Source organism: Bacillus sp. C1, from assembly GCF_054570475.1.
In genome coordinates, this window is the sequence record NZ_JBTMZT010000011.1 from 1 (window position 1) to 40,695 (window position 40,695).

50 protein-coding genes and 1 pseudogene are annotated in these 40,695 nt (G+C 35.4%); 42 read left to right on the forward strand and 9 right to left on the reverse strand.

Annotated features, from left to right (window positions below):
- Positions 1–189 precede the first annotated feature (189 nt).
- The 8 genes from ACX5JI_RS21240 (at position 190) to hcp (ending at position 10,693) form a co-directional block, all read left to right on the forward strand.
- Positions 190–1,143, forward strand: a complete 954-nt coding sequence (locus ACX5JI_RS21240) for an ABC transporter ATP-binding protein (protein WP_459503011.1) — start codon at positions 190–192, stop codon at positions 1,141–1,143.
- Positions 1,144–1,146: 3 nt separating this feature from the next.
- On the forward strand, positions 1,147–2,658 hold the full coding sequence (locus tag ACX5JI_RS21245) for an ABC transporter permease/substrate-binding protein (protein ID WP_459503012.1): 1,512 nt from the start codon (positions 1,147–1,149) through the stop codon (positions 2,656–2,658).
- 218 nt (positions 2,659–2,876) lie between these two features.
- A complete protein-coding gene (gene arcD / locus ACX5JI_RS21250) occupies positions 2,877–4,304 on the forward strand; it encodes an arginine-ornithine antiporter (RefSeq protein WP_459503134.1) in 1,428 nt (475 codons plus the stop codon).
- A 95-nt stretch (positions 4,305–4,399) separates the two neighbouring features.
- Positions 4,400–4,660, forward strand: coding sequence for a LemA domain protein (locus tag ACX5JI_RS21255; RefSeq protein WP_459503013.1), 261 nt, complete (start codon positions 4,400–4,402; stop codon positions 4,658–4,660).
- Positions 4,661–4,770: 110 nt separating this feature from the next.
- The gene (locus tag ACX5JI_RS21260; RefSeq protein ID WP_459503014.1) at positions 4,771–6,582 is read left to right on the forward strand and encodes an McrB family protein; all 1,812 of its coding nucleotides are present in this window, start codon (positions 4,771–4,773) and stop codon (positions 6,580–6,582) included.
- Positions 6,572–8,422 (forward strand): hypothetical protein, encoded by a 1,851-nt coding sequence (locus tag ACX5JI_RS21265; RefSeq protein ID WP_459503015.1) that lies wholly within the window; start codon positions 6,572–6,574, stop codon positions 8,420–8,422. Before ACX5JI_RS21260 ends, ACX5JI_RS21265 begins: the two co-directional genes overlap by 11 nt.
- Positions 8,423–8,704: 282 nt before the next feature.
- Positions 8,705–9,301 (forward strand): hypothetical protein, encoded by a 597-nt coding sequence (locus ACX5JI_RS21270; RefSeq protein ID WP_459503016.1) that lies wholly within the window; start codon positions 8,705–8,707, stop codon positions 9,299–9,301.
- 105 nt (positions 9,302–9,406) lie between these two features.
- Positions 9,407–10,693 carry a hydroxylamine reductase gene (gene hcp, locus ACX5JI_RS21275; protein ID WP_459503017.1) on the forward strand — a complete coding sequence of 429 codons (1,287 nt, stop codon included), beginning with the start codon at positions 9,407–9,409 and terminating at the stop codon, positions 10,691–10,693.
- A 162-nt stretch (positions 10,694–10,855) separates the two neighbouring features.
- Here the strand turns inward: hcp and ACX5JI_RS21280 are convergent, their stop codons facing one another.
- Positions 10,856–11,332: a chromosome segregation protein gene (locus ACX5JI_RS21280; protein WP_459503018.1), complete on the reverse strand. Its 477-nt coding sequence runs from the start codon at positions 11,330–11,332 to the stop codon at positions 10,856–10,858.
- Positions 11,333–11,716: 384 nt separating this feature from the next.
- Between ACX5JI_RS21280 and ACX5JI_RS21285 the strand changes: the two genes are divergently transcribed.
- Complete coding sequence (locus ACX5JI_RS21285) at positions 11,717–13,051, forward strand: hemolysin family protein (RefSeq protein ID WP_459503135.1); 1,335 nt, start codon at positions 11,717–11,719, stop codon at positions 13,049–13,051.
- Between the two features lie 104 nt (positions 13,052–13,155).
- Here the strand turns inward: ACX5JI_RS21285 and ACX5JI_RS21290 are convergent, their stop codons facing one another.
- Positions 13,156–13,548, reverse strand: a complete 393-nt coding sequence (locus ACX5JI_RS21290) for a YueI family protein (protein ID WP_459503019.1) — start codon at positions 13,546–13,548, stop codon at positions 13,156–13,158.
- Between the two features lie 177 nt (positions 13,549–13,725).
- Between ACX5JI_RS21290 and ACX5JI_RS21295 the strand changes: the two genes are divergently transcribed.
- Complete coding sequence (locus ACX5JI_RS21295) at positions 13,726–14,859, forward strand: BA2291 family sporulation histidine kinase (RefSeq protein WP_459503020.1); 1,134 nt, start codon at positions 13,726–13,728, stop codon at positions 14,857–14,859.
- A gap of 38 nt (positions 14,860–14,897) precedes the next feature.
- Here the strand turns inward: ACX5JI_RS21295 and ACX5JI_RS21300 are convergent, their stop codons facing one another.
- Positions 14,898–15,647: a DUF4397 domain-containing protein gene (locus ACX5JI_RS21300; RefSeq protein WP_459503021.1), complete on the reverse strand. Its 750-nt coding sequence runs from the start codon at positions 15,645–15,647 to the stop codon at positions 14,898–14,900.
- A gap of 277 nt (positions 15,648–15,924) precedes the next feature.
- Here ACX5JI_RS21300 and yjcZ point away from each other — a divergent pair, with 277 nt between their 5' ends.
- From yjcZ to yodN, 11 genes are all read left to right on the forward strand, one after another.
- Positions 15,925–16,071, forward strand: coding sequence for a sporulation protein YjcZ (gene yjcZ / locus ACX5JI_RS21305; RefSeq protein WP_459503136.1), 147 nt, complete (start codon positions 15,925–15,927; stop codon positions 16,069–16,071).
- A 518-nt stretch (positions 16,072–16,589) separates the two neighbouring features.
- Positions 16,590–17,900 carry an aspartate aminotransferase family protein gene (locus ACX5JI_RS21310; protein WP_459503022.1) on the forward strand — a complete coding sequence of 437 codons (1,311 nt, stop codon included), beginning with the start codon at positions 16,590–16,592 and terminating at the stop codon, positions 17,898–17,900.
- Positions 17,897–18,595, forward strand: coding sequence for a CoA transferase subunit A (locus ACX5JI_RS21315; RefSeq protein ID WP_459503023.1), 699 nt, complete (start codon positions 17,897–17,899; stop codon positions 18,593–18,595). Before ACX5JI_RS21310 ends, ACX5JI_RS21315 begins: the two co-directional genes overlap by 4 nt.
- On the forward strand, positions 18,580–19,242 hold the full coding sequence (locus ACX5JI_RS21320) for a CoA transferase subunit B (protein ID WP_459503024.1): 663 nt from the start codon (positions 18,580–18,582) through the stop codon (positions 19,240–19,242). Before ACX5JI_RS21315 ends, ACX5JI_RS21320 begins: the two co-directional genes overlap by 16 nt.
- A 15-nt stretch (positions 19,243–19,257) precedes the next feature.
- Positions 19,258–20,526, forward strand: coding sequence for a peptidase (locus ACX5JI_RS21325; protein WP_459503025.1), 1,269 nt, complete (start codon positions 19,258–19,260; stop codon positions 20,524–20,526).
- The gene (gene ablB, locus ACX5JI_RS21330; RefSeq protein ID WP_459503026.1) at positions 20,523–21,374 is read left to right on the forward strand and encodes a putative beta-lysine N-acetyltransferase; all 852 of its coding nucleotides are present in this window, start codon (positions 20,523–20,525) and stop codon (positions 21,372–21,374) included. The genes ACX5JI_RS21325 and ablB overlap by 4 nt, the downstream gene beginning before the upstream one ends.
- Positions 21,375–21,569: 195 nt before the next feature.
- A complete protein-coding gene (locus tag ACX5JI_RS21335) occupies positions 21,570–22,961 on the forward strand; it encodes a sigma-54 interaction domain-containing protein (protein WP_459503027.1) in 1,392 nt (463 codons plus the stop codon).
- Positions 22,962–23,170: 209 nt separating this feature from the next.
- Positions 23,171–24,589 carry a lysine 2,3-aminomutase gene (gene kamA / locus ACX5JI_RS21340; RefSeq protein WP_459503028.1) on the forward strand — a complete coding sequence of 473 codons (1,419 nt, stop codon included), beginning with the start codon at positions 23,171–23,173 and terminating at the stop codon, positions 24,587–24,589.
- Positions 24,586–24,858 carry a YokU family protein gene (locus ACX5JI_RS21345; RefSeq protein ID WP_459503029.1) on the forward strand — a complete coding sequence of 91 codons (273 nt, stop codon included), beginning with the start codon at positions 24,586–24,588 and terminating at the stop codon, positions 24,856–24,858. Before kamA ends, ACX5JI_RS21345 begins: the two co-directional genes overlap by 4 nt.
- Before the next feature lie 72 nt (positions 24,859–24,930).
- Positions 24,931–25,146, forward strand: a complete 216-nt coding sequence (locus ACX5JI_RS21350; protein WP_459503030.1) for a YozE family protein — start codon at positions 24,931–24,933, stop codon at positions 25,144–25,146.
- 164 nt (positions 25,147–25,310) lie between these two features.
- Positions 25,311–25,973: a germination protein YodN gene (gene yodN / locus ACX5JI_RS21355; protein ID WP_459503031.1), complete on the forward strand. Its 663-nt coding sequence runs from the start codon at positions 25,311–25,313 to the stop codon at positions 25,971–25,973.
- Here the strand turns inward: yodN and ACX5JI_RS21360 are convergent, their stop codons facing one another.
- Positions 25,974–26,111: a DUF3930 family protein gene (locus ACX5JI_RS21360; RefSeq protein ID WP_459503032.1), complete on the reverse strand. Its 138-nt coding sequence runs from the start codon at positions 26,109–26,111 to the stop codon at positions 25,974–25,976.
- Between the two features lie 157 nt (positions 26,112–26,268).
- Here ACX5JI_RS21360 and ACX5JI_RS21365 point away from each other — a divergent pair, with 157 nt between their 5' ends.
- The 5 genes from ACX5JI_RS21365 (at position 26,269) to ACX5JI_RS21385 (ending at position 29,049) form a co-directional block, all read left to right on the forward strand.
- Positions 26,269–26,448 carry a YozD family protein gene (locus ACX5JI_RS21365; protein ID WP_459503033.1) on the forward strand — a complete coding sequence of 60 codons (180 nt, stop codon included), beginning with the start codon at positions 26,269–26,271 and terminating at the stop codon, positions 26,446–26,448.
- Positions 26,449–26,580: 132 nt separating this feature from the next.
- A complete protein-coding gene (locus ACX5JI_RS21370; RefSeq protein ID WP_459503034.1) occupies positions 26,581–26,772 on the forward strand; it encodes a hypothetical protein in 192 nt (63 codons plus the stop codon).
- A complete protein-coding gene (locus tag ACX5JI_RS21375) occupies positions 26,772–27,593 on the forward strand; it encodes a serine/threonine protein kinase (protein WP_459503035.1) in 822 nt (273 codons plus the stop codon). Before ACX5JI_RS21370 ends, ACX5JI_RS21375 begins: the two co-directional genes overlap by 1 nt.
- The gene (locus ACX5JI_RS21380) at positions 27,575–28,333 is read left to right on the forward strand and encodes a sporulation protein (protein WP_459503036.1); all 759 of its coding nucleotides are present in this window, start codon (positions 27,575–27,577) and stop codon (positions 28,331–28,333) included. The genes ACX5JI_RS21375 and ACX5JI_RS21380 overlap by 19 nt, the downstream gene beginning before the upstream one ends.
- An 80-nt stretch (positions 28,334–28,413) precedes the next feature.
- Positions 28,414–29,049 (forward strand): phosphatase PAP2 family protein, encoded by a 636-nt coding sequence (locus tag ACX5JI_RS21385; RefSeq protein WP_459503037.1) that lies wholly within the window; start codon positions 28,414–28,416, stop codon positions 29,047–29,049.
- On the opposite strand, the gene ACX5JI_RS21390 is transcribed toward ACX5JI_RS21385, so the two are convergent.
- The 3 genes from ACX5JI_RS21390 to ACX5JI_RS21400 all read right to left on the reverse strand — a co-directional run bounded on the left by ACX5JI_RS21390 (position 29,036) and on the right by ACX5JI_RS21400 (position 31,643).
- Positions 29,036–29,917 carry a cation diffusion facilitator family transporter gene (locus ACX5JI_RS21390; RefSeq protein WP_459503038.1) on the reverse strand — a complete coding sequence of 294 codons (882 nt, stop codon included), beginning with the start codon at positions 29,915–29,917 and terminating at the stop codon, positions 29,036–29,038. The two genes, ACX5JI_RS21385 and ACX5JI_RS21390, sit on opposite strands and share 14 nt — an antisense overlap.
- 213 nt (positions 29,918–30,130) lie before the next feature.
- On the reverse strand, positions 30,131–30,445 hold the full coding sequence (locus ACX5JI_RS21395; RefSeq protein WP_459503039.1) for a thioredoxin family protein: 315 nt from the start codon (positions 30,443–30,445) through the stop codon (positions 30,131–30,133).
- Between the two features lie 79 nt (positions 30,446–30,524).
- Positions 30,525–31,643: a site-specific integrase gene (locus ACX5JI_RS21400; RefSeq protein WP_459503040.1), complete on the reverse strand. Its 1,119-nt coding sequence runs from the start codon at positions 31,641–31,643 to the stop codon at positions 30,525–30,527.
- A 217-nt stretch (positions 31,644–31,860) separates the two neighbouring features.
- Between ACX5JI_RS21400 and ACX5JI_RS21405 the strand changes: the two genes are divergently transcribed.
- From ACX5JI_RS21405 to ACX5JI_RS21415, 3 genes are all read left to right on the forward strand, one after another.
- Positions 31,861–32,010 carry a hypothetical protein gene (locus ACX5JI_RS21405; RefSeq protein ID WP_459503041.1) on the forward strand — a complete coding sequence of 50 codons (150 nt, stop codon included), beginning with the start codon at positions 31,861–31,863 and terminating at the stop codon, positions 32,008–32,010.
- 217 nt (positions 32,011–32,227) lie between these two features.
- Entirely contained in the window at positions 32,228–33,430 is a 1,203-nt protein-coding gene (locus tag ACX5JI_RS21410) for an AimR family lysis-lysogeny pheromone receptor (protein WP_459503042.1), read from the forward strand.
- Between the two features lie 225 nt (positions 33,431–33,655).
- Entirely contained in the window at positions 33,656–33,790 is a 135-nt protein-coding gene (locus tag ACX5JI_RS21415) for a hypothetical protein (RefSeq protein ID WP_459503043.1), read from the forward strand.
- A gap of 36 nt (positions 33,791–33,826) precedes the next feature.
- Here ACX5JI_RS21415 and ACX5JI_RS21420 read toward each other — a convergent pair whose 3' ends face one another.
- Positions 33,827–34,186 (reverse strand): helix-turn-helix domain-containing protein, encoded by a 360-nt coding sequence (locus ACX5JI_RS21420; protein ID WP_459503044.1) that lies wholly within the window; start codon positions 34,184–34,186, stop codon positions 33,827–33,829.
- 280 nt (positions 34,187–34,466) lie between these two features.
- Here ACX5JI_RS21420 and ACX5JI_RS21425 point away from each other — a divergent pair, with 280 nt between their 5' ends.
- The 13 genes and pseudogenes from ACX5JI_RS21425 to ACX5JI_RS21485 all read left to right on the forward strand — a co-directional run bounded on the left by ACX5JI_RS21425 (position 34,467) and on the right by ACX5JI_RS21485 (position 39,697).
- Entirely contained in the window at positions 34,467–34,661 is a 195-nt protein-coding gene (locus ACX5JI_RS21425) for a helix-turn-helix domain-containing protein (protein ID WP_459503045.1), read from the forward strand.
- 66 nt (positions 34,662–34,727) lie between these two features.
- On the forward strand, positions 34,728–35,000 hold the full coding sequence (locus ACX5JI_RS21430; RefSeq protein ID WP_459503046.1) for a helix-turn-helix domain-containing protein: 273 nt from the start codon (positions 34,728–34,730) through the stop codon (positions 34,998–35,000).
- Positions 35,001–35,010: 10 nt separating this feature from the next.
- Positions 35,011–35,181 carry a hypothetical protein gene (locus tag ACX5JI_RS21435; RefSeq protein WP_459503047.1) on the forward strand — a complete coding sequence of 57 codons (171 nt, stop codon included), beginning with the start codon at positions 35,011–35,013 and terminating at the stop codon, positions 35,179–35,181.
- Entirely contained in the window at positions 35,178–35,504 is a 327-nt protein-coding gene (locus tag ACX5JI_RS21440) for a hypothetical protein (RefSeq protein WP_459503048.1), read from the forward strand. The genes ACX5JI_RS21435 and ACX5JI_RS21440 overlap by 4 nt, the downstream gene beginning before the upstream one ends.
- Positions 35,485–35,793, forward strand: a complete 309-nt coding sequence (locus tag ACX5JI_RS21445; protein ID WP_459503137.1) for a hypothetical protein — start codon at positions 35,485–35,487, stop codon at positions 35,791–35,793. Before ACX5JI_RS21440 ends, ACX5JI_RS21445 begins: the two co-directional genes overlap by 20 nt.
- A 293-nt stretch (positions 35,794–36,086) precedes the next feature.
- Positions 36,087–37,151, forward strand: coding sequence for a DnaD domain-containing protein (locus tag ACX5JI_RS21450; protein ID WP_459503049.1), 1,065 nt, complete (start codon positions 36,087–36,089; stop codon positions 37,149–37,151).
- A 5-nt stretch (positions 37,152–37,156) separates the two neighbouring features.
- Positions 37,157–37,447, forward strand: a complete 291-nt coding sequence (locus ACX5JI_RS21455) for an AbrB/MazE/SpoVT family DNA-binding domain-containing protein (protein ID WP_459503050.1) — start codon at positions 37,157–37,159, stop codon at positions 37,445–37,447.
- Positions 37,444–37,893, forward strand: coding sequence for an MFS transporter (locus ACX5JI_RS21460; protein ID WP_459503051.1), 450 nt, complete (start codon positions 37,444–37,446; stop codon positions 37,891–37,893). Before ACX5JI_RS21455 ends, ACX5JI_RS21460 begins: the two co-directional genes overlap by 4 nt.
- Before the next feature lie 40 nt (positions 37,894–37,933).
- Positions 37,934–38,296, forward strand: coding sequence for a cell division protein SepF (locus tag ACX5JI_RS21465; protein ID WP_459503052.1), 363 nt, complete (start codon positions 37,934–37,936; stop codon positions 38,294–38,296).
- Between the two features lie 90 nt (positions 38,297–38,386).
- The gene (locus tag ACX5JI_RS21470) at positions 38,387–38,584 is read left to right on the forward strand and encodes a DUF3954 domain-containing protein (RefSeq protein WP_459503053.1); all 198 of its coding nucleotides are present in this window, start codon (positions 38,387–38,389) and stop codon (positions 38,582–38,584) included.
- Positions 38,585–38,612: 28 nt separating this feature from the next.
- A pseudogene (locus tag ACX5JI_RS21475) lies at positions 38,613–38,864 on the forward strand (helix-turn-helix domain containing protein).
- Between the two features lie 142 nt (positions 38,865–39,006).
- Positions 39,007–39,231, forward strand: a complete 225-nt coding sequence (locus tag ACX5JI_RS21480; RefSeq protein WP_459503054.1) for a hypothetical protein — start codon at positions 39,007–39,009, stop codon at positions 39,229–39,231.
- Complete coding sequence (locus tag ACX5JI_RS21485) at positions 39,194–39,697, forward strand: dUTP diphosphatase (protein ID WP_459503055.1); 504 nt, start codon at positions 39,194–39,196, stop codon at positions 39,695–39,697. The genes ACX5JI_RS21480 and ACX5JI_RS21485 overlap by 38 nt, the downstream gene beginning before the upstream one ends.
- A 222-nt stretch (positions 39,698–39,919) precedes the next feature.
- Here ACX5JI_RS21485 and ACX5JI_RS21490 read toward each other — a convergent pair.
- Positions 39,920–40,695 (reverse strand): BclA C-terminal domain-containing protein (locus ACX5JI_RS21490; RefSeq protein ID WP_459503056.1); only part of this gene is annotated, 776 nt, incomplete at its 5' end.

Consider the following 40,695-nt stretch of genomic DNA (forward strand, 5'->3'; position numbering starts at 1 on the left):
CGAAAAGTAGTCCCGAATGCATGGAAAAACGGGATAGAGGGGTTAGGCGTGAAACAGCTCGCTAGTGTGTTAACTCCGCTGACGTTAATCGTCCGTTAGGCCGAAACGTTAGAAACCTCCACTTCAAGCTTTGCTAAGTGGGGGAGTATTCATCAGAATAAAAGAAACAACAATAAGGGAGTTGTATTTGTGATTCGATTTAATCATGTGTCAAAAGCATATGAAGACGGTACAAAAGCAGTAGATTCATTACAGTTAGAAATTAAAAAAGGAGAATTTTTTGTCCTTATTGGTCCGAGTGGCTGCGGGAAAACGACAACGATGAAAATGATTAATCGTTTAATTGAAACAACAGAAGGTTCTATTTTTATTGATGGGAAAAACATTCAAGATTATAACATTAACGAGTTGCGCTGGGACATTGGATACGTTCTCCAGCAAATTGCGTTATTTCCTCATATGACAATTGCTGAAAATATTGCGGTTGTACCTGAAATGCGGAAATGGAGTAAAGAAAAGATCCGAGAGCGTGTAGATGAACTATTACATATGGTTGGACTAGAGCCAGATGTATATAGGAATCGTATGCCGGATGAATTATCTGGTGGGCAGAAGCAACGTGTGGGAGTGGTACGAGCACTAGCTGCCAATCCGAAAATCGTTCTAATGGATGAACCATTTAGTGCGCTAGATCCATTAAGCCGAGAACAGTTACAAAAGGATATTGTAAAATTACAGAAGCAAATTCAGAAAACAATTGTGTTCGTGACACATGATATGCAAGAAGCGTTAACACTTGGTGATCGTGTTTGTGTGATGAAAAAAGGAAAAATTGTTCAATTAGATACACCGGAAGGAATCATACATAACCCAGTAAATGATTTTGTAGAAGAATTTATTGGAAATCGTGTTCGCCCTTGGTATGAAGGGAAGGCTATTGAAGATGTGTTGCCATTTATAGATGATAAACAAGTAGAAAAAGATGTTATACCTCTATCAGCATACGCTCCCCTACAAGAAGCTTTAATGCGCTTGGAAGCAGAAGAAGCTGTCCCAATTGAAAGAGATGGACAATACGTGGGAACAGTAACGAGCCGCCATATTGTGGCGTATTTGGTTGAACAAATGAAGGAGAGGGGGTAAATCTTGTCTGCATTATTACAAACGTTTCAAGAAAGAAAATTAGAATTACTTCGTGCGCTGATTGAGCACTTACAAATTTCAATTGTCTCTTTATTATTTGCAGTGATGATTGCAGTTCCACTCGGTATTTTGTTAACGAGAAGAGAGCGAATTGCTGAGGTTATTATAGGGACATCTGCGGTTATGCAAACAATTCCTTCATTAGCTTTACTGGGCCTTTTAATTCCACTTGTCGGCATTGGGAAAGTACCAGCAATTATCGCGTTAGTTGTATACGCATTATTACCAATTTTACGAAATACATATACGGGAATCCAGAAGTTAGATGCATCACTTATTGAAGCAGCAAAAGCGATGGGGATGAACAGTTTTAGAAGGTTATGGAAAGTAGAACTCCCGCTTGCGTTGCCCATTATAATGGCTGGAATTCGTACGGCGATGGTGCTAATTGTTGGAACAGCTACGTTAGCTGCTTTAATAGGGGCTGGAGGGCTTGGAAAGCTTATTCTACTTGGAATAGATCGAAATGACCACGCTCTTATCGTGTTAGGCGCTGTACCAGCCGCACTGTTAGCTTTATTCTTTGACGGAGTACTTCGGGTATTTGAAAGTAATAAACGTCCTTCTAAGCGAATGATAGGGGCAATCTGTATTGGAGTGGTTGTTATAGCTGCACCATTTCTTTTGAACACACAAAAGAAAGATATTGTGATCGCTGGAAAGCTTGGATCTGAACCAGAAATTTTAATTCAAATGTATAAGCAGTTGATTGAACAAGATACGGATTTATCTGTAGAGATTAAACCGGGGCTTGGGAAAACAGCATTTGTTTTTGAGGCGTTAAAGTCAGGAGAAATTGATATATATCCTGAGTTTTCAGGGACTACTTTATCTACTTTTGTAAAAGAAGACCCAAAGAGTACAAATCGCAAAGAGGTATATGAACAAGCACGCCTAGGCATGGAAAAGAAATATCAAATGGTAATGTTAAAGCCGATGGAATACAACAATACATATGCGCTTGCAATGCCACAAAATGTTGCAGAGCAATATAATGTAAAAACAATCTCAGATTTACGAAATGTTGCAGCAAATGTTAAGGCTGGATTTACATTAGAATTTGCAGATCGGGAAGATGGTTATAAAGGGCTGCAAAAGTTATATAACTTCCAGTTTTCGAATGTGAAAACAATGGAACCGAAGTTACGTTATAGTGCAATAGAATCTGGTGATGTTACTGTCATTGACGCTTACTCTACAGATAGTGAACTTGAGCAATATGGATTGCAAGTACTGGAAGATGATAAAGGATTGTTTCCACCGTATCAAGGAGCTCCATTATTAAAAAAAGAAACACTTGAAAAGTATCCTGAACTTGAGAAGACATTAAATAAACTTGCTGGGAAAATTTCAGATGAAGATATGAGAAAAATGAACTATGAGGTAAATGTAAATGGTACAAGTGCAGAAAAAATAGCGAGACAATTTTTAGAAAAAGAGAAGTTAATCCATTAATATTTGCAAAAAATATACGATTTAATGATTAAGAATTGACCGTTCATAATAAAATGAACGGTTTTTTGTTGCATACTTATACATTTTTTCAAAAAAGTATTCCCTTTTTGCTCATTTTCTTTTAGAATAAGTAATGTTTTCCTGAAAAAATATAATAGAAACGTCTATTAGAGAAAAAGGTGACTTTAATAGTTGAACGGATAAACATGACACCTAGAATGACAGATGGGGTGGTACCGATAGAAAAGAAATTAGGATTTTTTCCATTAATCGCATTAGTAGTAGGAACAATGGTTGGCGGGGGTGTTTTTAGTTTACCGCATGATTTAGCAGTAGGTGCAAATAGTGGTGCAACGATAATTGGCTGGTGTATTACAGCGATGGGGATGATTCCGCTTGCACTTGTATATCAAACATTAGCAAAACAAAAGCCAGAGCTTGAAGGCGGAATTTATAGTTATGCGCGCGCAGGATTTGGGGAATATGTTGGTTTTAACAGTGCATGGGGATATTGGCTTGCAGGAATTTTAGGAAACGTAGCAACGATCATGTTATTGTTTAGTACGCTTGGATATTTCTTCCCTATTTTCAAAGGAGGAAACAACGTCGCATCCATCGTTGGTGCATCCTTATTATTATGGACACTTCACTTCCTTATTTTAATTGGAATTCGTGAAGCGTCTATTATGAACTTTGTTGCAACAATTGGAAAACTCGTTCCGATTTTATTATTTATTGTAATTATGATTACAGCATTTCGCTGGGATACATTTACACATGATTTTTGGGGAGAGGGAAGTATTTCTATTTCTTCTGTCCTTGGTCAAGTGAAAAATACGATGCTTGTTACACTTTGGGTATTTATTGGAGTGGAAGGAGCAGTTGTATTATCTGGCAGAGCAAAAAATAGCCGTGATGTTGGAAAAGCAACGGTATTGGGTTTAATTTTAGTTATGTCCATTTATATTTTAATTTCGGTCCTTTCTATGGGAGCTATGACAAGACAAGAGCTTTCTCTGTTAGAAACTCCGTCAATGGGTCATGTATTAGAGCATGTCGTTGGACCGTGGGGAGCATTTGCAATTAACATTGGTTTGGTTGCTTCACTCGTTGGGACATTAATTGGTTGGTTTTTACTCGTTTCTGAAATTTCTCACGTGGCAGGGAAAGATGGTGTGTTTCCGAAAGTATTTACGAAGACAAATAAAAAGCAAACACCACATATTGCGTTATGGATTTCAAATGCTGTGGCACAAACGTTGTTTATTATCGTTTTGTTTTCGGAATCAACGTATCAAATTATGTATTTTATCGCGTCTACATCTATTTTACTGCCGTACTTATTATCGGCACTGTATCAGTTAAAATTGGTTGTAACGAAAGAAATAAAACGCGCGAGACTAAAAAATGGAATGCTCGCTTTAATTGCCTCGTTATATGCAGTATGGTTAATTTATGCAGCAGGCTTAAAAAACTTATTACTTGTCTCAATCGTATATGGTATTGGACTTGTTGTTTATATATTTGCACGGAAAGAAAAAGGAAAACGTTGTTTTTCTGGCATGGAAAGATACGTTATGGTTGTAATCATGATTGCAGCAGTAGTATCCCTTTATCTGCTTATAACAGGTAATATAAAGATGTAAAAAAGTCCTTCTGAAGGACTTTTTTTCTTTATATACAAGGAATTTTGCTTTATTCAAAGAATATCTAATATATAAGATGTTCAGGAGGGATGAGAATGGAAGAAAAAGAGCAGCTGTTAAGAATTATGGAATTAGCAAGTGATTTACGAAAAGTATTAGTACAAGAATCATTTTTTAATCATCATCCCGAATTACGTGGGGCGATTGAGAATTTAGCTGGTTCTGTGGAGACGTTAGCAAGCTTGCAGCGTAATAAAGACGACAATGCTGAGGATAAATTACGATATGTACTTGCTAAAATGAAAATTGCACATAATGCGATTATGCAGGAGAAAAAAGCTTTTCCTTCTCATTAATATAAGTTTTACTTTTTAGAGCCTAGCGGAGTACGTTAGGTTTTTTTGTTTCTAGTTTTCTTTTGTAGTTCATACAATAAGAACAGTACAAAAAAAGAAGGTGAGTAGCATTGAAACTACATAAGGCTCTCCACCCAAGTTTTATAAAACGGATGTATCACATGAGGTTTTTAGGGAAATTTGTTGAAGGAGAGGAGGAGAAAAAAGATACTTTTTCTGTACAATGTCTTTCACAACTTCCTTCCATTTTGAAATCACAATTTGAAAATGAGACATATTTATTTGAAGGGCTACATGCTAATAAAAAAAATGAGAGAATATTTGCAGATTTGAGGAAGAAGAAGTTAGAAAGACAATTAGTGTTGTTTCGTCTTTATTATGAAAGAGGGAGGTTGTACGTTGAATTAATACGTGTAGAACAGCAGGATATTGCGGATGCATATAAGATTATCCCATCACCAAGATTAGTAGGATATAAAAAGAGGGAATCCTTAGAGCGAAAGTTAGGAAATGGATACTTATCTTTTCTCATCCCTAAATTTTCTCATGATTTCGAAATGCCACAGTTGTTATGGTATGAAGGGCGCTTATATGGGAGTTTATCATTAAAGGCAGCGATTAGTTCTATCGCATATTGCGAACAAAAAAAGGAATGTAAATATATTGAGATTGAGGATTGGACTAAGTATGTAGAAATGAAAGTCGACGATCATTTATATTTTGTAACAGAAAATATGTATGATCAGCTTTTGAAGAAAATTATAGAAGAGGGAAGTCGTGTGGAAGTAGTAGATATAAAGGTACAAAAAGAGGAACCTGAATGGAATGAACGTGAAACTGTATTTATACAGTATGTTCAGGATGTCATTAAAAATAAAGGTTTGTATTTAGATGCAACTGATATTTTTAATTTTCATATTAGCGTAAAAACAAATCCGTTAACAATTCTTGCTGGTATCCCAGGAATCGGAAAATCACGTTTCGTGCAAGCATATGCAGAGGCATTAGGGTTAACGTATGGAAAAGAATTGTTATGGATTCCAATTTCCCCATCTTATCAAGAACCACACGATATACTAGGGTATCTTCATCCAAATGGAACATATATCGAGAGTGAAACGAGGTTAATTCGAACATTATTAAAAGCATATGAAGACCCGGATCAACTGTATATGATTGTATTTGATGAGATGAATATGTCACATATTGAACATTGGTTTACACCTTTTCTATCTATTCTTCAATTAGAAAAGAAAAATCGTATTCTTTCTTTATATGAAGGGGAGAATGAGAGAGAAAATATCATTCCATCTCAAATTGAAATTGGTGAAAATATTATTTTTATCGGGACTGTAAATTTTGATGAAACAACGAAAGAATTATCGGATCGCTTATTGGATCGAGCGAACCTTATTACCCTTCAAAAGACTCCATTTTGTGAAATGAATATGCAGCAAAATAAGGGACTACAAATCTCGCCGCTACAAGTTACAACAGGAGAGTTTCGCATGAATTGGTTTCGAAATAAAGAGCTTATAGATGTGTTTTCTGAAGAAGAATTAGAATTGTTGGATAAATTGCACGATTTAATCTCATCTCATGATGCATCGAAAGGTGTTTCTTTTCGGTGTGCGGCAGCGATTGCAACCTATTTGCAAAACATTCCCCAAAAAGATCATCAATCATATATGATTAGCAGAGAAGAAGGTTTTGATTTACAAGTCAAACAACGTATTTTAACAAAGCTGCGTGGTACGGAAATGACAATTGGTTCACTTCTTCGTGAAGATGAAAAGAAAGGACTATCACTGGTAGTGTTATTACAATCCCCACTTGCTAATTGTGTTTCCGCATTTGAACATTCTCTAGCTTATATAAGACAAAAACGGCGTGAATTGGAGTTGTATGGGTATGCGAAGTGAGGGGCAGCATGAAACAGAGATTGTAGACACAAAAGATAAGCTCCCATTTGTTTTAAAATTAATTATTGGAACAGAGGGAAAGGGAGACTTTGTATTTTTGAATCGCCTTTGTAAACATACGACGACGATGAGACATTGTATTTATAAAGTGCAAGAATTAAAAGCATTACGTTTGAGCCTACAATGTCAAAAACCAGTTCGTGTTACTTTTATATGGAATAAAGTGTACGAAGGGCAAAAAGATAAGAAAGAATGGCAATATGAATTGCATGAAAAAAAACAAAAAGTATTATTATATGAACATGGAAAAACGGATTATTTTTATCCATGGCGCTGTGGATTGTATCATTTTGAGGTGCAAGTGGAAGAGGATATATATTATGGAGCGTTTCAAATTGTTCCTAAAAATTTTTTTGATGACCAATTTGAAGCGATTCAAAATTATGTGAAATCTATTTTAAATGAAATTATGTTAGACCGCGGTTATTATAAAAAGACATTTTCAACGCTAATCGATATTGAAGATTCTTCGTATCTAATGTTACTTCGAACGTTGCCACAAAAAATGAAAAACATAAAACCACTGTATAAAAAGGTTGAAGAAAACACGAAGTATATAGATCAATATGGATGGGAAATAAGAGAACGAAAGGCGACGAGGAAAAGTGTAATAATGAGCGAAAAAAAGCCTCATGCTAAGCATTATAATCGTAGATTTATAGAGCAAACAAATAGTGTAGAGAATGCTTTTTTGAAATTTTCAACGAAACAATTTTATCAATATTTGCTTGAAGCGCAGGTTTTTTTACAAAAGACAATTGATATACTAGAGCGAGTAATGTATACAAAAAAAGCAGAGTTTCAATCTGTGAAAACAATTATGCATACCATTGAAAATAATGGGTCTGTAACGGACAGAGAGAAGCAAAAATATCGAAATATCCATTTACTGAAAGAGGCAGACTTACGTAAAGCGTCTGTGAAAATACAAGAGTATAAAATTTTAGATCATATCGTACACCAAGCTGTACTATACTTTCGAAATATGTTGAATTCATCATTTTGGCGAGGAATTTCTGAAAAAACAAGTATAACGATGCACTCGTTACCTGTTACGCATCAGAAATTGTTATACCATTTAGAGTTTTTCCCGCGTTATAATCAGCAATCTCCAGCACTGTTATTTGTTTATAAACCTACGTTTTTAGTGTATGAGTATTATGTATTTTTCATCATCATTTCTATATTGCAACAATTGAAGTTTAAAGACGAAATTCCACTGCGCCAACAAATTCAAACTTATTTTTACCTAGATGGTTTACAAGACGGTACGACAATCGTTTTAAATCGTGAAAATATCCAAATCCATGTAGCGTTTAATGATCTTATTGAAACCCATCCACTCATCGCGCTTAGTAAAGGCAGTCATTTTTATAATGGAGAAGATACGAAAAAGCCAGACATTCGTCTAGATTGTTATGTGAAGAAAGGAGAACGTTATGAGTACCAGTCCTCAATTATTATTGAGGTGAAATATAGCCCCATGTTTAATATTTTTCAGCCTGTAGGCAATACAAAAGCAACAGAACAAATGTATAAATATTGGTCTATTAAATATGTAGAAGAACAGGATGGAAAAAGAGTTTTTCACAGAAGGGCGATTCATGAAGTGATTTGTGTGTATCCAGGCAGTCATATGCATGGGAAGAAGATAGAAGCAGGTTGCGGGATCTTTTTGCAATTATATCCATATAAAACGAAGCAAGGAGAAGAAAAATTAGCAGGACAGAATGGTCTTGTACAAATTTTTGAGAAATGGTTAAAAATTACAGTAACATAAAAAGAAATCCTTTGTTTCGAAAAGGATTTCTTTTTATGTACTTTATATGAAACGTTACACATACACTTTATGAATGAAGTATTTTCAATATAAATAGGAATCATTTTTTCTTTTTGTAAAAATTTTATATAAATCTAAAACTTGAATAGGAGATCATTTTAGTTTATAGAATCTATAATGAAGTAGTAAATAGTTTTAGGTTGCATACGAAGATTTGTTCTTATATGATAGATAGTGAAAGCGTTATCAAAAATAGTACGTCGATGGGAAAGGCGGGGAAATATGTTCCAGCGTGTTCAAACAAAGGAAGAACATTTTTTGTTCGAGCAATTGTGGGGAGATTTTTGTGAAGAGCGAAATTTAATGTTTGTAGAGCGAAATTTAAATCCATCACGATTTTTATTAATAGAAGGTGGACAATATACCGGTACAGTAGAGTGCATTCGATATATGAAGCCTGAACAATCTAATTCTGAGTTTTTCTATCCGTTTTCTAAAAATGAGTTAGTGCAAGGGTTAAGAAATGTTTATGAAATAGGAAAGTTAAGTATTGCGAAAATTTCGCGCGGAAGAGGGCATTTTAAGAGACTCGTAGCTATTTTATTTATCCATGCTTTAGAAATGAAAGCTGAGTGGTATATTGCTGTTGTTACAAAAAGAATGTATATGTATTTACTAACACTAGGGTTTCCAATTGAACCAATTGATGACCCGTTTCCTTTTCACGATACATTACAAGGGGTACCTGTTCGAATTCACGCTCGGAAAGGAATAACTCATTTGTATTCTTTAAAAGAATTCCGGGATATTATTCAAGGGAATGCTTATGCACAGGCATTAATCAAAGAGAACAGTAAAAATATTATGTTAACAAGATGAAGTGTCACAAATTTTAATAAATTATTGTGATTGATATCACATCCTTTTTTCTTCATATATATTACGATTTAGTTGTAATGACTGATTAGGAGAGGGTGGGATGACATGTTTTGCTATCAATGTGAACAAACCAAGGCCGGTGGCTGTAAAGTAATGGGTGTTTGTGGGAAGAATGAAACAATTGCAAGTTTACAAGATACAATTGTGTTTGGATTAAAAGGAATCGCGGCTTATCGTACTCATGCTGCACAGCTCGGATATACAGATCCGTTTGTGGATGCTACAACTCATGAAGCGTTATATATGACATTAACAAATTCTAACTTTAATGAACAAGAGCATATTGATATGGCTATGAAAGTTGGAAAATCAGCTTTACGGGTAATGGAACTGTTAGATGAGGCGCATACGAATCATTTTGGTATGCCAGAACCTGTTCAAATTACACAAAACTGTGTTGAGGGTAAGGCCATTGTTGTTACTGGCCATAATTTATTTGCATTAGAGGAATTATTAAAACAAACAGAAGGAAAAGGAATTAATATTTATACGCATTCGGAAATGCTACCAGCGCACGGGTATCCGCAGCTGAAAAAATATCAACATTTAAAAGGAAATATCGGTAAGGCATGGTATGATCAGCGACGTCTTTTTGGAAAATTTACTGGTGCGATATTGGCTACAACAAACTGTGTTATGCCAATTAAAGGATCCTACTCTGATCGCTTCTTTTCATATGATATTGCTGGCCTTGAGGGCGTACAGAAAATTGAAAATGATGATTTTACACCAGTAATTACAAAAGCGCTAGCACTTCCAGAAGTACATATGGAATCGGATGAACAGTTGGTAACGGGTTTTCATCATCATACAGTATTATCATTAGCACCAGAAATCATCCAGGCGGTAAAGGAAGGGAAAATTAAGCGATTCTTTGTTATCGCAGGTTGTGATGCACCAGGTAAAGGTGGAGAGTATTATCGTGAATTAGCAACGTCACTTCCACAAGAAACTGTTATTTTAACAACTTCATGTGGGAAATTCCGCTTTAATGATGTGGATTATGGGGTTGTACCAGGTACGGAAATTCCACGTTACATTGACTTAGGACAATGTAATAATTCTATTTCTACAATAAAAATAGCGGCTGCTTTAGCTGATGCTTTTCAATGTGAAGTGAATGAATTGCCAGTTAGTATTGTTTTATCTTGGTTTGAACAAAAAGCGGTTGCGATTTTACTAGGACTATTTAGTCTCGGGATTCAAGATGTTCGTATTGGTCCAAAGGCACCTGAATTTATTTCACCTGGTGTGCTTGATGTATTGCAAGAAACATTTGGATTAAAACTAATTACAACTGCAGCAGAAGATATGAATATGATGTTATCGTAACAAAAAGGATGTCTTGTAATGAGACATCCTTTCTTATATAAAGTGAAACTTCCATCAGTGGGACGCTTCATTCTCCGCGCCCATTAGGATCATTAAAAAAGCGTATAATAATTGACCAAGGGGGAGTCAACAATCATACGCGAATAAACGATTGGAAAAGAACTAAAATCCAAATATACTAAAAATCATTTTCCGGCGTTTCGGTTTTTCTTCTCGTTCATATGTTGGCGTGATATCAGGTGTAATGTAAATTTGTTCTTTTTTCTCAAGCGCAGCTTCTAATTTTTGAATTTTGTCCATCATTTCTTCCAGTTCTCTCCGGTGTTGTAGCAATTGGTAATTGACGACATCATCTGCTTTATCTTGCATTTTTTCCTCTATGCGATTTAAACGGTGTGTAATTGTATTTAATTGTGTAACAAACTTCTCAAAATCAATTGATGGCTCTATAGTTGGAGATGAAGTTGGTTCTATTTGAGAACGATGATATTCTAACATTTTATCTAAGTCGTTTTGAGTGAAAATGAAGTGACCGTATTTATTTTTTTTAATACTAAGATTCAATTGTTGTGCAATCCGAACCACTGCCTTTGGGCTAACACCTAACCTCTTTGCAATAATGGGTGTTTTATATTCCAAGGTAAATCCCTCCTATATATATCCTGCTGAATGATTTCGAGATATGAAGCGTCTTCCCTGCATGGTTGACAAAAGAAGTGGGGAATCGGCAAAGAAAGTGTTTTTTCACGAGAATTAGTTTTTTTGCATATAAATATTTCTAAAAAGAGAAAGAAGTGGCTATTTTTTCTGTCTATTCTCATTTGACGGAAAGAAGACGATTAGATTATCATAAATATAAATATCCTCTTTATGCATGCATATAATGTATAACAAGGTGATGGCGCATGTAGAAACTTGTCAGATGATAAGAAGCGTTTTTTCGTTTGAATAAATTTAGTAGGAGGTGGCTTCCTTACTTACAAGATAAGTAAGGAAACGTATTTGGACATATATAGTATAAGTATGGTGATTGTTTTAATTGCCTTAACTGCATTTTTCGTTGCGGCTGAATTTGCAATTGTGAAAGTAAGAAATTCACGCATCGATTTTTTAGTGGCAGAAGGGAATAGACGTGCATCCTCTGTGAAAACAGTCATTACAAACTTAGACGAGTATTTATCAGCTTGTCAATTAGGGATTACAGTTACAGCTCTTGGGATCGGTTGGTTAGGAAAGCCAGCGATAAAGCACATGTTTGACTCGCTGTTTGCAAGATGGGAAGTGCCTCCCCAGGTCGCTGATATTTTAGCTGTAACTCTCGTGTTTATGTTCATTACTTTTTTCCATGTTGTTGTGGGAGAATTAGCACCAAAAACATTGGCAATTCAAAAAGCAGAACAAGTGAGTTTACTTGTTGCAAAACCACTTATTTTCTTTTATCGAATTACTTTTCCGTTTATATGGCTTTTAAATGGCTCAGCTCGGTATGTAACAAAAATATTTGGTTTACAGACTGCGAAAAAGCATGAAGAAGTTCATTCGGAAGAGGAATTACGACTTTTAATGTCAGAAAGTTATAAAAACGGGGAGATTAATCAATCTGAATTTAGATATGTAAATAAAATTTTTGAATTTGATGATCGTATCGCAAAGGAAATTATGGTTCCGCGGACAGAAATGCAAATTTTAGATAAAGATACGTCTGTTAGAGAAGCTTTGCAAAAAATGTCTAGTGAAAAATATACAAGATACCCAGTTGTTGATGGAGATAAAGATCATGTTATTGGTTTTGTAAATTTCAAAGATATTTTCACAGATTTTGTGAAATACGGTACTTTTAGTAAAGAAACGGTGCAGCAATATATTCGACCTATTATACTTGTTATTGAATCAATTGCGATTCATGATTTATTTTTGAAAATGCAACGAGAACGCACACATATTGCGATATTAATTGATGAATATGGCGGGACATCAGGTCTTGTAACGGTTGAAGACATATTAGAAGAGATTGTTGGAGATATTCAAGATGAATTTGATGGAGATGAAAAACCAGAAATTCAACATATTAGTGAGACGAAGACAATTTTAGAAGGAAAAGTACTTGTTAGTGAGGTAAATGCATTATTAGGTTTATCTATTGATGATGATGATATTGATACAATCGGGGGATGGATTTTAACAAAACACTTAGAAATTGCAGAAGGTGATGTTGTTGAAATTGAAGATTATAATTTTTGTATTAAGGAATTAGATGGTCATTACATTAAGCAGATAGAAGTGACAAAACGGGTAGTCCCCATGTTAATTTCGGAAACCGAGCAGCAGGTATCATTACAAGAACAAGTAAGCTCATAAACTCTGCACTTAGCAGAGCTTTTTTTTGAGTGGCCAAATTTTTAAGAAAGACCAAAAGGTACACTTGCGATTTCAGTAAGTGTACCTTTTGGTCTATAAGTGTATTATTTCATCTCTTGTTTAAAAATAGCATCCTCAACATAGATTTGTTCTTTGTCTACTGCTGTACTGTGCGCAAGAACTAAACCAATTGGTGTATGTGTACCTTTATTTTGAACGATTGTAAAAGGTACATTTTTCTCGTTTGCCAATTTAATGTATTTTGATAAATGTGGGTAAGCGATGCTGCCGTTTACGTATAATTGTAATGATTGAGAAGTACGCATACTATTAGCTACTTCTGTATAAGTATTACTTTGCATCACTTGACCGATAGTTAAAGCGATTTCGACACGCTCACGCAATGTGCTTAAGTACATATTGCGTTCTTCTGGTTTGTTTTGCTTTTGACCATGAATGCCTTCTTGGAGATAATCTTCCACATTTTTATTTACCATATTTTTCACACCTTTCATATCTTATTGTACGCAAGAAATGAAAAGGATGCAAAAAAGTCAGTGCAAATACTAAATGCAAATTAATTTTATCAACAGAAATTAACAAAATGTGACAACAATCTCTTAACGAAATTTATTTTTTGTGTTAATATTCAAAATATGTAGGGTATTCGTCGCATGGAAATGGAGGGAATGGGGGTTTTTCCAATCGATAAGGATATTAAAGAAGTATTTTGTTCGTACTTGAAAAACAATAGGCATCAATTCGTAGAGAACTGGAAAAACAAAATGATAATTTCCAAAAAAGATCCGTTTAAGCAAGAGGTAGCTCAAAATGGTGAGAGCGTATTAGAGCTTATTATCGAACTTATTATGGAAGAAAAGGACATAGACAATCTACGACCGTTATGTGAAAAAATCGCAATTGAACGGGCGGGGGCGGACGCAAATATTGGAGATTTTGTCTATAACGCGAATGTAGGAAGAAATGAACTGTTTGAAGCAATGTGCGAATTGGATGTAAAGGCTCGTGAACTAAAACCAATTATGACGAAAATACATATTTATTTTGACAAATTAATTTATTATACAGTTTTAAAATACTCGGAAATTATATCGAGAAATTTAGAGGAAAAACAGCAATATATAAATGAAACACATAAAGAAAGATTAACGATTTTAGGACAAATGTCGGCTAGTTTTGTTCATGAGTTCCGAAATCCATTAACCTCAATTATGGGATTTGTGAAATTATTGAAATCAGATCATCCGAATTTATCATATTTAGATATAATTTCACATGAATTAGATCAATTAAATTTTCGTATTTCGCAATTTTTACTCGTTTCCAAAAAAGAGATGTGGAATGAGTCTGAACAATTTGGGCTAAATGATTTATTCCATGAGATTATTCATTTTTTATACCCAAGTTTAGTTAATGCGAATGTTTCAATTGAAAAAAACTTACTGTATCCTATTTCATTTATAGGATATCGTAGTGAAGTGAGGCAAGTGTTTCTAAATATTTTAATGAACTCAATCGACGCCCTTGAAGTGGTTAAAGAAAATCGTAAAATTATTATCGATGTATGTGAAGAGGAGGAAAGGGTTCATATTGTTATTAAAAATAATGGACCAATGATTCCAGCAGAAAGTATTAAAACGATTTTTGAACCATTTGTCACGACAAAGAAATTAGGGACGGGTATCGGTTTATTTGTATGTAAACAAATTGTAGAGAAACATAATGGACTCATTACGTGTCATTCTAATTCACAATGGACCGAATTTCATATTTCATTTCAAAAATAGATTAAAAATTCTACACCAAGGGGGCTGGTGTAGAATTTTTAATTTGTTAGAATGACGGTTTCTAGTTTTGGGGATTGATGTGAATAGCCTACTAATGCAAATGTGTACATTGTATTGGGTTCTATTTTTATACCAGGGATGGTTGCAAGGACTTCTTTTGTATCGGCAAGAGAAATTTCAATGTCAGCTGTTCCAGGGCTCACCTGTAAATAATCTGTTATTTGTTTAAATAAGACATTTTCAAATAAATGGTCCCCTCCTTTTATAGAGATGTGAACAACAGGAGTATCCGGTGAAAAATGTGAAGCTCTGATTTTTGCGTGACCAGATTGTAAAGGTGTATTATCAAGCATTGGTTGCAATTGTATATGTGTATTGGTACCAATTGCTGCAAGCGTATAAGAGTGGTTGCCCATTACGGGAACAAGTGATGAAAAAATAGGTGTTTCATTATGGGCAGGAACAATATCAACGCGGTACTGCCCTTGAGTTAAAGACAAATAAGGGCTGTATTGTTTAAAAGAAATGTTTTTAACGACCTTCTGTCCGTTTACTAACAAATCAATAGCTGGTACATGAGGAGACGCGTGGAATATTCTCATATAGGATGGCAAGGTTGCTTCTTGAGAATTTCGTTTTTCATACGCATGTACAAGTTTAATAATGGTGTTATGATATTTCACATATAACTCCATATATTTTTTTGGATTAGTATATTGATAATAACGAGCAAGTTGTTCATATAAGGCCGCTTCTTGTCCATATTTTTTAAATTCAGATTGAGCCATGTAAATACCTCCTTTTTCATCACTATCACTATATGCATCTTGAAAACAAGCTTATGCAAAAAATACTTGGAAATATGAAAAATGATAATCGAAAGTTGATTTGATGTCCCCTTTTTACACTTATAAAATTTGCACGATTTGGTGCGGAATATAAAGTCCCTAGCTGAGCTAGGGATTTTTTAATTTATAGGCAGAAGCACATGCAAAGTGGTAGTTGTCCTACATAATTTATTAAGGAAAAATAATTTTTAAGTAGTGGAGGGAAGTGGTACAGATCATGTGGGGATATGGATATCCTGGTAGTTACTGTGGCTATGGTTACGGCGGCTATGGTGGCAGAGGTTGCGGTACAGGTTTTGGAGTTGCGTTGCTTGTTGTATTGTTTATTTTACTAATCATTGTTGGGGCAAGTTGCGTGCGTTAATTACCAATAAAGAGCGTCATGCTGAACTGGTTAATTATAGTTAATCGGTTCTTTCTTTTTATAGCGGTAAATAAAAAACGTAACTATCAAAAAATAAATATATAAAAGAAACCTTCCTATGATCACTCAATGATAGGAGGGTTTCTTTTTAAGGGAATTGTCTAATTTTGTTGAAAAATATGACCAGTAAACTAAATAAATAGGGAGGAAATTGACGGGAGTTTCGTCGAAGTTTACACAATGTCAGCAATTGAAGGAAGCTGATAGTAGGGTAAGAAAATAAGTCGTTCGTATGTTTTGGAGCTTCTTTGTTATAGGAGGGAGGGCCATTTAAGCATTGTAAGAGGGTTTGATTTTTTGCTTTATTTCTGAATTTTCTTTTTTTGTTTTAGCACTCATTTGTATATTTTATAATAGTTTTTTGATCAATTCACTGCGCTTGCAGAGGATTCTTTTTTATGAAAGAAACGTCAATTTTCTTCATATATATATACAAATTGGAGAAATGGGGGAGCGCTATGCGCGATTACTTAATTAAGCCACTTGTTGGTCAGCCGTATCCAATGATTTCGCATGGAAAAGGTGTGTACTTGTATGATCAAAATGGTAATAAATATTTTGATGGTTCGTCAGGAGCGATTACGGCAGGTATCGGACATGGCGTAACAGAGATTGCGGAAGTAATTAAAAAGCAGGCAGAGGAGATTGCTTTTGTGTATCGTTCGCAGTTTACGAGCGAACCAGCTGAGAAGTTAGCAAAGAAGTTAAGCGATTTAAGTGTAGGGGATTTGAATTGGAGTTTTTTCGTGAATAGTGGTACAGAAGCGAATGAAACGGCTATGAAAATTGCAATTCAACACTTTCAAGAGCGCGGCATTCAAGGGAAACATAAAATTTTGTCACGCTGGATGAGTTATCACGGTATTACAATGGGGGCTTTATCGATGTCGGGGCATCCACTTCGTCGGCAGCGATTTGTATCTATTTTAGAGGATTATCCAACTGTCCCAGCGCCGTATTGTTTTCGTTGTCCGGTGCAGAAAGTATATCCGACGTGTCAGCTTTCTTGTGCGACTGAATTAGAACGAGCAATTGAACGGATTGGTGCAGAACATATTGCAGCTTTTATAGCGGAACCAATTATTGGTGCAGCAGGCGGTGCAGTTGTACCACCGAAGGAATATTATAAAGTAATTAAAGAGATTTGTAGTCATTATGATATTTTATTTATTGCTGATGAGGTGATGACAGGACTTGGACGTACAGGTGCTTGGTTTGCGATGGAGCACTGGGGCGTGGAACCAGACATCATGACGTTAGGAAAGGGACTAGGTGCTGGCTATACACCGATGGCCGCGACGGTTGTGAGTGATCGTGTAATGGAACCGATTTTACGAGGATCACGTTCTGTTATGAGTGGGCATACGCTTAGCGCAAATCCATTGTCAGCTGCGACAGCTTTAGCGGTTATTGAATACATGGAGAAACATAACTTGCCTGAGAAAACAGCGGAAAAAGGAGAATATTTAATAAAGGGATTGCAGAAAGTTCAGCAACAATCGACGATTATTGCCGATGTGCGCGGGAAAGGATTCCTGATTGGAATAGAATTGCAACCGTTTACAAAAGCGTCTGAACTCATTTCAGTCGCGGCGAAAAATGGACTCCTTTTATATCAAGCGGTATCAGGGCAGGCAGGGAAAGAGGATAGTGCATTGCTTGTTGCACCGCCGATGACAACTACATATTCCGAGTTAGATGAGTTACTTTCGATTTTTGCGAAAAGTGTAGAAGAAATGATGCGAAAAGGAGGTCACGGTATCGCATGACAACTATTACAAATACATTTGGAAAATTAAAAGAAATTAAAGATGTTATCTCATTATTTCATGATGATATGTCGTTAATGTTTGGCGGATTTGGCGGGATTGGATCTCCTCCATCATTAATAGAGGCTATTGTAGAAAAAGGTATTTCTAATTTGCATTTAATTGGAAATGATACAGGGTTTCCGGATGTAGGGATTGGCCGCCTTGTAACGAAAGAACGAGTGAAATCATTAGTTACGTCCCATATTGGTTCAAATCCAAATGCGGGAAGGCAGTTAAATGAAGGACGGTTACAGATTGAGTTTTCACCTCAAGGAACGCTAGCAGAAAGGATTCGCGCCGGTGGTGTTGGACTTGGTGGGATTCTCGTTGATGTCGGTATCGATACGATTGTTGAGGAAGGAAAGCGAACAGTCGAGATGAATGGGAAAACTTATTTAGTGGAAACAGCTTTAACCGCAGAGGTAGCGATTGTATATGCAAAAAAGGCGGATCCGTTTGGAAATCTTGTGTTTGATAAAAGCGCCCGTAACATGAATCCACATGTGGCGATGGCTGGAGTTATTACAATTGTTGAAGCAGAAGAAATCGTACCTCTTGGAAGTTTAAATCCTGAGGAAATTATAGTTCCAGGTGTTTTTGTAGATTATATCGTGCCGTCGGAAGGAGTGAATTGGAAATGGGTATGGGAGTAGAAGTGAGAGATAAAATTGCAAGGCGGGCTGCGAAAGAGATTCAAAATGGAATGATTGTGAATTTAGGGATTGGTATCCCGTCACTTGTACCTAACCATCTACCAAAAGATATACATGTTATGTTCCAGGCGGAAAATGGCATCGTTGGCATGGGGCCAACGCCAAATAGAGGAAATGAAGATGAAAACTTATGTAATGCGGCTGGATTGCCGACGTCACTTATTACAGGAGCAAGCTATTTTGATAGCTGTACGGCATTTGGAATGATTCGAAAAGGGTTACTCGATATAACAATACTTGGGTCACTGCAAGTAAGTGAGAAGGGCGATTTAGCAAATTGGATTGTTCCCGGAAAACGTGTTCCTGGTATTGGCGGAGCAATGGATTTAGCGCAAAAAGCAAAGCGTGTTGTTGTTGTGATGAATCACGTTGATAAGTATGGAAATGCAAAAGTTGTTTCAGAGTGTACGCTGCCATTAACGTCAAAAAGGTGCGTGGATTTAATTATTACAGATATGGCTGTAATGGGAGTCACTTCGGAAGGATTAGTACTGCAAGAGTTAATGAGTCCTTATACAGTAGAAGATGTAAAACGAAATACGGAGGCATCTTTTCATGTGAGTTCTAATTTACTTGTGATTGAATGAGAGGAGCTAACAAATATGGAGCAATTAAAAAAACAAGTATGTGATTATATTGAAAGTCATGAAGGAGAAAGTGTAAAACTCTTAAAACGATTAATTCAAGAAAGAAGCGTATCAGGAGAAGAGAGCGGTGCACAAGCAATTGTTATCGAAAAATTACGGGAATTAGGTTTAGATCTCGATATTTGGGAGCCTTCTTTTACAAAAATGAAAGATCATCCTTATTTTGTATCTCCAAGAACGAGCTTTTCAGATAGCCCCAATATCGTTGCGACGTTAAAAGGAAGCGGCGATGGGAAATCAATGATTTTAAATGGACATATTGATGTTGTACCAGAAGGTGATGTGAATCAGTGGGAAAACCATCCATATAGTGGTGAGAAAATAGGGAATCGCATATATGGCCGTGGAACAACGGATATGAAAGGTGGTAATGTAGCTCTTATGCTCGCAATGGAAGCAATTATAGAGCTGAAAATTGAACTAAAGGGGGATGTTCATTTTCAAAGTGTAATAGAAGAAGAAAGCGGTGGAGCAGGGACGCTAGCTGCAATTTTGCGAGGGTATAAGGCAGATGGGGTTATCATTCCAGAACCAACAAATATGAAGTTTTTCCCGAAACAACAAGGCTCAATGTGGTTTCGCTTGCATGTGAAAGGAAAAGCAGCGCATGGTGGGACTCGTTACGAAGGAGTTAGTGCGATTGAAAAAAGTATGTTTGTTGTAGAGCACTTAAGACAATTAGAACAGAAAAGAAATGAACGAATTACAGACCCGTTATATAAAGAGATTCCAATCCCTGTTCCAATCAATGTTGGGAAAATTGAAGGGGGGAGTTGGCCAAGCTCCGTACCAGATTCGTTACTTTTAGAAGGAAGATGTGGAGTTGCGCCGAATGAGACTATAGAGGCGGTAAAAGAAGAATTTGAAAATTGGATTGGGCAATTAAAGAATGTAGATCGATGGTTCGAAGAATGTCCAGTAGAAGTAGAGTGGTTTGGAGCAAGATGGGTTCCAGGTGAATTAGATGAAGAACATGCGCTTATTACAACGCTTCGAGATAATTTTTCCCAAATCGAAGGGAGAAGTCCAATTATAGAAGCGTCACCATGGGGAACAGATGGCGGGTTATTTACACAAATTGCAGAGACCCCAACTATTATATTTGGACCAGGAGAGACAAAGGTAGCCCACTATCCAAATGAATACATTGAAGTAGATAAAATGATTGCCGCAGCGAAAATTATTGCATGTACATTACTAGACTGGTGTGAGGTGAAACAATGAAATATTACGAATCATTTAGAGAACAGACAAACTACTATACTGTAGAAGGAGTGCTAGATTATTTTAATAAACGTATTCGGGTAGATCATTATACAGGAAATGTAGAAAGTCTTATGCAAAAACTAGAAGAATTAGCAGAGAAACATTCTTTCACCAAATGCATTATAAAAGGAAAGGGAGAGCATGTTTCGGCGTGGCTCTCTTTTGGATTTTTATTAGAAGCGACGATTCCGCACTATTTCCAAGGTCATGATGCGTATTTTTTCGTGAAATATCGTGATGATGAAAGACGAAATAGTATCCAGTGGGTTGATGAGGACCATATTATAAATGGTGTGAGAGAAAAGAAAGTGAAGGAGAAACAAGTTCCTGAGAAATTTGTATTACGAAAAGCGACAGAGGCAGACGCGGAAGAATTGGCAAGTGTGTTTGGGAAAGTGTTTGAAATTTATCCAACCCCGTTAAATGAAGCAGACTATATTGTTCAGACGATGAAAGAAGATACAATTTATTATGTGTATGAATCAGAGGGGCATATTATTAGTACTGCTTCAGCAGAAATGAATGTAAAAGAAGGTAACGCAGAATTAACAAATTGTGCAACTTTACCTGAATATCGAAAGCACGGATTTATGAAAAGCTTACTGATAAAGTTAGAAGAGGAATTAAAAGAGAGAGCTATTTTTTGTTCTTACACAATTGCACGTTCGCTTTCATTTGGAATGAACGCAGCTTTTCATCAGCTAGGATATACGTACACAGGAAGACTAGCAAATAATTGTTATATTTTTAATAAATTAGAAGATATGAATGTGTGGGTAAAAGATTTATCCCGTATGGATGAGTAGTAAGATTTTTGCTTGAAAATTCAGGATACATGATGATTAACCAGCTTATTAAAGCTGTACTTTATTGCTTGTTGGCGGAAAAGTAATGATATGAAATAAATAGAACAGTAGAACGGAATCGTAATGCTTATAATCGCGCACAGGGGTGCTGAAAATTCGGCATATAAATTGCTGGATTTTCGGCGAGAGAGGGGGATGACATTGCTGGCAGTCTCAACACAAGAAGTCATTGAAGCGATTTTGAGCAGTATTGATGAAGCAATTCATGCAGTGGATGAAAATGGTATTACAATTTTTTATAATACGGTTGCCGCTAAGCATGATGGATCAAAGATTGAGAATGTATTAGGAAAGCATTTATTAGAAGCATTCCCGTCCTTATCAAGGGAAACAAGTACACTTATGAAAGTTTTAGATACAAAAAAGCCAATTTCACATCAAGTACAGCGTTATCAAAATTTAAATGGTGAAGATGTTTGCACTGTAAATACTACATTACCTATTTTTATAGAAGATAAAATTGCAGGTGCTGTTGAAATTGCAAAAGATTATTCAACGATTCAAAAGTTAACGGATACAATTGTTGATTTACAATCGAAAATGAAACGATCTTCGCGGAAGAAAGTGATAAAAAAACATGTTGCCTTTAATACAATTGTGACGAATGATTCCCGCTTTAAACAAACGAAAGATTTGGCGCAAAAGGTGGCTCCAACAAATGCGAACGTTTTAATATACGGTGAAACAGGAACAGGAAAAGAACTATTTGTACAAGCGATTCATGAGGCTTCAAACCGTAAAAACAAACCGTTTATTGCTCAGAACTGTGCAGCTCTTCCAGAATCTCTTTTAGAGAGTTTATTATTTGGAACGACAAAAGGTAGCTACACAGGAGCTATTGAACGTGCGGGGTTATTTGAACTTGCAGATGGAGGGACATTATTTTTAGATGAATTAAATTCGATGCCTCTTGATCTGCAGGCAAAAATGCTTCGAGCATTAGAAGATGGGGTCATTCGTCGCATAGGTGATAGTAAGACGAGAAAAGTAGATGTTCGCGTGATTACAGCGATGAACCAACCGCCAGAAGTATGTTTACGTGAAAATAAAATTCGTACAGATTTATATTATCGTTTAAATGTATTTTCATTATATATTCCACCGCTTCGTGAGCGAAAAGAAGATGTAGTATTGTTAGCGTCTTACTTTTTAAACGATTATAATAAAGAATATAAAAAACAGGTGCTTTATATTGATAACGAAACGAAAGAAAGGTTGTTATCTTATCATTGGCCCGGAAATGTAAGAGAGTTAAAACATACGATCGAACATGCTGTCATTATTGCAGAAGGAAGTTCGTTAACTGTTAGTTGTTTACCGCGAACATTTCGAACAGAAGTAGATACGAAGAAAAAGGAGAAAGGTATTCTTCCGTTACGTGAGGCGCTCCGTCAAACAGAAAAAGAGTTAATTGATCGAGCGTTAATGGAAACAGAAGGGAATGTTTTGAAAGCTGCTAAATTATTAGGCATTCCAAGACAAACATTGCAGTATAAATTAAATAAGTATGAAAAAACCGCCGAATAATCGGCGGTTTTTGTGTGTTTGCACCAGTAAAAGAGCGTTTACATATATAGAAAGTAATGAATATTGTATTGAATAGAGCACCATTTAAAATAAGAAAAAAGATTTTCTCCTTATATAATAGGATATCCTTTGCCATCACTTATTGAAAAAGTAAAGTTGGCATAATTATTGCTTATATAAATGGTGAGCGTAAAAAAGGGGGAATAGCAATGTTACATGATGTATACAAACCAAACCGTCACTGGAAAGAGATCGAATTATGGAAAGATGTAACTGAAGAGCAATGGAATGATTGGGTTTGGCAATTAACGAATACGATTAAAACGTTAGACGATTTAAAGAAAGTCATTAACTTAACACCAGAAGAAGAAGAAGGTGTTAAAATTTCAACGAAAACAATTCCGTTAAATATTACACCGTACTATGCTTCACTTATGAATCCTGATGATCCACGCTGTCCGATTCGGATGCAATCTGTACCGATTTCGGAAGAATTATATAAAACAAAATATGATTTAGAAGATCCGCTTCATGAAGATGAGGATTCACCAGTTCCAGGTTTAACACATCGTTATCCAGACCGCGTTTTATTTCTAGTAACAAATCAATGCTCTATGTATTGTCGTTATTGTACACGTCGTCGTTTTAGTGGACAAATTGGAATGGGTGTTCCGAAAAAGCAACTAGATGATGCAATTGCCTACATCAGTGAAACACCACAAGTACGAGATGTTTTAATCTCTGGTGGTGATGGTCTTCTTATTAATGATAAAATTTTAGAATACGTATTAAAGAATTTACGAGCAATTCCGCATGTGGAGATTATCCGTATCGGAACGAGAGCACCAGTTGTATTCCCGCAACGTATTACAGAAAATCTATGTAATATTATAAAAAAATATCACCCAGTATGGTTAAATACACATTTTAATACTTCTATTGAGATTACAGAAGAGTCTAAACTAGCGTGTGAAATGCTTGCAAATGCAGGTGTTCCAGTAGGCAATCAAGCTGTTATTTTAGCTGGGATTAACGACAGTGTTCCAATCATGAAAAAATTGATGCACGATTTAGTAAAGATTCGTGTTCGTCCGTATTATATTTATCAATGTGACTTATCAGAAGGAATTGGACATTTCCGTGCACCGGTTTCTAAAGGATTAGAAATTATTGAGGGATTACGTGGACATACTTCTGGTTATGCAGTACCAACGTTCGTTGTTGATGCTCCAGGTGGAGGTGGAAAAATTGCGCTTCAGCCAAACTATTTAATTTCACAAAGTGCGGATAAAGTTGTTCTTCGTAACTTTGAAGGTGTTATTACAACGTATCCAGAGCCAGAAAATTATATACCAGGAAGAGCTGAAGGTTACTTTAAAGAGATTTATCCAACATACGAAGAGAAGCGTTCGGATATTGGTGTAGCGGGACTGATGAGTGATAAGAAGTTTAATCTTGTTCCAGATGACCTGCAACGTATGAATCGTCGTAAAGATTATGAAACGAATGAAACACATGCTTCTTTAAAAGATAAACGAGATAAGCGCGATCAGTTAAAAGATAAAAAATATCAATCTCAAATGGCGAAGTTAGAAGAAAATAAAAAAACTGAGGGTGACGCAGTATGAATTGTATGTGGTGTGACAGTACAGAAGCGAAAGAAAATCTGAATACTGTATATTGGGAATTACCAGATGGCACAAAAGCCATTGAAATTCAAAAGACACCATGTATTTCTTGTTCATCATGCGGAATGGACTATCAGCCTGACCATGTTGTAAAAGAAATAGAAGATCAATTATTTTTAATTTCTACAAAAGATCTACCAAAACAATTGACATATGAAGAGTTAATGGAACGTCCGCGTCTCCTAAAGAGAAATTATTTTGATTTTTAACCAGCGATTATGCTGGTTTTTTTCTTTTTCCCCTTGTATAATGTACCCAAGTTAGAAAGGTAGGGAATATTTTTGAAAAAGTCATTTTATCACTATATGATGAAGCACCGTGCGTCTTTAATCAAAAATGAAGTATCAGATTTAGCTGAAGCTATGTATGATGATTTAAGTTTTCCGAAGCAATCAGAAGATTATGATGAAATTAGTTCCTATTTAGAATTAAGTGGCCTACTACATAGTATGTCTATTTTCGATGAAGCATGGGAGCTATATATACAAGAAAGATAACAATCAAGTATATATACATATATCTGTACTCATACATCACTTTATAAAAAGTGATGTATTTTTTTATTGAAAAAATTCTTGAATATAAGCTTATGTGATAAGCGTTTTTCTATCGTTTGCATATACTGTTATCAAAAATCACGACTTTAAAAGGAGAGAGATAAATGGCAAGGAAAAGACAACCTAAATACAATGTAGGAGATATAGTCGTGATTACGCTATATGGGACTGTAGGTAAGATTACAAATATGAAAATGTTAGATGGTGTTTATGTATATGAAGTTAATAATCATGATGGATATTATGTGGAACAAACACTTCAGCATGTCACGGAACAAGAAATGAAAAAAGGTGAAACAGAATGGATTGAATTACGATATCATTTTACGTTCGGTGATCTTGTGCAAGTGACGGGATATGATAAAGATATTTTTCGTATTGTTGGATTTCGCACAGAGGTGTGGCGTTATAAAAATGATGCTTGGGAAGATACAATATATGAATTATCAAGAATTACAGATGGTGAGTGGTTAGAGGCTGATGAATCAGATTTAACATTGCTTGCGAATGCACAAACTGCGAATGCTATTTTGAAAAAAATGAAACAAGATAAAGCAGGGATGAATAAATTAGATTTAGGAAAATTAAAGTCAATAAATAACTCAAAAAAGGTGAGTGTTAAAACGAGTAAACAAGAAATTATTGATGGATTATTAGATATTTATAATGACTATCAATTATTATATGAAGCATTTCAAGATGAAGAATATAAAATAGTGATGGATGTTGTTCATAATTATTTAGTTAAATTAACAGAGAAAAAATAGCTAGAAGGTAAGAAGAAACTGAACAAAAATATATGCTGTGTAAGGTATACCTACAATTGTTAAAAAAATAATAAGCCCTTTAATGACAGAGTCTGCCCATTTATCTTCATGCATGCACTCTTCTTTTCTTTGTTCCATTTTATTTCCCCCTTTAAATAGCTTGTACTACATCGTATGTTGTAAGACGAGTCAATATGACTGACAAATACGGTATGGAAAAGAAAATCTATTTTTCTAATCTCGTATACATAATTTTGAAATTCCTTCATAAAACAGAAATAAAGGAGTGATGCTCATGAAGGAGATTGAAGTCGTAATTGATACAGAAGAAATTGCGGAGTTTTTTTATGAGCAACTAATTGCGAGAGGATATGTACCAAAACGAGAAGAAATTGAAGATCTCGCTGATATTACATTTGAGTACTTACTAGAAAAATGTATGATTGATGAAGTGTTTGATGAGGATGAAGGATGAAAGATGAAAGTAACGACGGGATCTACTCGTCGTTTTTTACACTCCAACATCATCTCTTTACAAACTTGTCACAAACAGTAAGGAGAATGATTGGTATAATAAAAAGGAGATTCTAAAATAAGGGGTGAAGGGATGTTCAAAAAAATTCTCGATTCTTTACTAGGAAAGAAGAATAGACACCGTTCCTACTCAAGTAGTGATTATCGTCATAGAGGTCGCTCGTATTCAAGTAGTGATTATAATAAGAGGAGAAATTCTCATGGCTATGGACATCATCATTATAAAAGAAAACATAAAAGCCGTAGCTTTTTTTCAAGTAGTTGATGAAGTGGCGTAATATACTTGCTTTGTTTGATAGATCGCTGGGTCATGATACAATCGTCTCTCAGCGTTATCAAATTAAATCAGTAATTGGTATGGGCAGCTATGGCTTTACATATATTGTTGATGATTTAGAAACGAAAGAGAAAAAGGTTTTAAAGCAATTAAGACAAAGTAAGCAAAGGTATAAGTCAGGAAGAAGGGCTTTTGCACAAGAGCAAGCGATTTTAAAGCAGTTAAACCATCCGGAAATACCGAGTTTATATGATAGTTTCATATGGAAAAAACAACCTTTTTTTGTAATGGAGCATATGCCGGGTGAAAATTTTGAAGATTTCATTTTTAGAGATGGACATGTTTATGAAGAGCATGAAGTTTTTCGCATTTTATATAAGGTACTTGAGCTTGTTTCTTATTTTCATAGTAAGGGGATGATTCACCGAGACTTACGAATTCCCAATATTTTAATGAAAGACGGTCAGATTAGCATTATCGATTTTGGATTAGCTACATTTATAGACGAGATCGATGAGCGGGCATCTACCTATGAAGGAGAACAAGCCTATATGCGAGAAATTCACTACCGTAGTGATTTTTATGCGCTCGGACATTTCGCATTGTTTCTATTATACTCTGGTTATGAAGCTACTGTGAAAGAAGAAAGACCATGGTATGAAGAATTACAGCTAATGCAAGAAAATCGTGAAATTATTATGCGAATGTTGCAGATGAAGCTTCCTTATTATGAAAATGTACAAGAAATTAGAGAAGATGTACGCCTTGTATTAGAAAGGATGGAAAATACATGTTTCAAAAGTTTTTAGCGAGCGTTGGAATAGGAAGCGCAAAAGTGGATACAGTTCTTGAAAAAGAAGAATATTTAATAGGAGAAGATATTGTGGGTGCGGTTCATATTACAGGTGGATCAGTTGATCAACAGATTGAAAGCATTTACTTAACGTTAACGGCCTCGTATATACGAGAAGTAGATGATAAAAAAGTGAGTGCTACATTTGATTTAGAACGAGTGCGTTTAACCGACCCTATTATGATATCTCCAAATGAAAAAGTAGAAATTCCATTTTCGTTCCCGATGCCAATTGAGGCGCCGATTACCTTTGGAATGAAAAATGTTTGGATTCATACAGGTCTTGATATTAAGCGGAGCGTGGATCCGAGTGACCGCGACTATATTCAAGTGTTACCTAATACATTATTAAGCAGTGTTTTAGACGGCGTCAAACAATTAGGATTCAAGCTTCGTCAAGCAGAGTGTGAAGAGTTACCAAACAGTTTGCGTACGAAGCTTCCATTTGCACAAGAATTTGAGTTCATTCCAGTTTCAGGGAAATATTATGGGAAATTAGATGAATTAGAATTATTAATTTTACCAACTGCGTATGATCGATTAGATATTGTCATGGAAGTAGACAGAAAAGTACATGGGCTAGCGGGGTTATTTTCAGAAGCATTAGACTTAGATGAAAGAGTTGTTCGTTTTACTGTAACACGTGAAGATATTCCAGTTATGCAAGAAAAGATTAACAGGTATATTTCTTCATAAAAGATGCATAAAAAAAGAAATGGAGAGGAAAACTAAAACAACCGCTCCATTTTTTATTTTTATATAGTGAGGTTATGTATGTGAAACGATATCGACATGTATACTTGTTAACTGTGTTGCTCATTTGTTTTGTCGGATTATCACTTTCGTATCATACCGCTTTTGTTGAGAAATTTGATGATGTGATTACCGGGTTTATTCAAAGTTTTCGGAATGATTATTTGACATCTTATTTTACATGGATGTCTTATATCGGTTCAAAAAAAATATATTTCCCATTATTAATTATATTGATCATGTATTTTCTCGTTCGAAAAAAGTTGTTAAGTGTATTGTTTTTAATGGTAAGTTATTATGGAGCACGATATCTAAATAGTATGCTCAAACTATGGTACGAACGTCCAAGGCCGGATGTGTCGCAGCTTGTTACAGTGACGGGCTATAGTTTCCCAAGCGGCCATACGATGAATGCTACAGCATTTTTAGGATTTATTGCCTATGTAACCATTACAGAACATCGACTTACATTGCATAAAAAATTGTTGCTCATTTTCATCACATGTTTCGTTATATTTTCTATTTCAATTAGCCGCGTATATCTTGGTGTCCATTATCCATCTGATATATTAGCAGGTTGGGCAGCAGGGGGAAGTTGGCTTATTTTATGTATTATATTTCATCAAGCATTTATCAAAAAAGAACCTATGTCATCATAGGTTCTTTTTGCATAGGTTCAACATGAATATGAGTATGTAAAATGCCAAATTTATGTTTTAACATTTCTTCAACTGTATCGGTAATATGATGGCTCTTACTCACGTCCATATGGGCATCTACTTCAATTGTAATATCCACATACGTTTGATTCCCGTACATACGTGCACGAATATCAACAATATGTTCAACACCAGAAACGAGCTGGACAGCTTGTGAATATTCCTCCATTTTATCTGGATCGATGCCATCGGTTAACATATGAGAAGTTTCTATAAAGATGTCCCACGCCGTTTTACAAATGATAAACCCGACAATTAAAGCTGCAATTGGATCGAGGATCGGCATGTGGAACTGTGACGCTACAATACCGACAACTGTACCGATACTAACGAGAGCATCTGATAAATTATCTTTTGCTGCAGCTTCTAGCGCTTTACTTTTTGTGCGTTGTGCAATCTTATTATTATATTTGTACACAACGTACATGACGACAGCACAAAATAAGGCGACCCACGCTGCAAGTAAATTAGGTGCCGTTTGCTGCGGACTGAAAAACGATTGAACGGCACTTATAATAACTTCTAGTCCAACTGTTGCCATAATAAAGGAAGCAACAAGTGAAGCAATTTGTTCTGCACGTGAATGACCGTATGGATGATCCAAATCACGAGGTTTTTGAGAAATTTTTAAGCCAATTAATATAGCTAAAGAAGCACCGATATCTGTTACATTATTTAAGCCGTCAGCACGTAGTGCACTCGAAAGAGCAATATAGCTGATTACGATTTTCAGTGACGATAAAAATATGTAGGCGATAATGCTGACGATAGCTCCTTTATTCGCTTCTTTATTAGAAAGTGAATTCATAACAATCACTCACCTTTCTGTTAGGAATTTCCTTTCATTTATAGAGTACCAAATGAAACTTGTGTGGGTCTATACAAACATTGTTGCCGTTTTATAGGTTTTTAAGTAAAGGATAACAAAGTTTCTTACAGGAAAAACATGTTGTGAAGTGCAAAGTCAAAAAATAAAAAAATGTCCTCTTGAAGTATACATTCAGAGGACATTTTTTTTATTTTAGTACACTTCTAAAAACTCAGTAACTTGCTCTTCTGTCTTTGCATTTGCACTATGTAAATGACCAAGCTTTTCACCATTTTGATACACTAATAGGCTAGGAATTCCCATTACTTGATATTCTTCTGCAATATTTGGGAACTCATCTTTATTAATAGAATACCATTCAAATTTATTGAATTCTTCCATTACATCTTCGATAAAGTTATCCATACGTACGCAATCTGGGCACCATGTTGTGAAGAATTTTACTACTACTGGTTCCTCGCTTGCGATAATGTCTTTAAATGCCTTGTCAGACTTGATTTCTTTCATGTTTTTTGCTCCTTTCAATGTCGTACGAATTTGCTAGTATTTTTATGCAAAATCCGTATTTGCAAACATTTTGCAAACATTAGTGTTTTTGAAATAGGTTGTTTGCAAAATCTTCTACTGCTTTTTCTTGAAGTCCTGGTACAACATGTGAGTAGGTGTCCAATGTGATGCCTACTCGTTTATGCCCTAATCGTTCACTTACAATTTTTGGATGAATACCTTGTTTCAACATTAATGTTGCGTGGGTATGTCTTAGATCATGGAAGCGGATATCAGGAACTCCACTTTTCTTTATAAGCTTTTTCCAGAGCTGTGTCAAACTTCTGAAATTGCAAGGGTTACCGTTAAAGGTAGGGCAGACCAAATCATATTCGTTATATGCGCTACTGTATCGTTCTTTTTCTACGTGTATTCGCTCATGTTGTTCTCCTAATGCCTGAAGTGTAACTTCAGGAAGTACAATTAAACGTTTTCCTGTCGCTGTCTTGGGTTCGTGAAATTCTTTTGTGATATGAGAAAGAGAACGGTTGATAGACAACGTTCTTCTTTCAAAATCGATGTCTTTCCATTGAAGACCCAATATTTCTCCCTTACGCATACCACAAGTGATTGCAAGTAGGTATGCAATGTAATATCTACTATCTTTTGCGTGATCCAAAAAGCGAAGAACTTCTTCCTCAGTCCATGTATTTACTGTTTTAGCGTCAGCACTAGCTGTGGGTGGACTAATTACATCAGCAACATTCTTCTTCACGATTTCATGACGTACAGCATAGGCAAGAGCTGTTCTAACAATTTGATGGATACTACGAACTGTGACGGGCTTCATACTTTTAGATAAATCACCATAGAACTTTTCAAGGTCTACACCTTTTAACTTTTGCATTGGAATATTACCGAGTTTTGGTATAATATGATTGTTAATATTTTTACGATAGTTATAGTACGTAGTTTCTCTAAGATTTATCTTCCTGGCTTCGAGATATTGAATAAAGAATTCGCGTACTCTCATCTTTGTAGGCTCGATATACGAGCCTTCTTCTATTTCTACGATTCTTTTAGCCATGTCAGCCTGTGCTTCTTTTTTTGTTTTATATCCTGAAAACCATTTTTGACGTCTTTTTCCTGTTTCAGGATCGGGACCAATGTCTATTATTATTGTCCACTTGGAACCTCTTTTTCGAATATGTCCTTTCACTGTATACACTTCCTTCATCTACTTTTGATTCTTGATGTGTAAGTCTAGTTGTAATTTTGCTGCTATGAAAATTACATTTTTGGACATATCAGCGATGGATTTATTTTATCATATATAAACAGTGTAAGTTATAGGATATGTTTGTTATTACTTGTTAAAATATAGAAAAATAAGATAGGATATTTATATATTATAGAATAAGAAAGGGGAGCGAAGTATGAGAGAGTTTACTAAAGATCCTGGTGGTTCTAAAATAAGTGAGCCAGGAGGTTCAAAGATAATTATTGATCCAGGAACAGGATTGGTTGTTTTTGACCCAGGGCCAGGTGGGGGCTGGCGAAAGGAACCAGGAGGTTTAAATAAATGATTACAGATAACTTTGATCCAGGTGGACTGAGATCTTTATTATCATTTGATCCAGGTACAGGCGTTTAAAAAGAGCCATTTGGCTCTTTTTTATTTGTGTAAGTAAAAATAGTAATGAAAAATATTTCTCAAGTTTATAGAATTACTACATAGAATAAATGCTTGTCTACTTATGATAATATGTTTTTATATAATTAAAGGGTAGAGGAGGATAAGGGGTGAAGCCATTACACATTGAAATATGTGATAATATTGAAGATAGGGATGATTTAACTTTTACAGATGTTGCCGAAGCGCTCGGAGTAAGTATTCAGTATATATCTAAATTCAAAAACAAAGGAATTATTGGTTTTTGTAAACTTTTGAAACTATCATATATACTGACTTCTTCTGCTGAGTCGCAACGTGAGGTTATGTCTAATTGGTGCCTAAGGTTAGATAAGACAGAACCAATTAAACAAAGTTTTGAATACGCAGCGATTACTAGAAATACCCATCTTTTAGAACAACTTATACAACAGCATAAAGAAGAAAATGGAACGGTCAAAGAATATGTTATGGTGTATAAAATTTTGTATGATTACATAACAAATGAAATTAAAGGAAATATTCTTATAGAAAAACTCCAAAAAATAGGGCTACCAACAGACTCCGATTTACGAATACTAATCAATATAATGAAATGTTATAATTATTATTTCTCAAAAGAATTCTCACTGATGTTAGGTATTGCACAAGAAACTGAAAATTTAATTATGCAGTTGAACGGTGAAAGAAAAGTTTTTATCAAACAATGTTACATACATAGAATTGCTGAAGTATTAGGACCAGTATATTTAAGGTTGAATAATTTAGAATCAGCTCGTCATTATGCTCTTATAACAAAAAATGCTAACGTTTGTACAAAAACGGTTTCAGATGCATCATACGTAATAGGAATGTCTTATTTAATTGAAAATAAAGAAAAGTGCATATCCTTCTTGCAAGAAAGCTATAAGACGTCTAAAATTATAGGAGAGAAGGCATTAGAAATCGAGGCTAAATATAATCTCGAAATGGTAAAATTTTATTATGAATTTAAGAATAAGACCTCTGTCATTAAGGTGAAAGACATATTTGGAATGAAGGAGGCTTTTTATCAAAGAGAAGATGAGGATTTTATAGTATTCTTTAAAGCAATTTGTAAATCAACAAATGTTGATTTACATAAATGTCTTCAAAGATTTTTCGCTCAATCGAATTATTTTTTTTCAGGCTTAGTTGCTAAGGAGCTATATAATCGTGGCGAACAATCTATGGTAATTGAGTGGATGATGGATTTTAAGAAGGAGAAAGGGGATGTTTATTTTGAAGAAAATATTATTGATGTCTTTCATGGCACTAGCATTACTAATGCCAACGGGGTTGCTACAGGATCGTGATTCTGAAAATTATGTTGATTCGAAAAGTATTTCTTATATGGATATTAAGCCTGGCGGCTGAATGAATTTCATAAAAAACGACCTATAAGGTCGTTTTTTTTTATTTCAAATTGATATGAAACTAGCCAAAATCTAAAAATATATATTTAGGCTAGTTTTGTGAATTTGAAATACACAGATGTTAAAATTATTTTATTAATCAGAATTTTTGTAAGGGGAGTTAGAATGAAAACCGAAAAAAATATAAAGGAACTCGCTCTTATAAAGCGAGCGCTAATACTTATAAAGTCAGAAGATGATCCAAAATCAAAGCTATTACATATTTGTTTAAGAGAATCAAAAATAGAAAAAGTCATGTGAAAAAGACTATCCATTTATTGTGATAGTCTTTTTTCGTTAAACATTGCCTTTAGCTTTCTCATAGTTAACAAACATTTCTAGTTGTTCCCATGCCTTCTTACGTTTTTCTTCAGGTAAGCTGTTGATGATTTCTAATATATCTTGAGCTTCTTTTGTAAGTTGAAGGTCTTGATCTGCGGTTAATTCTGGTGAATCAGATTTACCGAGTAGGTAATCGCTGGTGCATTTTAATACTTCAGATAGTTTTGTAGTTACTTCACGGGAAGGTTGTTTTGTACCAGACTCCACTTTTGAAATAAAAGACTCAGTAACATCAACCATTTCCCCAAGAGATTTTTGAGACAATTTTAACTTCTTTCTCAAATCTTTCACTCGTACAGACAATATAGGCAACATATCTATTCCCCTTAGTATATTTTTTTCTATGTGATATTAGTATTTGCATTTTATCAAACGTTATTTATTTAAATGTATACATTAGTTTTATATATTAAATGCATAGTCAATATATATTGACTATAGTTTATATTCTATATAAAACTTGACCATGAGTCCAATTATTTTTTATGAAAACCGCTATGATGGCGCATAGAAATAAACGAAATAAAAAAGTCGAATAAAAACTTGACCTAAGGTCATGTTAATAATATAATCGAATTGTAACGAGGTGATGCAAATGGATATCAAAGGCGAATACATCAAAGAGTTAAGGAAACAAAAAAAGTATACGCAGGAAGATCTTGCAAGATTGTCAGGAACAAGTGCTAGTATGATTTCTAAAATAGAAAAAGGAAGTAAGTCAGCAAGTGTAAGGAAATTGAAGAATATTGCTTCGGCACTAGATACAATGATGGATGACTTAGTAAATTGAGTCTTTTTTCAGGAGATAAACTTGACCTAAGGTCATGTAAATAATGTGGTGAAGGAGTGAAACCAAATGACAATCGAAGAACAAATTCAACAAGCAGTCACTAAAGCAATTCAACCGTTTATGGAACTTTTACAAAAACAACAGTCGCAAGTCGTTAATCAAAAGCCGTTACTTACATTAGAAGAAGCGATGGAAGTCTTGGGTGTTGGTAAAAATCGTATGTACGAGATTGTTAAAACTGACGGTTTTCCAGCATTCCGAGAAGGGAAACGATGGATGATTCTTACCAACAAGTTTTACGAATGGATGGAAAAACAAGCAGAAAACAAAGTGATATAGGAGGAGTCATATGGATCCAGCATTAGGTGAAAGTACATTTAGCCTTTTCATCACTGGATTAATTATCATAGTTGTTTTTGGTGGAGCTGCAGTCGCAGGGTACAGTATCGAACGTCTTATTAATGAAAACGATCGACTTGAAGCAGAAAATGAAAAATTACGAAAGGGGAAAGTCATATGAAATCAATTCAATTGGAAGATGTACCAGAAGAATTACAAAAAGAGATTCAATTTTACATCGAAATGAGCTACGAATTACTACAAGTTACAGCGATAGAACGGGCTGTTGACCAAATATCATATGAGGCAATTCTTACAGATCAGCATCGTTCGTTTATAGGATTAATTTACTCTCGAAAATTGTTTGAACACAGATGTAATTCTTGGTTTGTGAGTGAAGCAATGAAGTTAAGTCCCAAATTCCGCGAACGTATTAAGCAAGAGCTACAATTTATCGAAGAGCAAGAAAAGGAGCGAAATCATGATAACAGCACTAGTTCTTAAAAAGGACCTTCAAAAGAAACAAACGTTAGATGAATTCTTACAGTACTGCGAAACAAAGCAAATCGAAGCAGTAAAGAAACATGATCCAATTTTACTTTTCACATGGATTAAGGAAGCGCGTTTGGCCAGGAGGGAACTTGCAGCACTATATCGAGCGAAAGAAAAGCACGATGTGGACCGTGAAAAGGATCGCAAAAACATTCTTAAAGTTATTCAGCGGTTACGAAGTCAAGGTATCGATGTATCAATTATTGAAAGAGCCCATTACATAACACTGGGAGGGTGGTGAGGTGATGGCATGTGAATGGAATAAATGAAAGACTCCTGTTGCAGCAGGAGTCCATTGAAAATAAAACTTACTTCGAGTATATCACGAAGGGTAAGGAAATAGTACATGCAGATAAATCGTGTTCCTTATAAAGTACTGTTACCTCGGAGATTTTGGGAACAAGCAAATAATAAATCACAATTGAAGAAACTGATTGAAACTTATTTTAATCAAAGTTATCCACAGTACAGAATTAAAAAAGTTATTCAAAGTGGAGGAGCTTACATTGCGATTTGTGAGAGGGAGTGAATGGTTTGAATGGCAAGGTGCTACAAATAGGACAAATCAGTTTCCGTGGCAATGTAATAGATCACGGTTGGTTTAAAACACTGACATTAGATAACGGCAAACCTTATGTAGTTGCTATTACTATATTAGGGGAAATTGTCTATTGGTATAAACCAACTGAATTGAGAGATGAACAATCAAATCAAGTTAAATATAAACAAAAATTCAAAGCAGATATGCTTCAAAAAAATTATCAACAATTAGCAGATTCTTTTGGGTTTACCAAAAGGCAAGTAAAAGAAGCATGTGATTACTTGAAGGATCATGGTCTTGTAAGTATTGAGTTTCGAACAATTTTTGTAAATGGAACTCGTTGTAACAATGTTATGTTTATTGAACCAGTACCAGAAAAAATTCAAAAAATCTCAATTTTATATTGGGATAACGGAAACCCTCCTACGTTAGAACGTAATAGCCCTCCTTCATTAGAATGTAAGAGGCTCTTACAACCAAACGTAACACCCTCTTACGTTAAAAAGGATGACCCTCCTACGTTAGAACGTAAGACAAATACAGAGATTACTACAAATATTACTACAGAAATTATTACAAATATAAATGATGATGATAATGGTTCTTCTTCTAAAAATTTGATTGATGAAGAATTTAAATCGAGTTACAACTTTTTATTAGAAAAGGGTATCCCATTGAGTGAAATTGCGATTACAGAGTTAGGAGAATTTTGTAACTTATTAGGAAGTAAGTTAATTATTCATGCTGCTAATAAGGCTATTGATGAAAATGTATCCAAGTGGAGATATATACGTACTATTCTTAAGGATTGGGAAAAGAAAAAAGTGAAAACATTAAATGATGTTGCTGCATTGGATACTCAATTTGAAATGAGTAAGAAAAACAAAAAGAGAACTGGTACAGGATATGCGAAACGAACAGAAGTTGTACCAGAGTGGCTTCATCAACAAGAGGAACCGGATCAAATGTTGCAACAACCACAAAATGGAGCTTCAAATATAGAAGAAGAACGTAAACGATTAGAAGCGGTATTAAAAAAATATAAAAGAGAGGATTAATTTAAATGAAAAATACAGGAATCGTAAGAAAAGTGGACGAGCTTGGTCGTATAGTTATTCCAATTGAAATGCGTAGAACATTAGGGATTATTGAAGGAGCATCAATGGAATTTCATGTTGATAATGAGGACATTGTTTTAAGAAAACATGAAAAAGCTTGCCTAGTAACAGGTAAGCTTTCTGAAGACAATGTGGAATTATTGGATGGGCGAATCGCTCTTAGTCGAGAAGGTGCAAAAACTTTAATGGATCTGATTCTTCAAGAAGGAGAAAAGAAGGGATGGCTTGGTAAATGAGCAATCTACAATTCAAATTCAAGCTACAAACAACAAATGAAAATTGGAGATGTCCACATGAAATAGTTGCATCCAATGAAAGAGAAGCTAAATATAAGTATTTCCATACGTTTAGACGTGGCTTTTTTGAAGCACGTTTTGAGGAATTTATAAAGCAAGTAGAGTGTGAAAACTTAGGGATATTTGATGTTACTCCCACGTTTAAAGAAGAAGAACAATTTGAACGGATGCGTAACAAAAGAAAAATCCTATTTGCTTATATTGGGATGAAAGTGCAAATTCTTGGGCGCATGGGAACGATTATTGGTAACTGTAAAAGTAATTTATTAGTTGTATTTGACGGAAATGCTGAAATATACAACTGTGATCCAAGATTCGAAATTGCTTACTTTGATAAAAACGGTCGAATTATTAAAGATACAAGAAAAGGTGTGTATGCAGTTTGATTTTAATAGATTAATAACTTAAAAAGGAGCGTAGATGGATATGGCTAAACAATTGAATATTTTCGATGTGGAGCCGGAAATTATGCAGTTTGATGTCGGTAAAGCAAAAGTGAAACGAGGAATAGGAAGGGTTACATATGCTGATGTACGCGTACTAATTCCTCGAAATGCTAAGGGTACAGATGAATTACCATCAACAACGAAAGCTGATGAACGTTATGAAGAGTTCGAGAACCATACATTAGGTATTTGGCGGTATCAACGCGCAAGAGATAATTCGTTTAAATGGGACACGGCAGAGGAACTATGCAAAGCAGCAAGAGATCATAAGGAAGCAATCCCAGTTCGGATATATTTAGGAAGTGGTTTTCACCCTAGTGATGTAGTGGAATATTTGGAATGAAAAAAGCTAGGAGCGGACCTAGCTTGATAGGGTATTTGAGTCGATGGATGACTCTTTATCATTATAACTCTAATAAAGGGTGAAACGTTTATGCAAAAAGAAATCTTTACAAAAACTAAACAATTAACAGCTGAAATAGATGTTACGAAAAATCAAATTCATGTAGTTAAAGATGGTCGAGTCTTTTCTATTGATCCTCCAGCAAGTGGTTATGGTGAACAATCTGTTGTTTGGCAAAATGGAAAAGTGGATCGTATAGATACTAAGTTTACTGAAAAAATAAAATAATCAAATTGAATGTAAGGGAGATGCACATATGGGAGTAGCAAGAAAACATGAGTTCATGAAAGAATCACGTCTTAAAATATATATAGCTTTGGAAGAAGCGAACTTTCTTTGGGATGAAAGAGATGTAATTCGTTTTCGTGAAATGTGAAACCAAGGAATGAATTTACCAGAAATGGCAAAAGCGTTGAGAAGGCATCAATCGGAAGTTGCACTTCTTGTGATCGATCAGGCAGATAAGTATGAAATTAACAATCGTCCAATTGGCTTAGGTATTTGCTAAGGAGTGAAGTAGAAATGAGGAGCCCTAGATACAACCAGTTGTTTGAATATCATAAAAAGAATTTTGGGAGATTTTATGCATATGTAATGTGGTTATCTTGGATGCGAAAAGAGTACAAAAAACGAAAATAAGGGGTGTTTGGATGAAAGCGGAACATATTGATTTGTATGAAGAAGCACTGAATCACGAGCAGGGGCAAGCTAGTAAATGGTTCTGTGAGATTAATATTTTACAAGCGCAGTTACAGTTGGCAGAGTCACATTACAAACACCACAAAGAAGAAAGTGAACGACTACAAAATTTGGTTATGAGATGGAAGGGGAACGAAAATGTTAAACATTCAAAAGATATTCGAAGCGCAAGATAAGCTAGATCGTAAGGTAGTTGAGGTTCATGGATTGGAAGGAAGAAGCTTAACTGGAGATGTGACACAGGCATTATATACGGAGTTGGGTGAGCTGAGTAATGAAATTGGATTCTTCAAGTACTGGAAGAAAAATAAAAAGGATGATAAGGAGCGTCAATACGATGAGTGGGCGGATTGCATGCACTTTATGGCTAGTTTGGGTAATAAGTATGGACATGTAGACTATATACTCTCACTTGATCAAAGGGGTGATGATGTAGTTCAAAAAAATAAAGATAAAGTTTCTTTTCATTTTGCTTTTGAAAATATCTATAAAAATGATCTAAATGATAAAAAGGATTATATGATCGCGCTGTCAGCGTTGATAATAATTGGATTGAAGTTGGGTATGACATACGAAGATATGGAGAAGAGCTACTTTTCTAAGAATCAAGTTAACTACGATCGATTAGCGAGTGGATATTAAGACCGAATTTGAATTTTGTAGAATAAGGGAAACTAAAAAAGAGCACTTGCTTACGGTGCTCTTTAGGGAAAAAGTGAAATGTTGAAAAGTAGATTAGGGTTTCTTGCTTCGAAATAATATATGACCATTTCATCGTAATGTGACAATGAATCGCTAATGTTAACTACTTGTTGAAAAAAGAATCCCCTCTAGATTATTGAATGCCAGAGCTTTAAGAAATAATTAATTTAATTTTTCAATTACAATCGAAGCATTTATATTTGTTTGTGTTCCACCTGCTAAAGTCTGCAAAGTAACTGCAGCAGCGGAAGTATGATTATTAAGGGTAAGAATATCACCTGCGGCTAAAGTGAGAACTGTTTGCCCATTGTTTTGTTGAGTACCTGCACCTGATCCATAAACGGAGTTGGTAACGGGAGCCCCATTTAAAAAGAGGGCAAATTGATTAGGCTCAACTCCTGATACAGAAAAAGAAATTTTATAATCTCCAGCATTAATAACTGTCATCTGAGAAGTTCCAAGAGTATGAGTAAAGCCGGATGTGATTTTACCGTGTGAATTAAACAGAATAGGTGCTTCTAATGCAACAACTTGAGCTGCTGTATTGAAAACATAAGCATACTGGGATAAACCAGATGTTGTAAGTCCAGCAGGCCCGGTTGGTCCAGTAGATCCGGCCGATCCAGCAGGCCCTGAAGGTCCTGTTGCTCCAGTTATTCCAGTTGGCCCAGTAGGTCCTGGAGGTCCACCTGAAGGTCCTGTTGCTCCGGTTATTCCGGTTGGCCCAGTAGGTCCTGGAGGTCCACCTGAAGGTCCTGTTGCTCCGGTTATTCCGGTTGGCCCAGTAGGTCCTGGAGGTCCACCTGAAGGTCCTGTTGCTCCGGTTATTCCGGTTGGCCCAGTAGGTCCTGGAGGTCCACCTGAAGGTCCTGTTGCTCCGGTTATTCCGGTTGGCCCAGTAGGTCCTGGAGGTCCACCTGAAGGTCCTGTTGCTCCGG

Excerpts from the sequence above, each read along its gene's own strand:
- ACX5JI_RS21255 (WP_459503013.1), top strand. The coding sequence starts at position 4,400 with ATGGAAGAAAAAGAGCAGCTGTTAAGAATTATGGAATTAGCAAGTGAT.
- kamA (WP_459503028.1), top strand. The coding sequence starts at position 23,171 with ATGTTACATGATGTATACAAACCAAACCGTCACTGGAAAGAGATCGAA.
- hcp (WP_459503017.1), top strand. The coding sequence starts at position 9,407 with ATGTTTTGCTATCAATGTGAACAAACCAAGGCCGGTGGCTGTAAAGTA.
- ACX5JI_RS21425 (WP_459503045.1), top strand. The coding sequence starts at position 34,467 with ATGGATATCAAAGGCGAATACATCAAAGAGTTAAGGAAACAAAAAAAG.
- ACX5JI_RS21420 (WP_459503044.1), bottom strand. The coding sequence starts at position 34,186 with ATGTTGCCTATATTGTCTGTACGAGTGAAAGATTTGAGAAAGAAGTTA.
- ACX5JI_RS21480 (WP_459503054.1), top strand. The coding sequence starts at position 39,007 with ATGAAAGCGGAACATATTGATTTGTATGAAGAAGCACTGAATCACGAG.
- ACX5JI_RS21390 (WP_459503038.1), bottom strand. The coding sequence starts at position 29,917 with ATGAATTCACTTTCTAATAAAGAAGCGAATAAAGGAGCTATCGTCAGC.
- ACX5JI_RS21270 (WP_459503016.1), top strand. The coding sequence starts at position 8,705 with ATGTTCCAGCGTGTTCAAACAAAGGAAGAACATTTTTTGTTCGAGCAA.
- ACX5JI_RS21430 (WP_459503046.1), top strand. The coding sequence starts at position 34,728 with ATGACAATCGAAGAACAAATTCAACAAGCAGTCACTAAAGCAATTCAA.
- ACX5JI_RS21395 (WP_459503039.1), bottom strand. The coding sequence starts at position 30,445 with ATGAAAGAAATCAAGTCTGACAAGGCATTTAAAGACATTATCGCAAGC.
- ACX5JI_RS21370 (WP_459503034.1), top strand. The coding sequence starts at position 26,581 with ATGTTCAAAAAAATTCTCGATTCTTTACTAGGAAAGAAGAATAGACAC.
- ACX5JI_RS21470 (WP_459503053.1), top strand. The coding sequence starts at position 38,387 with ATGCAAAAAGAAATCTTTACAAAAACTAAACAATTAACAGCTGAAATA.
- ablB (WP_459503026.1), top strand. The coding sequence starts at position 20,523 with ATGAAATATTACGAATCATTTAGAGAACAGACAAACTACTATACTGTA.
- ACX5JI_RS21360 (WP_459503032.1), bottom strand. The coding sequence starts at position 26,111 with ATGGAACAAAGAAAAGAAGAGTGCATGCATGAAGATAAATGGGCAGAC.
- ACX5JI_RS21365 (WP_459503033.1), top strand. The coding sequence starts at position 26,269 with ATGAAGGAGATTGAAGTCGTAATTGATACAGAAGAAATTGCGGAGTTT.
- ACX5JI_RS21265 (WP_459503015.1), top strand. The coding sequence starts at position 6,572 with ATGCGAAGTGAGGGGCAGCATGAAACAGAGATTGTAGACACAAAAGAT.
- ACX5JI_RS21345 (WP_459503029.1), top strand. The coding sequence starts at position 24,586 with ATGAATTGTATGTGGTGTGACAGTACAGAAGCGAAAGAAAATCTGAAT.
- ACX5JI_RS21295 (WP_459503020.1), top strand. The coding sequence starts at position 13,726 with ATGGAAATGGAGGGAATGGGGGTTTTTCCAATCGATAAGGATATTAAA.
- ACX5JI_RS21285 (WP_459503135.1), top strand. The coding sequence starts at position 11,717 with ATGGTGATTGTTTTAATTGCCTTAACTGCATTTTTCGTTGCGGCTGAA.
- ACX5JI_RS21335 (WP_459503027.1), top strand. The coding sequence starts at position 21,570 with ATGACATTGCTGGCAGTCTCAACACAAGAAGTCATTGAAGCGATTTTG.
- ACX5JI_RS21325 (WP_459503025.1), top strand. The coding sequence starts at position 19,258 with ATGGAGCAATTAAAAAAACAAGTATGTGATTATATTGAAAGTCATGAA.
- yjcZ (WP_459503136.1), top strand. The coding sequence starts at position 15,925 with ATGTGGGGATATGGATATCCTGGTAGTTACTGTGGCTATGGTTACGGC.
- ACX5JI_RS21300 (WP_459503021.1), bottom strand. The coding sequence starts at position 15,647 with ATGGCTCAATCTGAATTTAAAAAATATGGACAAGAAGCGGCCTTATAT.
- arcD (WP_459503134.1), top strand. The coding sequence starts at position 2,877 with ATGACAGATGGGGTGGTACCGATAGAAAAGAAATTAGGATTTTTTCCA.
- ACX5JI_RS21440 (WP_459503048.1), top strand. The coding sequence starts at position 35,178 with ATGAAATCAATTCAATTGGAAGATGTACCAGAAGAATTACAAAAAGAG.
- ACX5JI_RS21455 (WP_459503050.1), top strand. The coding sequence starts at position 37,157 with ATGAAAAATACAGGAATCGTAAGAAAAGTGGACGAGCTTGGTCGTATA.
- ACX5JI_RS21485 (WP_459503055.1), top strand. The coding sequence starts at position 39,194 with ATGTTAAACATTCAAAAGATATTCGAAGCGCAAGATAAGCTAGATCGT.
- yodN (WP_459503031.1), top strand. The coding sequence starts at position 25,311 with ATGGCAAGGAAAAGACAACCTAAATACAATGTAGGAGATATAGTCGTG.
- ACX5JI_RS21460 (WP_459503051.1), top strand. The coding sequence starts at position 37,444 with ATGAGCAATCTACAATTCAAATTCAAGCTACAAACAACAAATGAAAAT.
- ACX5JI_RS21380 (WP_459503036.1), top strand. The coding sequence starts at position 27,575 with ATGTTTCAAAAGTTTTTAGCGAGCGTTGGAATAGGAAGCGCAAAAGTG.
- ACX5JI_RS21435 (WP_459503047.1), top strand. The coding sequence starts at position 35,011 with ATGGATCCAGCATTAGGTGAAAGTACATTTAGCCTTTTCATCACTGGA.
- ACX5JI_RS21310 (WP_459503022.1), top strand. The coding sequence starts at position 16,590 with ATGCGCGATTACTTAATTAAGCCACTTGTTGGTCAGCCGTATCCAATG.
- ACX5JI_RS21375 (WP_459503035.1), top strand. The coding sequence starts at position 26,772 with ATGAAGTGGCGTAATATACTTGCTTTGTTTGATAGATCGCTGGGTCAT.
- ACX5JI_RS21415 (WP_459503043.1), top strand. The coding sequence starts at position 33,656 with ATGAAAACCGAAAAAAATATAAAGGAACTCGCTCTTATAAAGCGAGCG.
- ACX5JI_RS21405 (WP_459503041.1), top strand. The coding sequence starts at position 31,861 with ATGAGAGAGTTTACTAAAGATCCTGGTGGTTCTAAAATAAGTGAGCCA.
- ACX5JI_RS21315 (WP_459503023.1), top strand. The coding sequence starts at position 17,897 with ATGACAACTATTACAAATACATTTGGAAAATTAAAAGAAATTAAAGAT.
- ACX5JI_RS21290 (WP_459503019.1), bottom strand. The coding sequence starts at position 13,548 with ATGGTAAATAAAAATGTGGAAGATTATCTCCAAGAAGGCATTCATGGT.
- ACX5JI_RS21320 (WP_459503024.1), top strand. The coding sequence starts at position 18,580 with ATGGGTATGGGAGTAGAAGTGAGAGATAAAATTGCAAGGCGGGCTGCG.
- ACX5JI_RS21465 (WP_459503052.1), top strand. The coding sequence starts at position 37,934 with ATGGCTAAACAATTGAATATTTTCGATGTGGAGCCGGAAATTATGCAG.